The sequence below is a fragment of the Streptomyces sp. NPDC053367 genome (assembly GCF_044545925.1).
Classification (GTDB): domain Bacteria; phylum Actinomycetota; class Actinomycetes; order Streptomycetales; family Streptomycetaceae; genus Streptomyces.
Genome location: NZ_JBITYN010000011.1, coordinates 331,249 through 378,039, shown reverse-complemented (window position 1 = coordinate 378,039; position 46,791 = coordinate 331,249). Strand labels below are relative to the sequence as shown.

The window sequence follows — 46,791 nt, the reverse complement described above, 5'->3', positions numbered from 1 at the left end:
CCCTGGCCCACCACCCACCACCCCCGCCGCGCCGCCATCAGCAGCTTCGGCATCAGCGGCACCAACGCCCACCTCATCCTCGAACAAGCCCCGGAACCGCCCGAGAGGCCGGACCCCGAACCGTCGCTGACCCCGGTGCCGTGGCCGCTCGCCGCCACCAACGACGAGGCGCTGCGCACCATGGCCCGGCGGCTGTGCGACCTGCTCGACACGCAGGAGGGCGCCGAGCGGCGCCCCGAGGACGTCGGGCACTCGCTGGCCACCGGGCGGGCCGTGTTCGGCCACCGGGCGGTCGTCGTGGGCGACAGCCGCGAGGAACTCCTCGCCGGCCTGCGGGCGTTGGCGGCAGGCGAGAGCCGGGCGAACGTGTTCGAGGGTGTCGCCGAGGAGGGCCGGACGGCGTTCCTGTTCTCGGGGCAGGGCTCGCAGCGCGCCCGGATGGGCCTCGAACTGTACGAGGCGCTGCCGGAGTTCGCGGCGGCGCTGGACGAGGTGTGCGGGCACTTCGACACGGAGCTCGAACGTCCGCTGCGCGAGGTGATGTTCGCCGCGGCCGACTCCACCGACGGGCGGCTGCTCCACACCACCGCCTACACCCAGCCCGCGCTGTTCGCGCTGGAGACCGCGCTGTTCCGGCTGCTCGAGTCCTGCGGGGTCACGCCGGACTTCGTGACGGGGCACTCCGTCGGCGAGCTGACGGCCGCGCACGTCTCGGGCGTGCTGACCCTGCCGGACGCGTGCCGGCTGGTCGCCGCACGGGCCCGGCTGATGGGCTCGGTGCCGGGCGAGGGGGCGATGTACGCGATCGAGGCGGACGAGGAGGAGCTGCTGTCCTGTGTCCGCGACGGCGACCTGGACGTCACCGTGGCCGGGGTCAACTCCCCGCGGTGCACGGTTATCTCGGGCGATGTCGACGCGGTGGCGAAGACGGCCGGGTTCTGGCGGGACCGCGGCCGCCGGGTGAGCCGGCTGCGGGTCTCGCACGCGTTCCACTCTCGGGCGATGGACCCGGTGCTCGACGCGTTCCGCCGGGCGGCCGAGGACGTCACCTTCCACCCGCCGCGCATCCCGGTGGTGTCCAATGTGACGGGCCGGGTCGCGAGCGCGGACGAGCTGTGCGCGCCGGAGTACTGGGTGCGCCAGCTGCGCGGCGCCGTGCGGTTCATGGACGGGGTGCTCGGGCTGCGCGACGAGGGCGTCACCCGCTGGGTGGAGGTCGGCCCCGACGCGGTGCTGGCCACGCTCACCCAGGAGTGCCTGGTGTCGGCGGGCGACCAGCGGACGCCGCTGGCGACCGCGCGCAACGGGCGCCCCGCCGCGGAGACCCTGCTGGCCACGCTGGCGCGGCTGCACACCGAGGGCGTGACGGTGCGCTGGCCCGAGGGCGTGTTCGGACGGTCGCCGCGGACCGTGCCGCTGCCGACGTACCCGTTCCGCCGGCGCAGGCACTGGCTGTACGAGTCGTCGGGCACGGGCGGCGGCACCGAGGGCCTGCCGGTGCGGACGACGGGGCACGCGCTGCTCGGCGCGGCGGCCGACCTGGCCGGCGCGGGCGCCCGCTGGTACGCGCACGCGCTCTCCGCCGACCAGCCCTGGTACCTGGACCAGCACCGGGTGGCGGGCCGGCCCGTGCTGCCGGGCGCGGCGACGGTGGAGTGGGCGCTGGCCGCGGCGCGGGCCGCCGAGGGCGGCGACGGGGAGCGCTGGACGCTGCGGGACATCGCCTTCCAGGCGTTCCTGCCGCTGGGCACGGACCACCGTACGGCCGTGCAGGCGGTGGCGGAGTCCCGGGCGGGCGGGTACCGGGTGCGCTGCTTCGGGCGGCCGGACGGGGCGGGCGAGTGGACCGAGCACGCGTCGGTGGGCTCGGTGGCACCCGCCGGGGACCCGGCCGGGCCGCCGGCGGCCACGTCGGCGGTGCGCGCCGACGACCACGCGTGCGACACGGACCGGCTGTACGAACACTTCCGGCACACCGGCCTGGAGTACGGTCCGGCGTTCCGCGGCGTCCGGCGGCTGCGGCGGCGCGGCGACGAGGCGCTCGCGGAGGTGTCGGCGGAGGTGCCGGACGGCGCCGAGTACGTGCTGGACCCGGTGGTGCTCGACGCCTGCTTCCAGAGCGTCGGCGCGTTCACCGCCGACGACGACACGCTGTGGGTGCCGGCGTCGGTGGAGCGGATCGACGTGTACGGGCGGCTGCCGAGGCAGGTGCGCTGTCATGTGCGGCGGCGGCCGGAGAGCGGGCCGGGCGAGCATGTGCTGGACCTGGAGGTGTCGGCCGCGGACAGCGGGCTGCTGGTGACGGTGACGGGGCTGTGCTTCCGTCCGGTGCCGCGGTCCGCGCTGGCCGCCCTGACCGGCGTACGGCCCTCCCGGCTGGAACTCGTCTGGGAGCCCTGCCCCGAGGAGGTGCCCCCGGCGGCCGAGGGCGCCGAGGCGGCCGGGCGCTGGCTGGTGGCCGGCACCGACCCGGCCGTGACGGCCGACTGGCACGGTCAGCTGGCGGCGGTGGGGCTCGCCGCGCGGGCGGCCACCGGCGCCGAGGAGGTGCGGGCGGCGTGTGCCGGCGCGGAGGCGTACTCCGGTCTGCTGCTGCACCTGCCCGCCGAGGAGGACGGCCCGGGCGACGGAGACCGCGCCGCGGCCGCCGCGCGGACCGCGCACCACGCGCTGGACGTGCTGCAGCCGTTCCTGAGGGCCAGGGCGGCGCACCGGCCCACCGTGGTGATCTGCTCCACCGGCGCGAGCGCCCCGCGTCCGGGCGTCGACGTCCCGGACCCCGCGCAGGCACCGCTGAACGCGCTGGCCCGGTCGGTGATCTGCGAGTACCCCGACCTGGTGTGTGTGCAGGTCGACCTGGCGCCCGGCGAGCCCCTGCCCGCGCTGTCCGAGCTGCTGGGCCGGGCCGGCGCGCTGGGCGGGTCAGGGCATCTCGCGGTGCGGGAGGGCCGCTGGTACGAGGAGCGGCTGCGCGAGCACCGGACGCCCGGCGGGGTGGACACCGCGCCGCCGGTACGCCCCGACGCCACCTACCTCGTCACGGGCGGCCTCGGCGGTCTGGGCCTGGCCACCGCCGAGTGGCTGGCCGGCCGGGGTGCCCGGACGCTGGTGCTGGCCGGGCGCACCCTGCCCGAGCGGGAGCCCGCCGCGGTGACCCGGCTGCGGGAGCGCGGGGTGCGGGTGGAGCTGTGCGCGGCGGACGTCTCCGACGCCTCGGAGGTGGCGGCGCTGCTGGCGCGCGTCACGGCGGACCTGCCCGCGCTGCGCGGCATCGTGCACGCGGCGGGCAGCACCTGCGACGGCGTCCTGGAGGAGATCGGCCGGGCCGAGTTCGACCGGGTCCTCGGGGCGAAGGTGCGCGGCGCCTGGGAGCTGCACCGCCGTACGCTCGGCCTGGATCTGGACTTCTTCGTGCTGTACTCGGCGCTGGCCGGGATGATCGGACTGCCCGGGCAGTCGGCGTATCTGGCCGGCAACGCGTTCCTCGACGCGCTCGCTCTGTACCGGCGTGCGGCGGGGCTGCCGGCGCTCAGCGTGTGCTGGGGTGCCTGGGCGGAGGCCGGCATGGCGTCCGGTGCGGAACAGCAGGCGTACTTCGCCGAGTTGGGCATCGCCGGCATGTCCTCGCGGCAGGCGCTGACCGCGCTCGCCGAGCTGGGTGCCGACGTGGCGCGGGCCGGGGTGGCCGCGGTCGACTGGCAGCGGCACCGTGCGGCGACGCCCAGGCCGGTGCCGTACACGCTGCTGGCCGGTGTCCGGCCGGCCGGCGAGGAGCCCGCGGCGACGGCCCGGCCGGGCCAGGACGTGCGCGAGCTGTCGGAGCTGGTGGTGCGCGACCCGGAGGCGGCCCGGCAGGCCGTCCTCGACGAACTCCTGGCCCGCTGCGCGGCGTTGCTGTCGCTGGACGAGCAGGAGGTGGCCGAGCTGCGGCCCGCCTTCCCCGGCCGGTACCTCAACGAGCACGGCTTCGACTCGCTGACCACCATCCAGCTGCGCAACCAGCTGCTCGGCGACCTCTCGGTGGACCTGTCCGCCGACTTCCTCTTCGGCGGCGGCACCGCGGCGGAGATCGCCGAGCAGATCTGCCGTCAGCTGACCGCGCTGAGCGTGCTGGCCGTGGACGACGACGGACTGGAGTGGGAGGGAGAGGCGGAGATGTTCACGCTCTGAGCCCGCACTCAGCTTCGAACAGCCCCGACCGCCGGCCCGGACAGTCGGCCCGGACAGTCGGGCCGGACAAGGAGACTTCGCAGTGAGCGCACACAGCCCGGACACCCTCCTCTCCCTCCTGGACGACCTCGCCAAGGCCGGTGTCCGGCTGCGGGCGGCCCGCGGCGGGGGTCTGGAGATCTCCGCGCCCAAGGGGCGCCTCGACGACGGGCTGCGGGCCCGGCTGGTCGCCGGCAAGCAGGACCTCGTCGACTGGCTCGCCCGGCAGTCGGACGGCAGCGCGGCGGCGCCGGGACAGCTGCCGCGGGTGGTGCCCGACCCGGGCGCCCTCCACGAGCCGTTCCAGCCGTCCGATCTGCAGATGTCGTTCCTGGTGGGCAGCCGCGACGGGGTCGAGTACCACGTGCGTCCGCACCAGTACATGGAGTACGACCTGCCGGACGCCGACCCCGAGCGGATGCAGCGCGCCCTGGACGCCGAACTGGCGTACCAGCGGAACAACCTGGTCGTCGTGCGGCCCGACATGCGGCTGGAGACCGTACGCGACCCGGCGCCGGCCCGGGTGCGGGTGTACGACCTGCGGGAGCTGTCGGCCGCCGGGGCCGAGGAGCGGGTGGCGCGGATCCGGGCGTCGATGTACCGCAAGGAACCGGTGCACGACCGGTGGCCGTGGGTGGACCTGCGGATGAGCCTGCTGCCCGGCGGTGGCGGGAAGCTGCACTACAACAACAACAATCTGTTCAGCGACGCCCCGAGCACCCTGCGGTTCCTGCAGACGGTGCTGCGCCGCTACCGCGAACCGGACTACGCGCCGCCCGAGCTGGAGATCTCCTACCGGGACTGCGTGCTGGCGCTGGCCGAGCTGGAGCGGTCGCCGCTCGGTGAGGCCTCGCGGCGCTACTGGGAGGACCGCATCCCCGACTGGCCGGAGGCGCCCGCGGTGCCGCTCGCGCAGGGCGCCGACCCGCGCCGCCGCTCGAAGCTGGTACGGCGGGAGATGCTGTTCCCGGCGCCGGTGTGGGCCGCGCTCGGGGAACAGGCGGCGCGGCGCAACCTGACCACCACGAACGTGCTGTGCGCGATCCACGCGGAGGTCCTCGCGTACTGGAGCGGGTCGCGGCACTTCCTGCTCAACAACATGATCACGCACCGGCTGCCGCTGCACCCCCGGATGAGCGAGGTACTGGGCAACTTCGCCTCGCTGTACCCGCTGGAGGTGGACTGGCGGCCCGAGGAGCCGTTCCACGCCCGGGTGCGGCGGCTCCAGCAGCGGGTCCTCGCGGATGTGGAGCACGTGTACTGGAGCGGGGTGAAGGTGCTCCAGGCCGTGAACCGGGCGCGGCGCACGCCGGGCAAGGCGGTGTGCCCGTTCGCGGTCGGCAGCGCCCTGTTCGTCGGGCAGGCCGAGCGTCCGGTGGACAGCCTGCTGGAGACCCCGTCCACGCTGATCGACTGCGAGTTCTGGGACCTGAAGGACGGCACCCTGTGGGTGATCTGGGACGTCATCGAGGACATGTTCCCGCCGGGTCTGATCGACGCCATGGAGTCCGGCTACCGGCACCTGGTGGAGGAACTGGCGCGCGGTGACGCGGCCTGGGAGAAGGTGGCGTTCGACCTGCTGCCGAGGGAGCAGGCCCGCCGCCGCGCGGAACTCAACGCCCCTGCCGGGCCGGTGCCCGAGGGCCTGCTGACCGATCCGCTGCCGGTGCGGGCGGCCGAACGGGGCGGACGGGCTGCCGTGGTCACCGCGGAGGGCACGCTCACGTACGCCGAACTGCGTGATCGGGCGGCCGCGTTGACGTCGGCGCTGCGGGCCGCCGGAGTGCGGCCCCGCGACCGGGTCGCGGTGACCCTGCCGAAGGGAATGCGGCAGGCCGTCGCCGTGCTCGGTGTGCTGGGCGCCGGCGCGGCCTATGTGCCGCTGTCCCCGGAGTGGCCCGACGAACGCCTGCGGTACGTGCTGCGGGACACCGGAGCCGCGGCCTGGGTCACCGACGAGCCCCTGCGGCAGCGGCTGGCGGGGCTCGGCGAGGCCCCGGTGATCACGGTGGACGCCACGGACACCGGCACCCGGCCCGTCGCCGCCGAACACCCCGGCATCTCCCCCTCCGACCTCGCCTACATCATCTACACCTCCGGCTCCACCGGCCGTCCCAAGGGCGCGATGCTCGACCACCGAGGGCCGGTCAACACGATCCGGGACATCAACGAACGCTTCGGGATCACCGCCGAGGACGTGGTGTACGGGGTGTCGTCGCTGTCCTTCGACCTGTCGGTGTACGACGTCTTCGGCAGCCTCGACGCGGGGGCGACGCTGGTGCTGCCGGAGCCGGGCGACCCCGACCCGGCCGCCTGGCTGCGGGACGTGCGGACGCACGGGGTGACCGTGTGGAACTCGGTGCCGGCGCTGATGGAGCTGTTCACCGAGGAGGCCGAGGCGGCCGGGGTGCGGTGCCCGAGTCTGCGGACCGTGCTGCTGAGCGGCGACTGGATACCGGTGGGCCTGCCGGACCGCATCCGGGCGATCGCGCCGAACGCGCGCGTGGTCGGCCTGGGCGGGGCGACCGAGGCGTCGATCTGGTCGATCTGCCACCCGGTGGACGCGGTCGACCCGGCATGGGTGAGCATCCCGTACGGCAGGCCGCTGGCCAACCAGACCTGGTACGTGCTCGACGAGCTGGGCCGGGACGTCCCGGACTGGGTCCCGGGCCAGCTGTACATCGGCGGTGCCGGGGTCGCGCTCGGCTACTGGGGCGACCCGGAGAAGACGGCGGCGTCCTTCGTCACGCACCCGCGCACCGGTGAACGTCTGTACCGGACCGGTGACCTGGGGAGGTACCTGCCCGACGGGAACATCGAGTTCCTGGGCCGGTGCGACTTCCAGGTGAAGATCAACGGCTTCCGGGTGGAGCCCGGCGAGGTCGAGCACGCGCTGCTGGAGTGCCCCGGCGTGGCGCAGGCCGCTGTCGTGGCGCACCGCGGGGCGCGCGGCAACCAGCTGACGGCGTTCGTCGCCGGGCCGGAGGACGCCGAGCGGCCGCTGGTGTCGGCGGCCCTGCGCGAGGAGCTGACGGAACGGCTCCCGGCCTATCTGGTGCCGGCGCAGGTCGTGGTGCTCGACCGGCTGCCGCTGACGGGCAACGGCAAGCTGGACCGGGCCGCGCTGCAGGCGGCCGGCCCTCAACTGGAGGACGCACGAGCGGAGTTCACGCCACCCGCCACACCCACCGAGCGCACTCTCGCCGAGCTGTGGTCGCAGTTGCTCGACACCGACCGGGTCGGGCTGCACGACGACTTCTTCGAGCTGGGCGGCCAGTCCTACACGGCGTTGCGGATGATGGGCCAGATCGCCCACCGGTTCGGCGTCCGCCCCTCGCTCGGCACGATCATGGAGCATCCCACGGTCGCCGAGCTGGCCTCCTGGCTGGACGCGCACGGCGACGAGACGTCCCCGCTGGTGCGGCTCGGTGACGGCGACGGCGACGACTCGGGGCGCCCGTGGTTCCTGGTGCACCCGGCCGGCGGCGGCGTGCTCTGCTACCGGGAGCTGGCGCGGCGGCTGGGCACGCCCTGCTACGGCCTTCAGGCACCGGGCCCGGCCGACGGGCAGCGGCCTCTGGACGACGTCGGGGAGCTGGCCTCGCTGTATGTGCGGGCCCTGCTGAAGGAGCGGCCGTCGGGGCCGTACCGGATCGGCGGCTGGTCCTCCGGGGCGGTCGTGGCGGCGGAGATGGCCCGGCTGCTGGAGGAGCGGGGCGCGAAGGTCGAGCGCCTGCTGGTGATCGACTGCCCCGCCCCGCTGCAGACCCGCGAGATCGACGACGTACGGCTGCTGCTGTGGTTCCTGGAGGACCTCGGTGTCGGCTTCGACCCGGCGCGGGTCGGGGAGCGGGACCTGACCGCGCTCGCCGCGCTGCCGCCGGAGGAGCGCCTCGGGCACGCGCTGTCCTTGCTGGAGGGGCCGGAGACCGCCCGGCGGCTGCCGTCGCGGGAGGAACTCGCCGATGTGCACGCCGTGTTCGAGGGGGTCGTACGGGCCTGCAACCGGCACCGGGCGGAGCCGGTGGCCGCCGACATCACGGTGGTGCGGGCGACGGACGGCACGGTCGGCGAGTTCGCCGGACACCCCTGCGCGGACCTGCCCGACTGGGGCTGGTCCCGGCTGACCACGGGCGTGGTGTCCACCGCGGCCGTCACCGGCACCCATCACACACTGCTCGGCGGCGCCGCCCTGGACGTCGTCGCCGCGGCCGCCGACGGCCGGACCGCCCGGTGAGCCGGCGAGGAGGGACTTCCACGATGACTCAGGATCTGCTGGTGGAGCTGCGCCGGCGGGGCGTGCGGCTGCGGCTGGTCGAGGGCCGGCTCGATGTGCTGGCCAGACCCGGGGCGCTGACCCCCGAGCTGCGCGAGGAACTGCGCGACCGTCGCGAGGAGTTGATGGCCGCGCTCGACGGGGTCGGCCCCCGGGAGACGGGCCGGGAGCTGGTGGCGCGGCCCGCCGAGCGGCACGAGCCGTTCCCGCTCACCGACATCCAGCACGCCTACTGGGTGGGCCGCGGCAACGCCCTGGAGCTGGGCGGGGTGTCCACGCACATCTACTTCGAGCTGGAGCGCGAGGGCCTGGACCGGGACCGCCTGACGGAGAGCCTGCGCCGGGTGATCGCGCGGCACGACATGCTGCGGGCGGTGATCTCCCCCGACGGGACCCAGCGGGTGCTGCCCGAAGTGCCGCCGTACGAGATCGAGTTCGCCGACCTGCGGGGCCTCGCCCCCGAGGAGCAGCAGCGGCGGCGCGAGGAGATCCGCGCGGAGATGGACCACCAGGTGCTGCCCGCGCACCGCTGGCCGCTGTTCGACATCCGCGCCTCCCGCACCGACGACCGGGTGCTGCGGCTGCACATCAGCCTGGACACCCTCATCCTGGACGGCGCGAGCATGTATCTGCTGTTCCGGGACTGGCGCCGGTTCTACGAGGACCCCGGCTGGTCGCCCGCGCCGCTGGAGCTGTCGTACCGCGACCACGTCCTGGCGGAGGCCCGCGCCGAGGAGGGTGCCCGCTACCGCAGGGCGCGCGAGTACTGGCTGGGGCGTCTGGACGAGCTGCCGCCCGCGCCCGCGCTGCCGCTGGCCAAGGCGCCCTCGGCGGTGGCCACCACCCGGTTCGGGCACCGGCACGGCGAGTTGCCGCCCACGCGCTGGGACGCGGTCAAGAGCACGGCACGCCGGCTGGGGCTCACCCCGTCGGCGGTGTTGATGACGCTGTACGCCGAGGTGCTGCGGCTGTGGTCGGAGCAGCCGGACTTCACCCTGGACGTCACCCTGTTCAATCGGCCGCAGGGGCACCCCGAACTGCCGGGGCTGATCGGCGACTTCACCTCGGTGACCCTGCTGGAGGTGCGCGAGCGGCCCGGCAGTGCGTTCGCCGAGCGGGTGTCGGCCGTGCAGCGACAGCTGATGCGGGACCTGGAGCACGCCGAGTTCAGCGGGGTGCGGGTGATGCGCGAGCTGTCGCGCAGGGGCGGCAGCGGGCCCGGCGCGACCATGCCGGTCGTGTTCACCAGCGCGCTGGTGCTCGGCGGCGGCGAGGACGCCTCCTCGGGCATCAGGTTCTTCGGCGAGGAGGTGTACGGCGTCACGCAGACCCCGCAGGTGTGGCTCGACCACCAGGTCACCGAGGAGCGCGGGGCGCTGCTGTTCAACTGGGACGCGGTGGAGGAGCTGTTCCCCGAGGGCGTCCTCGACGACATGTTCGCCCTGTACTGCCGGGCGTTGGAGCGGCTCGCGGACGACGCCTCGCTGTGGGAGGCCGACGCCGGGCAGCTGGTCGCGCTGCCGCAGCGGCAGGCCGTGCAGCGGGCCCGCGTCAACAACACCGCGGCGCCGATCCCGGCCCGCACGCTCGGCGACCTCGTCGAGGAGCGGGCCCGCACCTGCCCGGACGCCGTGGCCGTGCTCACCGAGGACACCCGCCTCGGCTACGGCGAGGTGACCGCCGTCGCCCACCGGTTGGCGCACCGGCTGCTCGACCTGGGCGTGGCCCCGAACACGCTGGTCGGCGTGGTCATGGACAAGGGGCCCGAGCAGGTCCCGGCCGTGCTCGGGGTGGTGCAGTCCGGGGCCGCGTACCTGCCGGTCGACCCGCAGTGGCCCGAGGCCCGCCGGTCGAAGCTGCTGCGCCTCGGCGGCGCCCGCGTGGTGCTCACCACGCCCCGGCTGCGCGAGGAGCTCACCTGGCCCGACGACGTGGTGCTGGTCACCGCGGAGGACCCTGAGGTGCGGGCCGCCTCCACGGCGCCGCCGCGGGTGCGGGTCTCGCCGGACGACCTGGCGTACGTCATCTTCACGTCCGGCTCCACGGGCGAGCCCAAGGGCGTGATGATCGACCACCGGGGTGCGGCCAACACGGTCCAGGACATCAACGCGCGCTTCGGCGTCGGCCCCGACGACCGCGTCCTCGCCCTGTCGGCGCTCGGCTTCGACCTGTCCGTGTACGACGTGTTCGGTGTACTGGCGGCGGGCGGCGCCCTGGTCATGCCGTCGCCCGCGCGACTGCACGATCCGGCGCACTGGCGCCGGCTGGCCGCCGAGCACCGGGTCACCGTCTGGAACTCCGTGCCGGCCCTGATGCAGGCCTGGACCGAGGCGCCCGACGAACCGGCCGGGCGGGAGGTGCCGCTGCGGCTGGCGCTGCTCAGCGGCGACTGGATCCCGGTGGGGCTGCCCGACGCGGCTCGCGCCCTGCACCCGGGCCTCGAGGTGATCAGCCTGGGCGGGGCCACGGAGGCGTCGATCTGGTCGGTGTTCCGGCCGGTCGGCGAGGTGCCCGCGCACTGGACCCGCATCCCGTACGGCAAGCCGCTCGCCAACCAGACCCTGCACGTGTACGACGACCTCTGGCGGCCGCGCCCGGTGTGGAGCACGGGCGAGATCTGCATCGGCGGCACCGGCCTCGCCAAGGGCTACTGGGGCGACCCGGAGCGCACCGCCGAGCGGTTCGTGACCCATCCGGTGACCGGCGAACGCCTCTACCGCACCGGTGACCTGGGCCGGTGTCTGCCCGACGGGGACATCGAGTTCCTGGGGCGCCGCGACTTCCAGGTGAAGCTCAACGGCTACCGCATCGAACTCGGTGAGATCGAGGCGGCCCTGCGGGAGCAGCCGGGGGTGGCCGAGGCCCTGGCGGCGGTGCGCGGCAACCCGCGGACGGGCCGGGCCCAGCTCGTCGCGTACCTGGTCGCGCGTCCCGGAGGGACACCCGAGGCGGCGGCCCTGCGGGAGGCGCTGCAGCAACTCCTGCCGTCTTACATGGTCCCGCACCACTATGTGCTCCTGGAGCGGCTGCCGCTGAGCGCCAACGGCAAGGTCGACCGGGCGGCACTGCCCGACCCGTGGCCGGCCGCGGAGGCCCCCGCGGCGCCCTCCGCGCCCCGTGAGGGCACCGAGCGGCTGCTGCTGGAGCTGTGGGCGCGGGCGCTGGGCCACGAGGACTTCGGCGTGGAGGACAACTTCTTCGAGCTGGGCGGTGACTCGCTGCACGCGGTGCGCATCCTCGCCGAGGTCCGGGGCCGTTTCGGGCTGGAGCAGGACGCGGAGGACGACCTGGAGATGCTGTTCGACCACCCCACCGTGCGCGAGCTGGCGCGCGCCGTCGACGAACGGCTCAGGCGATGAGCGGCACGACGGGGCTCCCCGCCGGACTCGGGGCGTCGGGCTGGGACGACGTGGTCGTGGGGGCCGGGTCGGCGGGTGCCGTCCTCGCGGGCCGGCTCGCCGCCCGGCCCGGCCGCCGGGTGCTGCTGCTGGAGGCGGGCGAGGACCTGACCGGGCGCGGGCCGGGCTCGCCCGACGAGCCGGTGCTCTCCGGCGCCAACTGGGAGCACACGGCGTACGTCGGCGAGGCGGGCGAGGGCGCGCGGACCTATCCGTATCCGGTGGGCCGCACGGTCGGCGGGTCCTCCGCCGTCAACGGCGGGCTCGCGCTGCGCGGGCTGCCCGCCGACTACGACGGCTGGGCCGCGGCCGGGAACCCCCGGTGGGCGTGGGAGCGGGTGCTGCCGTACTTCACCCGGCTGGAGGCCGACGCCGACGTCAAGGGCCCGGCGCACGGCGACGACGGACCGCTGCCGGTGCGGCGCCACGCGGTGGCCGACTTCGGCCCGATGGCGTCGGCGTTCCTCACGGCCTGCCGCGACGGACAGGGCCTGCCCGTGCGGGACGACCTCAACGCGCCGGACGCCGGTGTGGGGGTCGGCCCGATCCCGCTCAACGTGCGGGCGGGCCGGCGCATCGCGACTCCGTTCGCCTATCTGGAGCCCCGCTCGGCGCTGCCTGGCCTGGAGGTGCGCGACCGCTGCGAGGTGGTGCGGGTGCTGCTGCGCGGCGACCGGGCGGTGGGGGTGGAGGTGCGGCACCAGGGTGCCGTGCACCGCGTCCACGCGGACCGGGTGACGCTGTGCGCGGGCGCGGTGGGCACGCCGCTGGTGCTCCAGCGGTCCGGGATCGGCCCGGCCGGCGTGCTGCGGCGCGCCGGGATCACCCCGGTGGCGGACCTGCCGGGCGTGGGCGCGGGCCTCGTCGACCATCCCCTGGTCGCCGTGTGGGCGCTGCCCCGTCCCGGCGCGTGCCGGCCCGGCGACCCGATGCACGAGGTCCTCGCCCGGATCGCCACCCGCCCCGGCCCCGCCGACGTCAACCTCACGCTGGTGGGCAATGTGTCCGGGCTGGGGGTGCCGGTGATCGGCGGGCTGCTGCGCGGCCGCACCGCGGTGTCCTTCCACGCGAGCCTGCTCCGGCCCCGCTCCCGCGGCCATGTCCGGGTAAGGGACGGGTCCGTGGACACGCCCCCGGAGATCGCGCTGAACCTGCTGGCCGACCCGGACGACACCGAGCGGCTCATGGCCGGGGTGCGGGCGCTGTGGTCGGTGCTCGGCGACGGCGCCGTACGCGGATTGCTGGAGCGGCACTTGATGTGGACGGAGGCGATGGTCTTGGACGAGGCGCGGCTGCGGCGGGCGGTGCGCTCCTTCGTGTGCCCGTCCTGGCATCCGGTCGGCACCGCCCGCATGGGCCCGGCGACGGACCCCGGGGCGGTGGTGGACGAACGCCTGCGCCCGCACGGGCTGCGGGGCCTGTATGTCGCCGACGCGTCGGTGATGCCGTCGATGCCGAGCGCGCCCACCCATCTGACCTGCGTGATGATCGCGGAGAGGGCTGCCGCATGGATGCCCTGACCGAGCCCGTCCGGCCGGGGACGACGGCACGTCGCCGCCCTGACGGCGCCTGGGGCGTCGTCTGGCACCCCCGGCCCGAGGCGCGGCTGCGGCTGCTGTGCCTGCCGCACTCCGGGGGCGGCGCGGCCGTCTACCGGGAGTGGGCCGCGCTGCTGCCGCCGCGGATCGAGGTGGTGTGCGTACGGCTGCCGGGACGCGAGAGCCGGTTCCGGGAGCGGGCGTTCGCGCGGACGTCTGAGCTGGTGCCGGCGCTGGTGACGGGGCTCGAGCGGTGGCTGGAGGGGCCGTACGCGTGGTTCGGGCACAGCATGGGCGCGCTCGTCGCCTACGAGGCGTGTCAGGAGGTGCGGCGGCGCGGGCTGCGGGCACCCGAGCGGCTGCTGGTGTCCGGGCGCCGGGCACCGCACCTGCCCGCGCGCGAACAGCCGGTGCACGACGCCCCGGCCGACGAACTCCTCGCGCGGTTGCACGAGTTGGGCGGCACACCCGGTGAGCTGCTGGGCGATCCCGGTGTGCTGGCGGCGCTGCTGCCCATGCTGCGCGCGGACTTCGCGGTCTCCGAGACCTATCCACGGCCGCAGGCACCGCCGCTGGACGTGCCGCTGTCGGTGTTCGGCGCCACCCGGGACCCGGTGTGCGACGCGGCCGAACTGCACGCCTGGGCCGGCCGTACCACGGCGGCCTGCACCGTCCGCCGGTACCCGGGCGGGCACTTCTTCCTGCACGACGACGCACGCGAGGCGGTGCTGCGCGACCTGGCCGACGACCTGCGCGCCGACGGCTCACCGAAGGGGAGGGCACAGTGAACGCATCCGACGCCGGCGGGGAGCCCTTCCCGCTGAGCGACCTCCAGGCCGCCTACATGGTGGGCTCGACCCCGCTGATGGAGCTGGGCGGCTTCCACCCCAACCTCTACCTCGAACTGGACCTGGTCGGCTTCGACCCGGCGCGCGCCGAGCACGCCGTGCGGCTGCTGATCGCCCGCCATGAGCAGTTGCGTACGGTCATGTCGGCCGACGGCACCCAACGCGTGCTGTCGGCCGACGAGTTGCCGCCGTTCCGGCTCGCGGTCACGGACCTGGCGGGCTCCTCCCCCGCGGAGGTCGAGCGGGCGCTGCGGCGGACCCGGGAGCGGATGGCCGAGCAGGGCCCGGCGCCGACCGGCTGGCCGCTGTTCGAGATCCTCGCGCACCGCGTACGGCCGCACCGCGTACGGCTGCACCTCGCGATGAGCCTGCTGCTGCTCGACTCGGCCGGCACCCGACTGCTGCAGCGGGAGTGGCTGCGGCTCTACCACGATCCCGAAGCCGAACTCCCGCCGGTCACCTCCACGTTCCGTTCCTGTCTGCGGCAGCAGGCCGAGGCGGAGGCGGGCGAGGAGCACCGCCGCCAGTGGGCGTACTGGCAGGACCGGCTGGACACCCTGCCGGAGGCGCCGCGGCTGCCGCTGGCCGTGCGGCCCGCGGAGATCCGTCCGGTACGGCTCACCCGGCGCAGCCACCGGCTCGGCCGCGCCCAGTGGCAGCGGCTGCGCGCCGTCTTCCGCGCGCACCGCATCCTGCCGACCACCGCCCTGCTCCATGTGTACGCCGAGACGCTGGGCACCTGGGCCGCCACGCCCCGCTTCTGCCTGAACGTGCTGCACCAGAACTGGACCAACCGCCACCCCGAAGCGCACGGCGTGGTCGGCCAGTTCAGCGCCACGCTGCCGCTGGAGGTCGACCTCGGCCAGGACGGCGAGGGCTTCTGGGAGCGGGCCGCGCGGCTGCAGCGGCGGCTGTGGAAGGACCTGGAGCACTCCGACGTGACCGGTGTGCGGATCACCCGGGAACTGGGGGCGCGCCGGGGCTGGACCAGCCGGGCCGCGCTGCCGTACGTCTTCAACAGCATGCTCGGCCCCGCCACGCCCGAGCGGGGGCGGACGCCGTCCGGGCTGGTGTGCCGTGAGGTCACCACGGTGCTGCGCACCCCGCAGGTGCTGATCGACAACCAGATCAAGGACGCCCCGGACGGCGGCGTCGAGTGCGTGTGGGACGTCGTCGACGAGGCGTTCCCGCCCGGTCTGCCCGACACCATGTTCGCGGCCTACGCCCGGATGCTCGACGCGCTCGCCGCCGGCGACGACCTGCCCGACGGTCCCGACCCGCTGCCCGAGGGGCACCGGGAGACCGTGCGGGCCCTCAACACCTGGCCCGGAACGCCCCCGGAGGGCCGGCTGGAGGACGGCTTCCTGCGCCGGGCGGCCCGCGCGCCCGAGGCCCCGGCCGTGCTCACCTCGCGGCGTGTGGTCACCTACGGCGAGCTGGAGGGCCGCTCCCGTGCGGTCGCCGTGCGGCTGCGGGAACTCGGCGTCGGCCCGGGCGATGTCGTGCCGGTGGTGATGAGCAAGGGCTGGGAGCAGGTCGTGGCCGTGCTCGGCGTGCTGCGCGCCGGGGCCGCGTACTGCCCGGTGGACGCCGCGCTGCCGGCCGAGCGTGTCGCGCACCTGCTGGACGCCTGCGCGGCACGCGCCGTCCTCGGCCGGTCCCGGTGGCCCGTGCCCGCGGCCGTCGAGCGTGATGTGCCCGTGGTGCCTGTGGACCTGCTGCGCCCGGCCGGCGAGGACGAGCCTCTCCCGCCCGCGGGCCGCGGGCCGGACGACCTCGCGTACGTCATCTACACCTCGGGCTCCACCGGGGCGCCCAAGGGCGTGATGATCGAGCACCGGGCCGCCCTGAACACGGTCGCCGACATCAACCACCGCACCCGGCTCGCCTACAGCGACCGGGTGTTCGGCATCTCGTCGCTGAGCTTCGACCTGTCCGTCTGGGACGTCTTCGGCACCCTCGCGGCGGGCGCCGCGCTGGTGCTGCCCGACCCCTCGGCCCACCCCGACCCCGAGCACTGGGCGCGCCTCGCGGCCCGGCACGGGGTCACCGTGTGGAACTCCGTACCGGCGCTCGCCGAGATGTACGCCGAGATCACCGTGCGCCGCGGCCTCGCCCCGGCGCCGGTGCGGGCGTTCCTGCTCAGCGGCGACTGGGTGCCGCTGAGCCTGCCCGGACGGCTGCGCGCCTCCTGGCCGGGGTGCCGGGTGCTGGCCATGGGCGGCGCCACGGAGGCGTCGATCTGGTCGAACCTGTACGAGGTCGGCGACGTCGACCCGGCCTGGCGCAGCGTCCCGTACGGCACCGCGCTCACCCATCAGACGATGACGGTCCTCGACCACCGGATGGAGCTGCGCGCGCCCTGGGCGCCGGGCCGCATCCACATCGGCGGGGTGGGGCTGGCCCGGGGCTACGCGGGCGACGAGCGGCGCACGGCGGAGCGCTTCGTACGGCATCCGGTCACCGGCGAACGGCTGTACTGGACCGGTGACCTGGGCCGGTATCTGCCCGACGGCACGATCGAGTTCCTCGGCCGTGAGGACCGGCAGCTGAAGATCCAGGGGTTCCGGGTGGAGCCCGGTGAGGTGGAGGCGGCGATCCGCAGCCATCCGCGGGTGGCCGACTGCGCGGTCGGCGCGGTCGCCTCCGCCGACGGCCGGCCCCGGCTCGTGGCCCTCGTCGTCCCCGAGGCGGGCGCGGAACTCGACGCGGGCACCGTACGGGGGCATCTGCGCGGCCGGCTGCCCTCGTACATGGTGCCGGGGCAGCTGGAGGTGGTGGAGCGGCTGCCGCTGTCGGCCAACGGCAAGGTGGACCTCTCACGGGCGCTGCCGCGCCTCGCCGCCTCCCCTTCGGCCCGTCCGCAGGGCGACGATCCCGTCACCCGGCGGCTCGGCGAGCTGTGGGCCGAGCTGCTTCAGGTGCCGGTGCCGGACGCCGGCGGGGACTTCTTCCGGCTGGGCGGCAACTCGCTGCTCGCGCTGCGGCTGATGGACCTGATCCGCACCGAGCTGGGCGTGGACCTGGGCTTCGGGCAGCTCTTCGAGGCGCCCACGCTCGGGGAACTCGCCGAGGTGGTGCGCTCGGGCGGGCCGGCCGGGGGCTGCGCGGTGACGCTGCCCGGCGGCGGGGAGGGCGCGGCGGACGTGCCCGGGCTGTTCCTGTTCCATCCGGTGGGCGGGGCGGTGACGGCGTACCTGGAGCTGGCGCGGGCCTGGCCGGCGGCGACGGTCGCCTTCCAGAGCCGGGCCCTCGTCGACGGCTCCGCCGACGCCCTCGCTCCCGACCTGACCGCGATGGCCCGGGCGTACGCCGCCGAGCTGCGCGGCATGGCACCCGAGGGGCCGCTGGTGCTCGGGGGCTGGTCGATGGGCGGGGTGCTCGCGCACGAGACGGCCCGGCTGCTCGCCGAGGACGGGCTGCGGTGCGCCGTCTTCATGATCGACAGCGTGCCTCGCGAGCGGCGCGCGCCGGCCGACGAGGCAGCACGGCACCGGGAGTTCCTCGCCGACCTGGCGGGCGGCAGGATCCCGGCCCCTGCCGAGGCCGCCCTGCGCCGCGCGGAGGCGGCCCGCCTGGACGAGGTGGGTGCACGGGTCGCCGTCGAGCAGGGGCTGCTGCCCGAGGGCACCGACGCCGACGGCTACGCCCGCCTGATGCGGGTCCACGCCCACAACCTGGCCGTGCTCGGCGCCCACACCCCCGCCAAGTCGCAGGCGCCGACCCTGCTGTTCGTCGCCGCCGACGAACCCCGCGCCTGCGACCCGGCCGAGCAGTGGCAGAGCCTGTGCCCCGTCCTGGAGGTGGTGCGGCTGCCCGGCGACCACTACAGCGTGGTCGTACCGCGGCGGCTGCGCGCCGTCGCGGGGCGGGTGCGGGACTGGCTGGGGTCGCTGGAGGACTGAGAAGCGGGTCCAGGGGGCCGGACGCCAGGGGCGTCCGGCCCCCTTCTCGTGTCGCGCCGCCGCGCGGGTCGCCTCCGCACACAAGGGACCCCCGGCGCGGGGCCGGGGGTCCTCGGGACGCCGTCGGGGGATGTACGGCGTCGTTCAGGCGGCCGGGGTGTGCCCGGCGTTCTTCTCCAGGTGGGTCAGGATCTCGTCCGCGGCCCGGGCGGCACCGCCCGAGGCGTGGATGTGCTGCTGCAGGTCACGGGCGCTGGTGTACGCCGTGTCGTCGGCGGCCACCTCCTCGATCGCCACGCGGATGCGCTCGGCGGTCGCGTCGGGACGGTCGACGACCCGTGCGACACCGAACTCCGTCAGCTGCCGGGCGAGTCCGTCGGAGGCGGCGAGCTGGGGCAGCACCACGAGGGGCACGCCCGCGTGCAGGGAGTGCATGACCGTGCCCATGCCGCCGGCGCACACGGTGAGCCGGGCGTGGCGCAGCACCGACTGATAGGGGATCCACTCGTGGATCTCCACATGCGACGGCAGCGGGCCCACCGCGGTGGGGTCCGTGCCGGGCCCCACCGCGACGACCACGTGCCAGGGCAGCTCGCGGAACGCCTCGATGCAGCGGCGGAACAGCTCCGGCTGCTGGTTGAAGCTGGTCCCGAGCGACACCAGGGCCACCGGCCGGCCGTCGGCGGGCGGCTGCCACTCCCCCGCGAACTCGCGCTCCTGGAAGCAGGGTCCGACGAACACGTAGTCGTCGTTGCCGACCGCGTCGACGTACCCGAACCGGGCCGGATAGAAGACGATCTTCAGGGCCTCGGGGTCGCCCCGCAGCTCGTGGAAGGCCCGGACCGGGTCCACGCCGTTCATCGCGGCGTAGCGCTGCATCAGGGCGGTCAGCTCGGCGTACGCGGGCTCCCCGATGGCCTGCGGTGTCACGTGCTGGCTGACGCAGCCGACGGGGAACAGCCGGACGCTGGGCACCCGCCACTTCTCCGACAGCAGCTCGCCGATCCAGCGGACGAAGCCGTCGTAGACCACGAGATCGGGCCGGTCACCTGCGAAGTGCCGCTCGAACAGGGTGGTGGTGGCGATGCCCTCGCGCACCCCGCCGAGCAGGACCCGGGCGAGCCAGTTCTCGGTGCCGGGCGGGAAGTCGCGCTGCACGTCGACGGTGGAGTCGTAGGTGAGCACGTCCGCGCCGGTCGCGGCGACCTGCTCGGCGTAGGCGGCGGTGGCCGGGTAGGTGACCCGGTGCCCGCGGCGCACGAGTTGCTCGACGACGGCGAGGGTCGGGGTGAGATGGCCGGGGGCGGGGATGTTGAAGAAGGCGATGTGCCTCCCCATGGCTGCTCCTCAGGCTTCGCGCTGGCCGCGCACGGAGATGAACTCGTGGCTGCGCACGACCATCCGCGGGTCGGTCATCAGCACGTTGACGAAGCGGTCCACGTCGGCCGCGGGCAGGCCGTGGGCGACGATGTCGTCGCGCTTCTGCGCCACGTTGTTCTGCAGCAGCCGGCAGCCGTGGGAGCCGCCGTGGAAGCTCTCGAAGTGCCACCGGGTGCGGGTGTTGACCAGGCCCGCGTCCATCATGGTGGTCTCCACGTGGTGGCCCCAGTCGCCGTGCGTGTGGGTGGCGGTCATGACGTCGTACAGGCCGTCGAGGACCGTGCGGAAGATCTCCGCGTCCTCTTCGGAGGGCGCCGCCACGACCCGCGGCTTCGAGCGCACGAACTCGCCGAGCAGCAGCCAGCCGCCGGGCTTGAGCTCGCCGGCGAGCCGGTGCACCAGCTCGACGCGGTTGTCGAGGTGGTGGGTGAGCAGCCGGGCGTGGATGATGTCGAACGGCCCGCTCACCGGCAGGGGTTCGCCGCTGCCCAGGTCCTGGGTGTGGACGGTGATGTTGGGGCCGCCGGGGATCATGTGGACGTCCTGGTCGATGGCGGTCACCGTGCCGCGTGGGCCGGCCAGGCCGGACAGCATGCGGGTGACGGAGCCGCCGCCGGCGCCCAGGTCGAGGCAGCGCGCCCCGGCCGGCACGCCCAGTTCCAGCAGTTCGTTGCGGGTGAACGGATCCAGGAAGGCCTGCAGCGGGGTGAGCTGTTCGGGCACGTTGTGGAAGACGTAGTCCGCGGTGTTCGTCTCGATCGTCTGGCTCATCGCATTCCTCTTCTGGGGCTCTGCCGGGTCCGAAGGGCCGGGGAACGTCGGAAAGGCGCCACACCGTCGGCGGGCGTCTGACGGGTTGTCACGGGGTGTAGCCGAAGAGCTGCTTGTCCCGGTACGTCTCCTCGCGTCGCTTCAGCGAGCGGATGACGAGGTCCCGGATCCAGCCCGCGACGGGGTTGGTGGTGTGCCCGAGCCGGGCGATCAGCCGCGAGTGGTGCACGATCTTGTTCGCGCGCCTGGACCTGGCCCTCTCGTACGTCCGCAGGGCCGTGCCGATGTCGCGGGCACGGGCGAGGGCGTCGGAGAGGAACGCGGCGTCCTCCAAGGCCATGTTGGCGCCCTGGCCGAGGACGGGCCCGATCGGGTGGGCGGCGTCGCCGAGCAGGACCAGCCGGCCGGTGTGCCAGCGGGCGAGCGGCGCGCAGTCGTGCACGTCGGTGACCACGATGTCGGCGGGGTCGGTGGAGGCGACGGTGTCGGGCAGCGGCTGCGCCCAGTCGCCCCACAGCTCCAGCAGGTCCGCCTTGGCCCGCTCGGCGCCCTTGACCGGCCAGCTGCCCTCGGCGGCCTTGACGGTGGCGGTCCAGAACAGCCGGGTCTCGTCGACGGCCTCGGCGAAGAAGTGCCCCGCGGGGCCCACCAGGACGAAGCCGTCGCTGTGTTCGGCGGGCCGCTTGGCGATGCCGCGCACGGAGGTGAACAGATAGCGGGTGCGGGCCTCGGGCACGACGGTGGTGCGCAGGGTGGAGCGGACGCCGTCCGCGGCGACGACCACGTCCCCGTGGACGGTGCGTCCGTCGGCGAGCCGCACCGAGGCGGCCTCTCCCGCGCAGTCCGCTGCGGTGACACGGGCGTTGTGGTGCACGGTCACGCTGCCGCCGGGGCCGGGCCGCTGGACGGCCTGCACCAGCAGCCGGTGCAGCTCGGCCCGCAGGATGCCCACCAGCGGGGCTCCCCACTTGTCGGGGAAGCCGGCGAGGTCGCGGCTCTTGAGCAACCGGCCGTCGGAGCTGAGGATGGGCATGCTGTCGCGGTGCCGGGTGCTGGGCCAGCCGGTCTCGCGCACCCGGGCGCCCAGCCAGGGGCTGATGCGGTCCAGGGACTTGACGCCGTTCGGGGTGAGCTCGATGCCCGAGCCGGTGTTGCCGAAACTCGCGGCTCGCTCGAACACCTCGACGTCCAGGCCGCGTTCACGCAGCCCGACGGCGAGCGCGAGCCCGCCGATACCGCCTCCGACGACGAGCACTCTGGCCGTTCCCATATCAGCACCCCACGGGTCGTCCGTTCCGTCACAGCCGCGGTTGGCGGGCTGCCCCCGATGCTCACCGGCGCGGCGGGTGCCTGTCTTCGCCTCGATTGCTCCACGAGATCCGCGGTCCCGGCGCGAGTCGGCCGCCATGGGGGCGCGCGTAGCGTGCGAGGTCCGCGCGCGTGCGGCGCGCTTCGAACCGCGGACCCGAGGACGGACGGCTCATGACCGAGACCCAGCCCTTCCGAGACGGATACGACACCGAGGCCCTTCGCGGCTGGCGTTCCCTGCGCCTGCGGCCGGCCGGCGCGGACGCCGAGCGGCTGCTGCACACCGTCGTCGCGCCCTGGGCGGCGGGCGCGCGGGCCGACTGGTACTGGGAACGGGCCGCGGACGGCGAGGACGTGGTGCTGTCGGTGCACGGCACCGTCGGCGAGGAGCCCGTCGACGCCGCCGTGGAGGTGCCCTGGGACGCCCCGGGGCGGTTCGGCGGGCCGCTCGGGGCCGCCGTGTGCGCGCGGCACCTGGCCGACGGGTGCGCGGCGGTGCTGCGGACCCTCGTCGAGTGCCCCTCCCCGGAGAAGCGGCAGCGGGCGCTGGCCGGGCTGCTGTTCGCGGCGGTCAGGGCGAGTGGGGCCGACTGGGCCGGGTCGGTGACCTGGCTGCGCGGGCACGCCGGTGCCGCCGGGGACGCCGAGACGGTCGCGCAGGGCCGTGCGGCGGCCGAGGCGGCCTACCTGCGCGACGAGGCGGAGCACGGGCGGCGGCTGGCGGCCTGGCGGGAGGAACTCCCCGTCGTCAGCAGCCCGCTGGGCGCCTGGTACGGGCTGCTGCAGCGTACCTGGGCGGAGTTGGTGCGGCTGGCGGAGGCCGGCCGGCTGACCTGCCCGGCGCCCGAGGTGTACCGGGCGCTGCTGCGGGTGCACGCCGGGCAGCTGGGGCTGGCCGCCCGGGAGGAGGCGTACGCCGCCTGGCTGCTGTCGCTCGGTGTCGCGCGCCCGGCGCCCGCGGAGCCGTTCTTCGCGGACGGGCCGCAGGCGGTGGACCGCAGACTGCACGAGCAGAGCAAGTACTTCGCCCCGCGCCTGGTGGACCAGAAGCCCGACATCCCCGGCTCCACCCCGGCCGGGCGGCAGCCGCTGCCGACCCCGCTGGCCACCGTGCCGCTGCCGCCGCCCGAGGGGCCGGGCGACGGCGCGCCGTCCCTGGCGGAGGTGCTGCTGGCCCGCCGCAGCGGCTACGGCCGCTACGGCGGCACGCTGAGCCTCGCCGAGCTGAGCGGGCTGCTGTACTTCTCCGCCGGGGTGACCGCCGACAAGCTGATGCCCGGCGCGACCGGGCCGATCCGGGTCCGCCCCTACCCGAGCGGCGGCACCCGCTACCCGCTGCGCGTGCTGCTGTACTGCCACGCGGTCGAGGGCCTGGAGGTCGGCACCTACCTCTACGAGCCCGAGTCGCACGCCCTGTCGCTGCTGAGCACCGAGGACGTGCGCGAGCAGCTGATGCGGTTCGCCCCGGCGACCGATCCGAGCGTGCCCGCGCCTCCCAAGGCGGGCGGCAAGCTGTACGTCACCGAGTGCCCGCTGTGGGTCTTCACCGTCGCCGACCTGACGTACCAGCGTCTGCACTACGGGCTGCGCTCCTACCGGCTGGTGATGCAGGAGAGCGGCCACCTCGCCCAGAACCTGGCGCTGGTGGCCACCTGGTTCGGCCGCTCCTCGGTGGGCCTCGGCGGCTTCTACGACGACACGGTCAACCAGGCGCTCGGGCTGGACGGCGTCAACTCCGGTGTGGTGTACGCGCATGTGGTCGGGGACATCGCGGAGTGAGGGGACGTCGAAGGGGCCCGCGGCCGGTGGCCGCGGGCCCCTTCGACGTGTCTCAGCGCTTCGCGCGGGTGCGCTCCGCCCAGCGGACGGACGGCCCGGTCAGGCACAGCCCGACGGCGAAGAGACCGGCGAGCAACGCCCAGCCGGGGCCGCCGAGTTGCTGCGGCAGGGTGGTGACCAGGACGGGCCCGACGATGACGGCGACCGTCTCACCGGCCGCGAAGACGCCGCCGTACTGGCCCTGGGCGTCGTCGGGCGCGAGTTCGTAGCGCAGGCCCCACCGGCCGCTCTGGCCCCAGATCTCACCGAGGGCGTAGAGCACGGCGGCCCCGCCCAGCGCGCAGGCGGCGAGCGGCGCGGACAGCCCGGAGGTCACCGCGGTGACGAGACAGCCGGCCGCGAGCACCAGGTAGGTCAGGTGCTGCAGCCGGGCCGCGCCCGCCACCGTGTCGGCGCCGCGGGCCGCCCACACCTGGAGGAAGACCACGATGACGGTGTTGATGCCGAGCAGCCAGGCCGCCAGCGGCCGGGGCGCCTCGGTGCGGGTGACCAGCCACACCGGCAGGCCGACGGTGACGATGACGGGCCCGATCCGGCCGAGCCCCGCGACCTGGGCGACGGCGATGTAGGGCAGGTCGCGCAGCGCGGCCCAGCGCTCGGCGCGGGCGGCAGTGCCGTCCCCCCGTACGCCGGGAACGCGGGGCAGCCGCAGGTAGAGCAGGGTGGCCACGCCCATCGCGGCCGCGTTGACCCAGATCAGGGAGAGGTAGGCGGGCTTGGTGTCGGCGGCGAGGGCGAGGCCGCCGCCGAGGGTGCCCAGGGTGAAGCCCGCGTTGAGCACGGAGCGCAGATGCGCGGAGAGGCTGACGCGTTCCTCGCGGCTCATCACCCCGGAGATCAGCGCCGACCGCGTGACCTGGCCGCCGCTCTCGGTGACCCCGATCAGTCCGATCACCAGCAGGTAGGCGGGGAAGGAGGCGACGAACGCGGCCCCGACGAGCAGCAGCATCTTGGCGAACGCGAGCGCCGCGGTGACCTCTCGGGGGCCGTAGCGGTCGGCGAGGTGCCCGATCGGCACGTTCAGCGGCAGGCTCGCGATCCCCGCCAGCGACAGACCGAGGCCCACCTGGCCGGGCGTCAGGCCGACGTGCCGGACGAAGTAGACGGCGGCCGCGGACAGATACAGGCCGCCGCCGAGTCCGGCCACCGCGGAGCAGAGGTACAGAATTCGGCCCGGTCCGGCCGGCGGGATCAGCCGCGCGCTCCACGACACCCCGCTGCGGGCGCGCGACTCCTGGACGGTGGTGCTCAACTGGGGCCTCCCGCCCTCGACTTCAGCACGTTCGGACCGTGCCGATTGTCGGGACGGGCACCCTCGGCGCGCGCCGCGCACGTTGCCCTGCCGGGACCCGAGCACGGGTCGAGGCCCCGGGCCCGAGCCGCCCGCACGACTGTCGGCGTCAAGTACTCGAACAGGCCGGTGTCAAGGGCTTGAGCGCGGCGGAGCCGCGGGCTCGAGGCATGTGGTGCGAGGGGCTCGAGGAACGTTCCTTCGGGCCCCGACCGGGGTCAGGAATGCTGGGGGGCGCCGACGGCGATCTGGTCGGCGAAGTTCAGCAGTTCCATCTCGAACAGCGCCTCGGAGTTCCCCGCCGCCCAGGGCATGTGCCCGAAGATCTCCATGGAGATGATGCCGTAGATCCTGGCCCACGCCGTGAGGAAGACGAAGATCACGGGCAGTTCGATGCCGTGCTCCTCGGAGACGAACTCGCCGAGGGCCGCGCCGAGCCGCTCCTCGATCAGGTCGCGCGGGGGCGTGCTGAGCCGGCCGCGCCGCCACAGCTCGGCGAACTCGCCGATGAACAGCCGTCCGAAGCACATGGACGCGTGGTCCCGGGCCGAGCCGGGAGGCGCGGTCACCCCGGGCGGCGGCGGACCGAGCATCAGCCCGAACTCCTGCGGGTGTTCGAGCCCCCAGTCACGAAAGCCCCGCGCCATCGCCTGCAGCCGCTCCACCGGGTCGTCGCCGTCGACCTGGTCGCGGGCCTTGAGCAGGGCGAGGCGCAGTTCCTCGAAGAAGTCCGCGCGCAGGTCGACGACCAGCGCGTCCAGGTTCGGGAAGTACCGGTAGAGCGCGGAGGCAGTCATGCCGATCTCACGCGAGATGGCACGCAGCGAGACAGCGGGCGGACCGCCGTCGACGAGGAGCCGGCGTGCCACCGCCTTGATCTCGGCGGCCGCCTCGGCCCGGCGCCGCTCGCGCCAGCCACCCGTCACCGCGTCGCTCATGAGACCTCCTTCAGCCTGCTCCGGGAGAACGCGCTTGACACAAGAGTACACCCTCGACGAAAGTAAACAGCGTTCACTGTTCGGCCAGGCGTTCTCGCTGCGGCCGCACCAGACGAGATTGAAGGTGTGATGTGAGCACGCAATCCGACCTCCTCACCTCGGAACACCGGGCCGCGGCTCAGGGCGGGACACCCGCGATCGAGATCGTCGGTCTGACCAAGACCTATGGCACGGCCGACACCAAGGCGGTCGACGACGTCTCCCTGAGCGTCCCGGCCGGCACCGTCTTCGGCTTCCTCGGCCCCAACGGCGCGGGCAAGACCACCACGATCAAGATCCTCGCCGGGCTGCTGTCGGCCACCTCCGGCCAGACCCGTCTGAACGGCTTCGACGTGGTGCGCCGCCGCTCTGCCGCGATGGAGCAGTTCGGCGCGGTCCTCGAAGGCTCCCGGAACGTCTACTGGACCCTGTCGGCCTGGCAGAACCTGCTCTACTTCGGCCGGCTCAAGGGCATGCGCACCCCCGCCGCCCGGGCCCGCGCCGAGGTACTGCTCAAGGGCCTCGACCTGTGGGACCGGCGCGACGAGAAGGTCGGCGGCTACTCGCGCGGCATGCAGCAGAAGGTCGCCATCGCCGCGGCCCTGATCGCCGACCCGCCGATCGTGCTGCTGGACGAGCCGACCCTCGGCCTGGACGTCGAGGCGACCCGCACGGTCAAGGACTGGATCCACCGCCTCGCCCGCGAGGAGGGCAGGACCATCCTGTTGACCACCCACCAGATGAACGTGGTCGAGGAGGTCTGCGACCGCGTCGCGGTCATCCGCAAGGGCCGCGTCATCGCCGACCTGCCGACCGAGGAGCTGCTCGGGCAGTTCCGCCAGCGCGACCGCTACGAGATCCGCGTCGAGGGCGAACTGCCGGGCCTGGACCTGCCGGAGGGCTTCACCGCCACCTCCCGCGAGGGCGCCACCACCATCAGCGGCCGGGTCGCCGACCCGCAGGAGGTGTACACGCTGGTCGACCGGCTGCGCGAGCGGCGGGCCGTCGTCCAGTCGCTGTCCCAGCTCCAGCCCGACCTCGAGGACGTGTTCCTCGCCCTGACCAAGGAGCGCGCCGATGGCTAGCGCCACGCACACCGCGCCCCTGCCGTCGCCCGGCAGCTGGCGGCTCACCCCGCGCTCCGGGGCCGCCGTCGTCGGCGCCGAGGTCCGCAAGGGCATCGCCTCCCAGCTGGCCCACCCGGTCGGCCATGTGATCACCCTGCTGATCAGCACGCTGCTCTACCTCGGCATGCAGTACGTGATGGGGCAGGGCAAGCTGCGCCACGACCTGCTGCCCGAGACGCTGGTGGCCATCAGCAGCTACTGGTTCCTCAACTACGCGAGCCTCGTGATGGTCTCCGACCTCATCGAGGAGAAGCGCGGCGGCACCTTCGCCCAGGCGAACATGGCGCCCGCACCGCCCTGGGTCATCATGATCGGCCGGCTGATCACCGCCTCGGTGATGGGCGGCGTGGTCGCCATCGCCGCCACGGCGGTGCCGGCCCTGGTCGGCGGGGTCACCTTCCCGCTGCGCTGGGCGGCGCTGATCCCGTACGCGCTGGTCATGGTGAACGTGCTGACGTTCACCTTCGTGCTGGCCGCGCTCGCCATCGGCTCCCCCATGGTCGGCGCCCTGCAGTCGCTGGCGACCTCGCTGGTCATCCTGCTGAACGGCTCGATGCTGCCGCTTGACCTGTACCCGGACTGGCTGGCCGTGGTGGCCCGGTTCCTGCCCACCACGCTCGGCGTCGAGGCGACCAACGCCGTGCTGTTCGACGGCGAGTCGCTCGGCGGCATCTGGAGCGACGGCACGCTGCCCTGGCTGCTCGCCTACACCGTCGCCCTGGCGGTGTTCGGCGCCCGGCTCTTCCTCCGCAACCACCGGCGAGCGGTCCGCGACGGCCGGCTCGGCCAGTACTGACGACATCGAAGAAAGGGGAGCGAGATCATGACGACACTCACCCCCACCGTGCGCGTGGAGGCCCGACGGGGCCGTACGGGCGCCTGGTTCGGCGGCATCGCCACCGAGGTCGGAAAGGGCGTGGCCGGACTCGTCGCGGGCTGGCGGGAGATGCTGGTCCAGGTCATCACCTTCCCGCTGTTCTACCTGCTGCTCGTGCTGTTCATGGGGCGCGGCCAGCTGCGGGACGACCTGCTGCTGCCGGGCCTGCTCGGCATGGTGTCCCTGACGTTCATCCACGAGCAGGTCAACCGCGCCTTCTGGAGCTTCCTCGGGGACATCCAGTCGGGTGTCCTGGAGCAGACCTACCTCAGCCCGCTGCCGTCCTGGACGCTGATCCTCGGCCGGCAGGTCTCCGCGATGATCGCGGCGCTGCCGTCGGCCGTCGCGGTGCTGATCGCCGGGTACGTCACCATCGAGGCGCGCGGCGGCGACATGCCGTTCGACGTGCAGGTGCTCGTGCCGCTCGCGACGATCGCCGCCGGCACCTGCGGACTGGCCCTGATCCTGTGCGGGCTGACGCTGGTGTACAAGCGCATCGAGATCATCACGCAGGTCTCGGTGGCGATCTGGTTCATCGCCGGAGGCACGTTCGTGCCGCTGGACAAGATGCCCGACTGGTCGGCGTTCCTGAGCCGGCTGATCGTGCCGATCGCCCCGGGCATCGAGGCGATGCGGGACATCCTCATCGGCGGTCACTCGCTGACCGATCTGCAGACCGGCTGGGGGCTCGGCTGGCTGCTGCTGCAGCCCGTGCTGATCGTCGCCGCCGGGATCGTGCTCTTCGCCCGCCTGGAGAAGGTCGCCAAGCGCCGGGGCACCCTCGGCCGCTACTGACCCCCCTCACGAGAAGGCGCTCCCCACCCACCACGAGAAAGAGAAGTGAGCTGACATGACGGAGAACCGCTCCGAGGGCGGAGCCCTCGACACGGCGGCCCAGACCCTGCGCCGGCACGTCAAGGGCACCGTGTCCCTGCCCGGCGAGGACGTCTACGACACGGAACGCGCCGCCTGGAACCTGCGGATCGACGCGCACCCGGCCGTCGTCGTGCGGGCCGCGGACGCGGACGACGTACGCACCGCCGTCCGCACCGCCCGTGAGCACTCCCTGCCGCTCGCGGTGCAGTCCACCGGGCACGGCACCCTGCGCCCCTCCGACGGCGGCGTGCTGGTCAAGACCGGCGCGCTGAACTCGGTGGACGTCGACCCGGTCCGGCGCGTCGCCCGGGTCGGCACCGGCGCGCTGTGGTCGGACGTGATCGCGGCCGCGGCCCCGCACGGACTGGCCCCGCTGTCGGGCACCCCGTCCGTCGGTGTCACCGGCTACACCCTGGGCGGCGGCATCGGCTGGCTCTCCCGCCGCCACGGACTGGCCTCGGACAGCCTGCTCAGCGCCGAACTGGTCACCGCCGACGGCGAGTTCACGGTGGCGAGCGCCGAGGAGAACCCCGGCCTGCTGTGGGCGCTGCGCGGCGGCAGCGGCAACTTCGGCGTGGTCACCTCGATGGAGATCGCGCTGTACCCGGTCGGGCCGGTGTTCGCGGGCATGTCGCTGTACCCGGCCGACCGCGCCCCCGAGGTGTTCCGCCGGTACACCGAGTGGGCCGCGGGCGAACCGGACGGGTTCAACACCGCCGTGCTGCTGCTGCAGATGCCGCCGCTGCCGATGGTTCCGGAGCCGGTGCGCGGCAAGCGGGTCCTGGCGGTCCGGGTGTTCAGCGAGGGAAGCGAGGAGGAGGCCCGCCGGGAGCTGGCGCCGGTGCTGGCCGCCGCGGGCGACCCGCTGCTGCCCGGCTTCGGGGAGATGGACTTTGCCCGCGCCGGTGTCGCCATCACCGGCCCGCCGCCGCCCCCCATGGCCGCCAGGCAGCACTTCGACCACTTCCGCGAGCTGCCCGGGGACGCGGTGGACGCCATCGTCAAGGAGGCCGGAGAGGGCTCCGACCCGGCCATCTCCGCGGTCGAACTGCGGCACTGGGGCGGCGCGATCGCCCGGACCGACCAGCACACCGGACCGGCCGGCCACCGCGACGCCGACTTCTCCGTCATCGTCACCGCGATGTTCGACGGGGTCCAGGACCGCGCGCAGCAGGAGGAGCGGGTCGGTGAACTCGCCGCGCTGCTGCGGCCGTACGCGCACGGCGGGAAGTTCCTGAACTTCCTCAGCGACCTGTCCCTCACCCATGCCGCGTTCACGCCGGAGAACCACGCCCGGCTGGTCGAGGCCAAGCGGCGCTGGGACCCGGACAACTTCTTCCGCCTCAACCACAACATCGCCCCGCACTGACCGCGGCCACACACACCGGCGCCCGCACCTTTCGGTGCGGGCGCCGGTGGCTTCCAGGAGGGATCACACAGTGGCCGTACGGGTGGTTCAGCAGAGCACCATCACGGAGGCCTGGACGAAGCGGTGGTCCTTGAACTGCTCCATGACCGGGCCGAACGCCTCGGCGGCGGTCTTCGGGGCCGGCTCGGGGGCACCGACGCTGAAGTCGTGCGTCTCGTCCAGGGTGGCGCGGACCTGCTCGCCCGGGCAGTGGACACCCTTGTTGGCGACCAGGACGTCGGTGAGCTGGGTGACCATGTCGCCCAGGCTCTCGTCGCCCCAGGCCGCGACGGTGCCCTCGGCGTCACCGAAGCTGAAGCGCTCGAAGACCCGCGCCTCGGCGCGGCCCTCGCCCTGCACCATCAGCATGTACACGCGGCGCTGGACCAGGGACTCGGGCAGGCCCGCCAGGTGCGCGGTGACCTTCTCCGGGGAGCCGTAGAACGTGTGCGTCTGGCAGTCCCAGGCGGACGGGGCACAGGCCTTGGCGTGGACCTGGGTGGACTCGGTCTCGATCTGCAGGTTCTGCGTCACGGAAAACTCCTCGTTCGTCTCGGGGCCGGATTTCCACCGACCGCCGGAGCGATTCGGCGATGTCCACGAACGTAGGTGAGAAATACCGGATGTGTCGATCGTGCTTTCTCCCGTGAGGTGAACACCCCACGGGCGGTGCGGTCGAATTCCACTCGCGTCCGGCTCGAACGGACAACGGGTCGACGCCCTTGGCGGCAAACAGCGTTGACGGCTCGACTCCGCCGGTTCGACGATCTGAACACCACCGCAGAATTCCGAGGGAGTTCCACATCATGGGAGCACTCAATCACTACAGGGCGGCGTTACGGTCCCCGGGAATTCCCCGGGTCGTGGCGGCGACCTTCACCTGCCGTCTGCTGTCCGGCATGGTGAGCCTGGCGCTGCTGCTAGCCGCCCAGGACGCCAGCGGCAGTTATGCCGACGCCGGCCTGGTGACCGGTGCGTACGCGGTGGCGCTCACGTTCACCTCGCCGCTGTGGGGCCGGGTGTCGGACGTGCGGGGGCTGCGCGCCTCGCTGCTGCTGGCCACCCTGCTCCAGGCGCTGGCGTTCACCGCGTTCCTGCTCGTCGCGGCGCTCGCCCCGGCGCCGCTGCTGCTCGCCGCCGCCGCGCTCGTGGTGGGTGCCTGCACACCGCCCTCGGGCGCCGTGTCCAACACGGTGTTCACGACTTGCGCGACGGGTGAGGAGCAGCGCAGGACGCTGCTGGCGCTGTCCGGTCTGATGACCGAGAGCGTCTTCGTGTTCGGTCCGCTGCTCGTCGCCGCGGTCGTGGCGCTGTTCTCACCGTTCGCGGCCGTCGTGAGCACCGCGGTCGTCTCCGCGGCCGGCGCGTTGTGGCTGGCCGGGGCCGCCGCGGTGGCGGCGGTGGACCGGCGGGCGGCCGAACGGCCCCGGCACGGGGGCTTCTCCTGGCCGGCCGGGCAGAACCGGATCCTGCTCACGATCGCGCTGGCCGCCATGGCCATCGGCGCGGTGCAGGTCACCACCGTCGCGCACGCCGACGGCATCGGTGCCAGCGCCGGCCTGCTGATGACCGTCACCGCGTGCGGCGGCATGCTGGGCAGTTTCCTGTACGGCGGCACCCGGCTGCCGGGCTCGCAGACCCGCCAGCTCACCGTCGTGCTCGGGCTGTACGCGGCGGCGATCGCCGTCCTCGTGGGCGAGCCCGCGCTGCTGTGGACGCTCCTTGCGCTGTTCCTGGTCGGGTTCGTCAACGGTCCGGCCGACGCCATGGAGGCGGCGGTGGTATTCGAACGCTCCACCCCGGAGAACCGCTCCCAGGCCTACGGGCTGCTGATCTCCGCCAACTGGATCGGCTTCGCCGCGGGCTCGGCGCTCGCGGGTCTTGCCGTCGAACACTCCACCCCCGGGCTCGGCGCCGTCGTCGGCACCGTGACGGCCCTGGCAGCGGCGTGCGCGCTGCTCCAGCGGCGCCCCGCACGGGACGGCGACGCGCACACCGGGGACCGTACCGAGAAGGGAGTCTCCCATGTCGAATCCTGAGGTCACGCCGCCGGGCGCGACCGGCTGGGAACACGCCGAGTTCTACGGCTGGTCGGGCACCTGGCAGGAGGTGGCCAGGCGGCTGTTCGCGGTGCCCGCCGGGCTGCTCGCCCACCCCCGGGTGGCCCTGCTGCTGCAGGGCGAGGGGCGTGCGGACGTACGGCTGTTCCAGCGGGCGGTGCCGGGCGCCGACGAGGTCGGCACGCTGGAGTGGACGGGCGAGGACCTCGACGGGCTGCCGGAGCGGCTCGCCGGGCTGCTGTGCGGCAACTCCGCGGCGGGCGGCCTGCGGCAGGCGATCCGCACCACGGTCGCGGAGCTCACCCCGTTCGTGGACCTGGGCTCCACCCCCGCCCCGGCCACCGCGCGCGGCGCGTTCGGGCATCCGCTGCGGCACTACCCGGAGGACGGCCGGCTCTCGGCCTACCTGCTGACCGTGCCGGTGCGCTCCCCGGGCGGGCCGCTGCCCGTGTTCGCCAAGGGGCCGAAGCAGTACCCGGGCTGGGAGTGGTACAGCGTCACGGCGGCCCGCCGGGACGCGGCCGGGGTGCTGTTCGGGCTGCCCCGGGAGATCGCCGGCCGCGACCGGTACGCGCTGTTCCTGCAGATCCGGGACGAGGCGGAGATCCATCTGTTCGAACGGCCCGCGCCGCAGTCCGAGGAGATCGCGGTGCGGGTGTGGCGGGGGCCGCGGCTCGGCGACCTGCCGGGCAGGTGCCTGCGCGCGCTGGCCGCCGCGGGACGGTCGCCGTCGGCCGGGGGCGAGGCGGTGCGCGATGTGCTGGCGGAGGCCGGCGTGTGGACGGCGGCGAAGACGTCCCTCGCCCCGGTCTCCCCGCGCGGGGCGTTCGGTCTGCCTTTCGACAGCCTGCGCGGGGAAACGGACGAGGCGGCCGCGTTCGTCAACGCGGCCGCCCTGGTGTTCTGAGCCTCACGGGATTCCCGGGTGTTCCCCGTCCGCGGCCGTCAGCCGCAGGCGGGGAATTCCTTTGGGCGAGAAACCGAATATCTGCGCGTAGAAGGAGAGTTCCGCCTCGAACGCGGTGATGATGTTCCGCTCGTCGCGCAGCCCGTGTGACTCGCCGGGAAAGGTGAGATAGGCGTGCGGAATTCCCCGCAGGCGCAGCGCCGTCGCGAAGCGCTCGGACTGCGCGGGCGGCACCACCGGATCGTCGAGTCCCTGCAGGAGCAGCACCGGGCAGCGGACGTCGCCGACGCGGCCGAGCGGCTCGCGCCGTGCGTACACCTCGGGGTCGGCGGAGCCGACGAGTTCGAAGATGTAGCGGGACTCGAAGTCGTGGGTCTCGGCGGCGAGGGCCCGCAGCGAGGACACCCCGAAGTAGGAGACGCCGGCGGCGAACTCCTCCCGCGAGGTGACCGCGGCGAGCACGGTCCAGCCGCCCGCGCTGCCTCCTCGTACGGCGATCCGCCCCGCCCGGGCGAGGCCGCGGGCGACCAGTTCGCGGGCCACCGCGGCGATGTCCTCGACGTCGGCGACGCCCCAGCGGCCGCGCAGCCGGTCCCGGTGGGCGCGGCCGAAGCCGCTGGACCCGGTGTAGTTGACGTCGACCACGCCGACGCCGTGCCCGGTGAAGTAGGCCTTGGCCAGGTCGAGTTCGGGCCCGGCGAAGCCGGTGGGGCCGCCGTGCACCCACACCACCCAGGGGGTGTGCCCGTCCGGGTCGCCGGGCAGGGGCGCGGTGGGCGGGTAGACGTACGCCTGGACGGGTGAGCCGGCACTGCCGGGCACCGTCAACTCGTACGGCACGGGCAGGGCATGGGCCGGCGGGAGGCGGTCGGTCTGGCGGGCGAGCACCTCGTGGCGGCCGGTGCCGACGTCCACGCGGACGACGGCCCGGGCGAGCGTCGGCGAGGCGGCGACACCGACGACCGTGTCCCCGGCCACGGCCAGGTCACCCTCCCAGCTGTCGTAGGGCAGCGGCACGTCCCGCAGGGTGCCGTCACGGGGGTCGAGGACGCCCAGGCGCAGCGGGCCGCGGCCGTGCAGCACGGCGAGCCGGCCGTCGCCGAGGACGCCGTAGGGGCACTCCCCCAGCTCCCAGGGCGGCTGGGCGAACTCCTCCGGTGCGAGGTGCAGCGGCCGCGGGGGTGTGCCGTCCAGCGGGATCAGGTGCGGGTTCCACCAGCCGGAGGCGTCGGAGACGGCGTACAGATGGCCGGCGTCCCGCCAGCGGGGGGCGAGCACCGACTCCTCGGGGCCGCCCAGCACCGTGACGGGTTCGGCGAGCGTGCCGTCCTTCGTGACGGCCGCGACCCGCAGTTCGGTGCCGTCCCAGGGCATGCGGGGGTGGTCCCAGGTGAGGTAGGCGAGCCGGGCGCCGTCGGGGGACACGGTGGGCGCGGCGTAGAAGCGGGACCCCTCGGCCAGCACGCGGACGGCCGAGGGGTCGGTCGAGGCGGCGCCGTCCAGCGGCACCGCGGCGAGGCAGCGCACGGTGCCGCCCCCGGTGTCCTGCTCGCGCACGCACCACACCTCGGTGCCGTCCGGGCCGAGGACCAGGTCGGCGTAGCGGGCGTCCGCCGCCTCGGCGGGCGGCGGGCTGAGCGGGACGGGGTCGCGGCCCGGCCGGGCGCGGTGGATGCGCTGGTCGGCGGCGTGGGTGAAGAGCACGCTGCCGTCGGGCAGGACGAGATGCGCGCGCCCGCCGTACTCGTGCACCCGATGGGTGACGCTCCAGGGGGCGCCCAGGACGTCCCGGGCCCCTCCGGAGGCGTCGTGGCGCACCAGGGCCGTGCGGCCGGCCTCGTGCGGGCGGCGCTCCTGCCACCACACGCCCCGGCCGGGGCCGTCGGAGACGACGGTGGGCGAGCCGAAGGCGATCCGGCCGCGTGCCACGTCGGCGGCGGTCACTGGCGGGGGCGGTCCGGCGGGAGCGGCGGACGTCCGTGCGGGGCCCGTCATGAGGCGCGCGGGGCCAGGACCGGGTCCGGACTCCCGCCCGACAGCAGCCACTTGGCGACCATCGCGGCCCTGGTGTGCACCTGGTAGCGCAGGTACAGGCGCTGCAGATGCGAGTCGACGGTGCGGGCGGACACGCCCAGGCGCCGTGCGATCTCCTTGTCGCTGCAGCCCTCCGCGATCAGCGACAGGATCTGCCGCTGCCGCACGCTTACGTCCATCGGTCCTCCTCGTTCTCCTCGTGCGAGGGCATGGGGGCGGGACGCGGTCCCGGCGAGGGGGCGGTCAGCCCACGCGGCCGCGGCGGGCGCGGGCCCGGCGGCGGATCATCATCGCGACCGGGATGTGCAGCAGCAGCGCGGCGACGACGACGGCCACGACGACCATGCCGAACTGGGCGCTCACCCACAGGTGCACGGCCACGCCCAGGACCAGCAGCAGGCCGAGGCCGATCTTGAGGCCGCGGCCGCCGCGGCGGGCGCCGTCGTGCCGTCCGGTGTGCCGGTGGTCGGTCTGTGCGGTCATGGGGTTCTCCTCTGCGAGGTGGTGGCGGGGTGGGGGGTACTCACCGCGGCGGTCCGTCCGTAGACGAGCCGGCGCAGCAGGGCGTCGACGGGTCCGCGCCTGCCGTGGTGTTCGAGCAGGTTGGCGAAGAGCCCGGCGGCGGCCCATACGGCGACGGCGGTCAGCGCGGCGCCGGTGGCGTGGATGTGTTCGCCGAGGCCGAGGGCCATCGGTGACAGCAGCAGCGCCAGCAGGGCGGACTGCAGCAGGTACGTCGTCAGGGACCGCTTGCCGACGGCGGCCAGGGCCCGCCCTGCCGGTCCCGCGCCCAGGCCGCGTTCCGCGCGGCGGGCGGCGATCAGGCCGAACACGGCGGCGTAGCCGAGGCCGCCCGCGAAGCCGGTGACGATGTGCAGGGCGGTGGCGAGGCCCTCGGTGACGTCGGAGGTGTGCCAGGCGCCGGAGCCGATGAGGGCCAGCGGCACCCCGCCGGCGAGGGACACCGGCAGCCCGACGGCGGCGACGCGGCGCAGCAGGGTGCGGTGGTCGGCCGGCCGGTCCAGCCAGTGGCGGCGGGCGGCGATGGCGCCGAGCAGGATCGCGGCGGGCACGGGCCAGCCCAGCAGGACGTGGATGTCGGGGAAGAGCGCCTCCCCGGCGCGGGTGCCGAGCGCGTCGGCGTAGTCGTGCGCCCAGATGGTGCCGCGCGGGTTGTCGGCGTGGGAGTCCTCGGCGGTGGCCAGGGCGACGGCGAAGACGGAGGCGAGGGCGAAGCCGACGGCGGTGGCGATCCACGCGCCCCGCCGCAGCGCCCGGTCGCCGCGCACGAAGAGCCAGCCGAGCACCAGGGCGGCGACGCCGTACGGGCCGAGGATGTCGGCGGGGAAGATCAGGATGTAGTGGACCAGGCCGAACAGCACCAGCCACACGCCGCGCCGGGTGAGCAGGCGGCGGGCGGCGCGCGGGGTGCTGCCGGCGGCCAGTTGGCGGGAGACCAGGGTGGCCATGCCGTAGCCGAAGAGCGCGGCGAACATCGGGTAGGCGCGGTTGTCCACGCCGGCCAGGCCCAGGAAGGTGATCGCCCGGTCCAGGGCGTCGCCGCCCTCGGGGTGGGTGAGGACACCCGGGTGGGCCGTCATCACGTACAGCGGCGCGTGCGCGAGGACGATCAGCAGCAGCATGAAGCCGCGGGCGATGTCCGGGGCGAGCGCGCGTTCGCCCCGGGTGGTGGACCCGCGGGCGGGGCCGTGCACGGACTGGCCGGGGGCGCCCGGCCCCGGCGGGGTGCGGAGTGCGTCTGTCTCCATCGGCTTGGGTGACCTCTCAGGGAACGGGGTGAGCGGGGACGCCCTGCGTGAGGGCGCGCTCGCGGGCGAGGCAGTCGTCGTAGTGGGGCAGCAGCCCCGCGGCGGCCGCCTCGGCGAGGGTGGGGGCGGCCCGGTCGCGGTCCGACACGACGGGGTCGGTGTCCTCGGGCAGCGGCAGGCCGAGCGCGGGGTCGAACACGGACAGGGCCAGCTCGTTCTCGGCGACGTAGGTGCTGGAGAGCATGTACGCCATCACGGTGTCGTCCTCCAGCGCGACGAAGGCGTGGCCGACGCCGAGCGGGAAGTACAGGGCGCGGAAGTCGCGCTGGTCCATCAGGACCGCGTCCCACTGGCCGTAGGTCGGTGAGCCGACGCGGATGTCGACGACGATGTCGAGCGCGCTGCCCCGGGCGCAGTACACGTACTTGGCGGTGCCGGGCGGGGTGCGGGTGTAGTGCACTCCGCGGACGACTCCCCTGCGGGAGCGGCTGTGGTTGGTCTGGCGGACCGGGAAGAGGGGTGCGCCGTGCGCCTCGGCGAAGGCCTCCTCCTGGTACGGGGAGACGAACAGGCCCCGTTCGTCGGGGAACACCCGCGGGGTGAACTCCAGGGCGCCGTCGACGGCCAGTTTGCGCGCTTGCATGTCAACTCCCGATGGTGAAAGGGCTGTTCAGAGACGGGCGAGCACCTCGCGCAGGGCGTCGATCACCTCGTCCTGGGTGGCGCGGGGCAGTGAGGGGTACATCGGCAGGGAGAAGATCTGCCCGGCCAGCTCCTCGGTGACCGGCAGCGCGCCGGGCCGGTAGCCGAGGTGGGCGAAGCCGGTCATGGTGTGCACCGGCCAGGGGTAGCTGATGTTCAGCTCGATGCCGCGGGCCTTGAGCGCGGCGAGGATGTCGTCGCGCCGGGGGTGGCGTACGACGTACACGTAGTACACGTGGTCGTTGCCCTCGGCGGTGCGCGGCAGCACGAGGCCGGTGTCGCCGAGCGCCTCCTCGTAGCGGCGGGCGATGGCGCGGCGGGCCTCGATGTACGTGTCGAGCCGGGTGAGTTTGCGGCGCAGGATCTCGGCCTGGACCTCGTCGAGGCGGGCGTTGTGACCGGGGGTCTCGACGACGTAGTAGCGCTCGGCCATGCCGTAGTAGCGCAGTCTGCGCAGCCGGGCGGCGGTCTCGTCGTCGTCGGTGAGGGTGGCGCCGCCGTCGCCGTACGCGCCGAGGACCTTGGTCGGGTAGAAGGAGAACGCCGCCGCGTCGCCCCGGCTTCCGGCGATACGGCCGTGCCGTCGGGCCCCGTGGGCCTGCGCACAGTCCTCCAGCACGACCAGGCCGTGCTCGCGGGCGAGTGCGAGCAGCGGGTCCAGGTCGACGCACTGGCCGTACAGGTGGACCGGCAGCAGACAGCGCGTGCGGTCGGTGAGGACGCCGGCGACCTGGGCGGTGTCCATGAGGTAGGTGTCGGGATCGACGTCCACGAAGACCGGGGTGGCGCCGACGGCGTCGATGGCCACCACCGTGGGGGCGGCCGTGTTGGAGACGGTGACGACCTCGTCGCCGGGTCCGACGCCGAGGGCCTGCAGCCCGAGCTTGATGGCGTTGGTGCCGTTGTCGACGCCGACGCAGTGCCGTACGCCGTGGTAGGCGGCGAACTCGTCCTCGAAGCCGTGCATGCTGTCGCCGAGGACCAGCCGGCCGGAGCCGAAGACGGTGTCGACGGCGTCGAGGACGTCCTTGCGCTCCTCGTCGTACTCGCGCAGGTAGTCCCACACCCGTGTGGTCATGACGGCTGCCTTCCTTCCAGGGTTGCGATGAACAGGCCGCGCCCGGAGAGGGCGCCGTCGAGGTACTCGACCGCGAATCCGCTGTCGGTGAGCGCGCGTTCGTACGCGGCGCGGGGGAACAGCCGGTGGCGGTAGGACTCGGTGAAGTGCCGGGCGCCGCTCACCGGGTCGGCGACGACGTAGTGCACGTCCATGCGGGAGCTGTCGCCCTCGCGCACGGAGTACGACAGGCGGGTGATGGTGCGGTGGTCCGGGGTGAGCACGTCGGCGGTGACGTACCCGTCGAGGAAGGTCTCCGGGAACCACCACGGGTCGATGACGGCGACCCCGCCGGGCTCCAGGTGGGCGGCGAACCGGCCTGCGGTGGCCCGCAGTTCGGCGGTGGAGTTCTGGTGGGCCACGGCCGTGAACAGGCAGGTGAGGGCGGAGTAGCGGCGGCCGAGCGCGAAGGTGCGCATGTCGCCCTGGTGGAGGGTGAGGCCGGGCAGCCGCTCACGGGCACGGGCGAGCATCGCCGGGGACAGTTCGAGGCCCTCGGCGTGCGCGAACCGGTCCGCCAGATGGGCGAGATGCGCTCCGGTGCCGCAGGCGACGTCGAGCAGCGAGGCGGCACCTGGCCGGCGCTCGAGGATGCTGTCGGCGACGAAGGCGGCCTCGGCGGCGTAGTCCTTGCCGCGCAAGGTGTAGATCAGGTCGTAGATGCCGGCGAAGTCGGGGCCGTAGCCGTCCTGCGCGGTCACGGTCTCAGGACTCATCGCGCGTCTCCTTCCACAGTGCGGCGACGGTGTGGCGCAGGCCCTCCGCGAGGCCGGTGCGCGGCCGCCACCCGGTGACGGCGGTGAACGCGGAGGCGTCGACGGTCACGTCGCGGAAGTCGGTGACCGGGGCGTGCTCGGGTGCCGGGGTCTGCACGACCGGCACCGGGGCGCCGCCGGTGTGCTCGGCCGCGTACCGGGCGAGCGCGGTGAACACGTCGCCGAGCCGGTCGCCGCGGCCGGCGCCCAGCGGCCAGGTGCGGCCGGTGAGCCGGTCGGCGTGGTCGAGGCCCGCGGCGACGGCGCGGGCGATGTCGTCGACGTGGACGAGGTCGCGGCGGACGCTGCCGTCGTGCCACATCCGGATCTCCTCGCCGGCGAGGGCGCGGCGGGCCATGAAGGACACCACGCCTCGGTCGGCGCCGCCGGGGGCGTACCCGAACACGGTGGGCAGGCGCAGCAGCACGCCGCGCACGGTGCCGTCGGCGCTCGCCTTGGCCAGCAGCCGTTCGGCCTCCAGCTTCTGCCGGTCGTAGTCGGTCTCGGGGTGGTCGGGCTCGGAGCCGTCGATGGGGTGCTCGGGCGGCACGCCGATCTGCGAGGCGGCCCCCGCGTACACCACGACGGGCGGCGGGGTGCCGGCCGGGCGGTCGGCGAGGGCGGCGATCAGGTCGCGCATCACGCCGATGTTGACCTCGGCGGCGCGCGGGTCGTCGGCGGCGGCCCGCCAGCCGCCGTCGTTCAGGACGGTGTGCACGACCGCGTCGGCGCCCGCCACGACCCGGGCGACGGCGCCTGGTTCGGTGAGGTCGGTGATGCGGGTCTGGATCCGGGCGGTGGCCCCGTCGGGCAGCGGGGCGGGGCGGCGCGAGACGGCGCGCAACCGCACGGGCCGGCGCGCGAGTTCGGCGACGACGGCGGAGCCGACGAAGCCGGAGGCGCCCAGGACGGTGATCCTCATGTCGGTGCGTCCCCCTGGGTGACGGCCCGCAGACAGGCGAGCAGGCTGCGGGTCTGCATGTTGACGTAGTGGCTGTGGCGCAGCAGCGCCGCGAGCTGGCGCAGCGTCACCCAGCGGTGGCCGGGCGGCTCCTCGAACGGCTCGGTGGCGACGACGAGATGGCGGCTGCGCGTGTGGTGGAAGCGCCCGCCCTCGTCGGAGAGCGTGACGTCGTACAGCACGGACTCGGGGCCGGCCGAGAGCACCTCGTCGAGGAACGGCGGGCGGGCGCGGGCCGGCAGCCGGTCGACGTTCTCCGGGGTGCACTGCACGGTCGGCGCGAGTTCCGCCACGTCCACCAGGCCGGGCTCGGTGCGCAGTTGGAGCAGCACGTGCGGTTCGCCGTCGACGTGGGTGAGGAAGAGGGCGACCAGGCCGGTGCCGCGAGCGGCGATCATCGGCTGGCTCCAGCCGCCGATCTCCCGCCCGCCGGCCGCCACCCGCACGCCGATGACGTCGAAGAAGCCGCCCGACTCGTGGCTGATGGCGTCGTCGCCGCGCCGCCAGCCGGCGAGGCCGGCCAGTGGGGCGCTGCTGGTGCGGGTCTCGGTGCGGCTGCGGGTGTCGCTGATCCAGTGCAGCAGCTCGTCGAGGGTGTGCAGCGAACGCCCGCCCTCCGGCGCGGTCGGGCCCGGCCACCAGGCCGGCAGACAGGCCAGTACGGAGCGGGTGTTCATGTTGACGAGGTCGTTGTGGCGCAGCAGTTCGGCCACCTCGGCGGGCGTGAACCAGCGGAAGCCCTCGCCGAGGGGGACGTCGTCGTCGGTCTCCACGACCATGTTGCGGTTGCGTTTGCCGAGGAACCAGGAGCCCTGCTCGGACTGGCGCACGTCGACCAGGACGCGGTGGTGCGGGCCGGGCTCGGCGAAGTAGCGCAGATACGGCACGGACCGGCCCTGGTGGACGCCGGTGAAGTTGCTGCGGGTGGCCTGGACGGTGGGGGAGATCTGCAGCAGGTTGATGTTGCCGGGTTCGGCCTTCGCCTGGAGCAGCAGCCGGGGCCCGGCCGGGGTGCGCCGCACCAGGATGCCGAGGATCCCCGTCTCCGGCTGCAGGATGATCGGCTGCTGCCAGTGCGGCACCGCGTTCTGCGGGCAGGCCACGGAGACACCGCGGACACTGAAGAACCGGCCCGTGCGGTGCCGGATCTCCCCCGTGTCCGCGTCGGTCGACCAGTCGTCGAGAGCGCCGAGGGGGACCCGTTCGGTACGGGTGTAAATACGCTCTTCGAGCGCGCCGAGCCAGCCGAGGAATTCCTTGATGTCAGTCATGGCCACTCTCACCGTCGAGGGACGATGCGTCATCGTGGCCCGACGCCCCGAGCGGGAGCACCGTCTGCATTGCTCAAGCGGGACAAGCGGTCAGGGGCTACCGCAATTTCGGCGGTGACCGCCCGGCCGGGCCGCCGTGAGGATGTCGGGTGGCCCGTGGGAGGTGTCATGAAAGCGCTCATACTGGCCGGCGGAAACGGCAGCCGACTGCGTCCGCTGACTTATTCGATGCCGAAACAGCTCATTCCCATCGCGGGCAGACCGGTGCTCGTGCACGCGGTGGAGACCATACGCGAGACGGGCGTTCGGCAGATCGGCGTCGTCGTCGGCCGGCACGCGGACCAGATCGCCGCCGCGCTCGGCGACGGCCGCGCGCACGGGGTGGAGATCACCTACATCCCGCAGGACGCGCCCCGGGGCCTCGCCCACGCGGTGGCGGTCGCCCGGCCCTTCCTCGGCGACGACGACTTCCTCATGTACCTGGGCGACAACGTGCTGCCGGACGGCGTGGGCGCCGTCGTCGCCGACTTCCGCGCACACGCGCCGGCCGCGCAGGTCGCGGTGCGCAAGGTGGCCGACCCGCGGGCGTTCGGCGTGGTCGAGCTCGACGAGGACGGCCGGGTGCTGCGGCTGGTGGAGAAGCCCGCCGAGCCGGCCAGCGACCTGGCCGTGCTGGGCGTGTACCTGTTCACGCCGCTGGTGCACACCGCGGTGGCGTCGATCGCCCCGAGCGCGCGCGGCGAGCTGGAGATCACCGACGCGCTGCAGTGGCTGGCGGGCCGGGGGCACGAGGTGCGCGCGCACGTCTACCACGGCTACTGGCGCGACACCGGCACGATCGAGGACATCCTGGACTGCAACCGCGAACTGCTGGAGGCCGTACGGCCGTCGGTGGCCGGCCGGGTCGACGCCGCGAGCGAGCTGCTCGGTCCGGTCGTGGTCGGCGAGGGCGCCGTGGTGCAGCGCTCGCGGATCGTCGGCCCGGCCGTGATCGGCCCGGGCACGACGATCCGGGACAGCCATGTCGGGCCGTACACGTCGATCGGCGCGCACTGCACGGTCGATGCCTCCCGGCTGGAGCACTCGCTGCTGATGGACCGCGCCGCCGTGCGCGCGGTGCACGGCGTGCACGGGTCCGTCATCGGGCGGGCCTCCCAGGTGACCGGCGCGCCGGGCCGCCACCGGCTGGTGCTCGGCGCGCACGCCACGGTGCGGCTGGCCGCGGGCTGACCCCCCTGGGACCCCGACCTCGTACGACATCGACGAAGAGGAGCGACGCGGCATGAAGGTGCTGGTGACGGGAGGCGCCGGATTCATCGGCTCGCACTATGTGCGCACCCTGCTGGACGGCGAGTGTCCCGGCTTCGAGGAGGCCGACGTGACGGTCGTCGACAAACTGACCTACGCGGGCCGGCGCGAGAACCTGCCGTCCCGTCATCCGCGGCTCACATTCGTACAGGGCGACATCTGCGACGCCTCGCTCGTGCGGGAGGTGGTCGCCGGCCATGACGCAGTGGTGCATCTGGCCGCCGAGTCGCACGTGGACCGGTCGCTGGTGGCGCCCGCCGAGTTCGTGCAGACCAACGTGGCCGGTACCCAGGTGCTGATGGAGGCCTGTCTGCGGGCCGGGGTCGAGCGGGTGGTGCACGTGTCCACCGACGAGGTCTACGGCTCCATCGAGCACGGCTCCTGGACCGAGGACCTGCCGCTGGAGCCCAGTTCGCCCTACGCCGCGTCCAAGGCGGCCGGCGATCTGGTCGCCCTGTCGTACTGGCGCACGCACGGCCTGGACGTGTCGGTGACCCGCTGCTGCAACAACTACGGGCCGCGCCAGCACGTGGAGAAGCTCATCCCGCTGTTCACCACGCGGCTGCTGCGCGGCCTGCCCGTGCCGCTGTACGGCGACGGCGGCAACGTCCGCGAGTGGCTGCACGTCTCGGACCACTGCCGCGCCCTGAACCTGGTCCTGCTGCGGGGCGAGCCGGGCGGGATCTACCACATCGGCGGCGGTACGTCCCTGACCAACCGGCGGCTGACGGAGATGCTGCTGGAGCTGTGCGAGGCCGACCCGGCTCTGGTGCGCCGGGTGCGGGACCGGCAGGCGCACGATCTGCGGTACTCCCTGGACGCCACGAAGATCCGCGAGGAACTCGGTTTCGAGCCACGCGTGCCCTTCGCCGAAGGACTCGCGCAGACCGTCGGCTGGTACCGGGACACCTACGACCTCGGCACGCCCGACACCCCGTACGCGCCCGCGCTGGCCTCCTGAAAAAGCCGTCGCGACCAGGCTGTTCGGGCTTGCTCGACCGCACACCGAGGTCCATTGGAGCGCCCCCTCGTACGATCCTTTCAGGACAGAATTCGAATATTCGGCTGTTCACAGGGGACGCACATGGAACATGTCGTGGAACGAGCCGTACAAGTCATCCGGGAACGCTATGCGGAACCGCTCAGCCTGGACGACATCGCGCGCAGCGTGATGGTGAGCAAATTCCATCTGCTGCGGTTGTTCACCCGTATCACCGGAGTCACACCGGGGCGTTTTCTGAGCGCGGTGAGGCTCGCCGAGGCGAAACGCCTTCTGACGGTTTCCGAGCTGAATGTCGCGGACGTCTCGTCCCAGGTCGGATACAGCAGCACGGGCAGTTTCACGCGCCGCTTCACGGAATCCGTCGGCATTCCGCCGACCCAGTACCGCAAGCTGAGCCGGGAGGGCCGCGAGCCCGTGGCGCCGGTCGAGGTGAGCGGGCCGTCCGACGACATGCGCTGCCGGCTGCGGGGCGTGGTCCGGTCGACCGCGACCCCGTTGTCCTCGATCTACGTCGGCGCCTTCGACAGCCCCATCCTGCAGGGGCAGCCCGCCAGTTGGACGACCGTGGAGCGGCCGGGGCCGTTCACGCTGACGGGCGTGCCGTGCGGCACCCGCTTCCTGCACGCGGCCGTGCAGGCCGTGCAGGAGAACCCGCTGGAGGAGCTGGGCGTGGTGCTGCTGACCGCCACGCTGGGGCCGGTGCACATCGACCCCTTCGCCACCTTCGAGGTGGAGCTGGTGCTGCGGCCGCGGGACTGGTCGCGGCCGCCGATCCTGTTCGCGCTGCCGGGGTTCGACATGACCGCGGCCGAGGCGGCTTAGGGCGCGCGGCGCACACGGCGAGGGCCGTACCCGGTGGCCGGGTACGGCCCTCGCCGTGCGGGACGCGCCGCTCAGGAGATGAAGTCGTAGAACAGGTAGCCGTCGTCCCCGTCCTCCGGCCAGGACTCGAAGCGGCGCATGCCGTACAGCAGCGGCTCCTGGGCGTGGAGCCGGGTGACGGCGTCGACCCGGCCCATGACGACGGAGTGATCGCCGACGACCTTCTCGTCGACGACGGTGCAGTCGGCGACGGAGTGCGCCGCGTCCAGCAGGTGCGGTCCTGCCGCCCCGTCGCCGGCCCGCCAGGCGACCCGGTCGAAGCGGTCGGCCGCGCCGGAGGCGAACAGCATCGCCGCGGGCCTGGCCTGCGCCCGCAGCAGGTTGACGGCGAACCGGCCGCTGCCGGCGACGGCCTCCAGCGTGGGGCTGCCGCTGCGCAGGCACACCAGCAGCACCGGCGGCCGGGCCGACACGCTCACCAGCGAGCTGCACGTCATCCCCCACGGGGTGGCGTCGGGCGCGGTCGCGGTGACGATGGTGACGCCGGTCGGGAACCCCGACATCAGGACCCGGATGTCCACCTGCGGATCGGCGGACGGTGATGTCGGGGCGGGGGTCGGGGTCATGGCGGGTCTCCCGTCGGTCGGGGCGTACTGCGGACGAGCGGCGAGGCGGGCACCTGGGCGCCTGGGCACCTACGACGGCCGGGCCGGCGCGACCGGATCGGCGGCGGCGAGACGCACGACGGCCCAACAGCGTGACCGGGTGCCGGCCTCGCGGGCGACCGTGAGGGCCGGGCAGCCGAGCGGGCGGGTGTCCGGACAGGGCGGTGCGGTGATCGGGTGGTCTGGCGGTGTGGCGGTCATGGTCCGGTGTGGGCGCGTGGGTGGGCGAGTGCGGTGCGGATCTCCTCGACCACGGCTCGGGTGAAGTCGGGGAAGGACGGGCCGAAGAAGTGGAAGTGGCCGCCGGGGAAGGTGCGCCGGCGGCAGGGGCCCGTCGTCTCGCGGGCCCAGCCGGTCAGCGCGGAGGGGGGTGCGAGCGGGTCGGCGTCGCCGGAGAAGACGGTCAGCGGCACGGTCAGCGGCGGCCGGCCGGGCATCGGGTCGTAGGTGGCGAGGGCGTGCAGGTCGGTGCGGATCAGGGCGAGGAACCGGTCCCGGAACTCGGGGAGTTCGTCGAGCCGGTCGGGCAGCCCGCCCATCGCGGCGAGGGCGGCCATCAGCTCACGGTCGGGCCGGTCCGGGTCGAGCAGCGCCGGGTCGAAGTCGAGGCCGGGCGCGACCCGCCCGGACACGCCGAGCCAGTCGAGCCGGGCCTCCTTGTCGCGCAGGACATGGGCGACCTCGGTGGCGACGGCACCGCCGAAGCTGTGCCCGAACAGCGCGAGCGGCGGCCCGGCCCAGGGCAGCACGTCGTCGACGGCGAGGGCCACCACGGACGCCATGTCCTCCAGGGCGGGCTCGGTGTGCCGTTTGCCGCGGCCCGGCAGGTCGAGCAGGAGCAGGTCCCAGTCCGGGGGCAGGCCCTTGACGAGCGGGAAGTAGGTGCTGCCCGAGCCGCCCGCGTGCGGCATGACGATCAGCCGCAGCGCGGGGTCGGCCACGGGCCGGGGCCGTACGAAGGGCATCAGGGAGATCAAGGTTTCGCCTCCGGGGTCAACGGGTCGCCTCCTGCGGTACGCGTCCGTCCGCCCGGGCCGCGATGTCCTCGGCGAGCCGCGCGAACAGCACGGTGAGCGGCAGGTCCAGCGGCAGGTCGGCGGCGGTGAGGCCGACCTCGAAGCGTTCCTCCACGGTCCTGATGAACATGGTGGAGGTGAAGGAGTCCCCGCCGGCCTCCAGGAAGGACAGCTCCCGGTCGGGTGCGTCCGGTGCGTCCAGGACGAAGCGGAGCGTCTCGGCGAGGTAGTCGACGAGGTCGTCGTGGGCGAGGGAGCGCGGCGCGGGGGTGTCGGGCGCCGCCTCACCCACCGCGGCGAGCGCCCCGGCCGGCTCGTCCACCCAGAACCGGCGCCGCTGGAAGGGATAGGTGGGCAGGTCGGGCAGGAACCG

34 protein-coding genes (1 of these 34 only partly in view) are annotated in these 46,791 nt (G+C 74.1%); 16 read left to right on the top strand and 18 right to left on the bottom strand.

Annotated elements, in window-relative coordinates:
• The 6 genes from ACIGXJ_RS30200 to ACIGXJ_RS30175 all read left to right on the top strand — a co-directional run.
• Window positions 1-4,170, top strand: a 4,170-nt coding sequence (locus ACIGXJ_RS30200; protein ID WP_399651945.1) for an SDR family NAD(P)-dependent oxidoreductase, incomplete at its 5' end; no start/stop codon positions are given.
• 82 nt (window positions 4,171-4,252) lie between these two features.
• Entirely contained in the window at window positions 4,253-8,446 is a 4,194-nt protein-coding gene (locus ACIGXJ_RS30195) for an amino acid adenylation domain-containing protein (RefSeq protein WP_399651941.1), read from the top strand.
• A 23-nt stretch (window positions 8,447-8,469) separates the two neighbouring features.
• Entirely contained in the window at window positions 8,470-11,844 is a 3,375-nt protein-coding gene (locus tag ACIGXJ_RS30190; RefSeq protein ID WP_399651938.1) for an amino acid adenylation domain-containing protein, read from the top strand.
• Entirely contained in the window at window positions 11,841-13,403 is a 1,563-nt protein-coding gene (locus ACIGXJ_RS30185) for a GMC family oxidoreductase (RefSeq protein ID WP_399651934.1), read from the top strand. The genes ACIGXJ_RS30190 and ACIGXJ_RS30185 overlap by 4 nt, the downstream gene beginning before the upstream one ends.
• Window positions 13,391-14,209 (top strand): thioesterase II family protein, encoded by an 819-nt coding sequence (locus tag ACIGXJ_RS30180; protein ID WP_399651932.1) that lies wholly within the window; start codon window positions 13,391-13,393, stop codon window positions 14,207-14,209. Before ACIGXJ_RS30185 ends, ACIGXJ_RS30180 begins: the two co-directional genes overlap by 13 nt.
• A complete protein-coding gene (locus ACIGXJ_RS30175) occupies window positions 14,206-18,174 on the top strand; it encodes an amino acid adenylation domain-containing protein (RefSeq protein ID WP_399651929.1) in 3,969 nt (1,322 codons plus the stop codon). The genes ACIGXJ_RS30180 and ACIGXJ_RS30175 overlap by 4 nt, the downstream gene beginning before the upstream one ends.
• Window positions 18,175-18,318: 144 nt before the next feature.
• Here the strand turns inward: ACIGXJ_RS30175 and ACIGXJ_RS30170 are convergent, their stop codons facing one another.
• The 3 genes from ACIGXJ_RS30170 to ACIGXJ_RS30160 all read right to left on the bottom strand — a co-directional run bounded on the left by ACIGXJ_RS30170 (window position 18,319) and on the right by ACIGXJ_RS30160 (window position 21,595).
• Entirely contained in the window at window positions 18,319-19,512 is a 1,194-nt protein-coding gene (locus ACIGXJ_RS30170) for a macrolide family glycosyltransferase (protein ID WP_399651925.1), read from the bottom strand.
• Between the two features lie 9 nt (window positions 19,513-19,521).
• Complete coding sequence (locus ACIGXJ_RS30165) at window positions 19,522-20,325, bottom strand: class I SAM-dependent methyltransferase (protein ID WP_399651922.1); 804 nt, start codon at window positions 20,323-20,325, stop codon at window positions 19,522-19,524.
• A gap of 88 nt (window positions 20,326-20,413) precedes the next feature.
• Window positions 20,414-21,595: an FAD-dependent oxidoreductase gene (locus ACIGXJ_RS30160; RefSeq protein WP_399651919.1), complete on the bottom strand. Its 1,182-nt coding sequence runs from the start codon at window positions 21,593-21,595 to the stop codon at window positions 20,414-20,416.
• Window positions 21,596-21,807: 212 nt separating this feature from the next.
• On the opposite strand from ACIGXJ_RS30160, the gene ACIGXJ_RS30155 reads away from it, so the two are divergent.
• Window positions 21,808-23,412: a SagB family peptide dehydrogenase gene (locus ACIGXJ_RS30155; protein WP_399651917.1), complete on the top strand. Its 1,605-nt coding sequence runs from the start codon at window positions 21,808-21,810 to the stop codon at window positions 23,410-23,412.
• A 52-nt stretch (window positions 23,413-23,464) separates the two neighbouring features.
• On the opposite strand, the gene ACIGXJ_RS30150 is transcribed toward ACIGXJ_RS30155, so the two are convergent.
• Together ACIGXJ_RS30150 and ACIGXJ_RS30145 are read right to left on the bottom strand one after the other, a co-directional pair.
• Window positions 23,465-24,724 (bottom strand): MFS transporter, encoded by a 1,260-nt coding sequence (locus ACIGXJ_RS30150; protein WP_399651914.1) that lies wholly within the window; start codon window positions 24,722-24,724, stop codon window positions 23,465-23,467.
• 257 nt (window positions 24,725-24,981) lie between these two features.
• Window positions 24,982-25,701 carry a TetR/AcrR family transcriptional regulator gene (locus ACIGXJ_RS30145; RefSeq protein ID WP_399651912.1) on the bottom strand — a complete coding sequence of 240 codons (720 nt, stop codon included), beginning with the start codon at window positions 25,699-25,701 and terminating at the stop codon, window positions 24,982-24,984.
• Window positions 25,702-25,832: 131 nt separating this feature from the next.
• On the opposite strand from ACIGXJ_RS30145, the gene ACIGXJ_RS30140 reads away from it, so the two are divergent.
• Genes ACIGXJ_RS30140 through ACIGXJ_RS30125 form a run of 4 tightly spaced genes read left to right on the top strand, consistent with a single transcriptional unit; the run spans window position 25,833 to window position 29,989 of the window.
• Window positions 25,833-26,825 carry an ATP-binding cassette domain-containing protein gene (locus ACIGXJ_RS30140; protein ID WP_399651910.1) on the top strand — a complete coding sequence of 331 codons (993 nt, stop codon included), beginning with the start codon at window positions 25,833-25,835 and terminating at the stop codon, window positions 26,823-26,825.
• Entirely contained in the window at window positions 26,818-27,663 is an 846-nt protein-coding gene (locus ACIGXJ_RS30135) for an ABC transporter permease (protein ID WP_399651907.1), read from the top strand. The genes ACIGXJ_RS30140 and ACIGXJ_RS30135 overlap by 8 nt, the downstream gene beginning before the upstream one ends.
• Before the next feature lie 27 nt (window positions 27,664-27,690).
• Complete coding sequence (locus tag ACIGXJ_RS30130; RefSeq protein ID WP_399651904.1) at window positions 27,691-28,539, top strand: ABC transporter permease; 849 nt, start codon at window positions 27,691-27,693, stop codon at window positions 28,537-28,539.
• 55 nt (window positions 28,540-28,594) lie between these two features.
• Complete coding sequence (locus ACIGXJ_RS30125; protein WP_399651902.1) at window positions 28,595-29,989, top strand: FAD-binding oxidoreductase; 1,395 nt, start codon at window positions 28,595-28,597, stop codon at window positions 29,987-29,989.
• Between the two features lie 87 nt (window positions 29,990-30,076).
• On the opposite strand, the gene ACIGXJ_RS30120 is transcribed toward ACIGXJ_RS30125, so the two are convergent.
• Window positions 30,077-30,562, bottom strand: coding sequence for a hypothetical protein (locus ACIGXJ_RS30120; RefSeq protein ID WP_399651900.1), 486 nt, complete (start codon window positions 30,560-30,562; stop codon window positions 30,077-30,079).
• 272 nt (window positions 30,563-30,834) lie between these two features.
• Here ACIGXJ_RS30120 and ACIGXJ_RS30115 point away from each other — a divergent pair, with 272 nt between their 5' ends.
• Together ACIGXJ_RS30115 and ACIGXJ_RS30110 are read left to right on the top strand one after the other, a co-directional pair.
• Window positions 30,835-32,067 (top strand): MFS transporter, encoded by a 1,233-nt coding sequence (locus ACIGXJ_RS30115; RefSeq protein ID WP_399651897.1) that lies wholly within the window; start codon window positions 30,835-30,837, stop codon window positions 32,065-32,067.
• The gene (locus ACIGXJ_RS30110; protein WP_399651895.1) at window positions 32,054-32,995 is read left to right on the top strand and encodes a hypothetical protein; all 942 of its coding nucleotides are present in this window, start codon (window positions 32,054-32,056) and stop codon (window positions 32,993-32,995) included. Before ACIGXJ_RS30115 ends, ACIGXJ_RS30110 begins: the two co-directional genes overlap by 14 nt.
• A gap of 3 nt (window positions 32,996-32,998) precedes the next feature.
• On the opposite strand, the gene ACIGXJ_RS30105 is transcribed toward ACIGXJ_RS30110, so the two are convergent.
• From ACIGXJ_RS30105 to ACIGXJ_RS30065, 9 genes are all read right to left on the bottom strand, one after another.
• On the bottom strand, window positions 32,999-34,939 hold the full coding sequence (locus ACIGXJ_RS30105; protein WP_399651892.1) for a S9 family peptidase: 1,941 nt from the start codon (window positions 34,937-34,939) through the stop codon (window positions 32,999-33,001).
• Window positions 34,940-34,986: 47 nt separating this feature from the next.
• On the bottom strand, window positions 34,987-35,208 hold the full coding sequence (locus ACIGXJ_RS30100) for a LuxR C-terminal-related transcriptional regulator (protein ID WP_399651889.1): 222 nt from the start codon (window positions 35,206-35,208) through the stop codon (window positions 34,987-34,989).
• A 64-nt stretch (window positions 35,209-35,272) separates the two neighbouring features.
• On the bottom strand, window positions 35,273-35,512 hold the full coding sequence (locus ACIGXJ_RS30095; protein ID WP_399651887.1) for a hypothetical protein: 240 nt from the start codon (window positions 35,510-35,512) through the stop codon (window positions 35,273-35,275).
• Window positions 35,509-36,798: a DUF418 domain-containing protein gene (locus tag ACIGXJ_RS30090; RefSeq protein WP_399651885.1), complete on the bottom strand. Its 1,290-nt coding sequence runs from the start codon at window positions 36,796-36,798 to the stop codon at window positions 35,509-35,511. Before ACIGXJ_RS30090 ends, ACIGXJ_RS30095 begins: the two co-directional genes overlap by 4 nt.
• 16 nt (window positions 36,799-36,814) lie before the next feature.
• Window positions 36,815-37,441, bottom strand: a complete 627-nt coding sequence (locus ACIGXJ_RS30085) for a dTDP-4-dehydrorhamnose 3,5-epimerase family protein (protein WP_399651882.1) — start codon at window positions 37,439-37,441, stop codon at window positions 36,815-36,817.
• Window positions 37,442-37,468: 27 nt separating this feature from the next.
• On the bottom strand, window positions 37,469-38,578 hold the full coding sequence (locus ACIGXJ_RS30080; protein WP_399651879.1) for a DegT/DnrJ/EryC1/StrS family aminotransferase: 1,110 nt from the start codon (window positions 38,576-38,578) through the stop codon (window positions 37,469-37,471).
• Window positions 38,575-39,333, bottom strand: coding sequence for a class I SAM-dependent methyltransferase (locus ACIGXJ_RS30075; protein ID WP_399651877.1), 759 nt, complete (start codon window positions 39,331-39,333; stop codon window positions 38,575-38,577). The genes ACIGXJ_RS30080 and ACIGXJ_RS30075 overlap by 4 nt, the downstream gene beginning before the upstream one ends.
• The gene (locus ACIGXJ_RS30070; RefSeq protein WP_399651874.1) at window positions 39,323-40,294 is read right to left on the bottom strand and encodes an NAD-dependent epimerase/dehydratase family protein; all 972 of its coding nucleotides are present in this window, start codon (window positions 40,292-40,294) and stop codon (window positions 39,323-39,325) included. The genes ACIGXJ_RS30075 and ACIGXJ_RS30070 overlap by 11 nt, the downstream gene beginning before the upstream one ends.
• Entirely contained in the window at window positions 40,291-41,604 is a 1,314-nt protein-coding gene (locus tag ACIGXJ_RS30065) for an NDP-hexose 2,3-dehydratase family protein (RefSeq protein ID WP_399651871.1), read from the bottom strand. Before ACIGXJ_RS30065 ends, ACIGXJ_RS30070 begins: the two co-directional genes overlap by 4 nt.
• Window positions 41,605-41,772: 168 nt before the next feature.
• Between ACIGXJ_RS30065 and ACIGXJ_RS30060 the strand changes: the two genes are divergently transcribed.
• The 3 genes from ACIGXJ_RS30060 to ACIGXJ_RS30050 all read left to right on the top strand — a co-directional run bounded on the left by ACIGXJ_RS30060 (window position 41,773) and on the right by ACIGXJ_RS30050 (window position 44,737).
• Window positions 41,773-42,834, top strand: a complete 1,062-nt coding sequence (locus tag ACIGXJ_RS30060) for a glucose-1-phosphate thymidylyltransferase (RefSeq protein ID WP_399651869.1) — start codon at window positions 41,773-41,775, stop codon at window positions 42,832-42,834.
• Between the two features lie 52 nt (window positions 42,835-42,886).
• A complete protein-coding gene (gene rfbB, locus ACIGXJ_RS30055; protein WP_399651867.1) occupies window positions 42,887-43,873 on the top strand; it encodes a dTDP-glucose 4,6-dehydratase in 987 nt (328 codons plus the stop codon).
• A gap of 123 nt (window positions 43,874-43,996) precedes the next feature.
• Entirely contained in the window at window positions 43,997-44,737 is a 741-nt protein-coding gene (locus tag ACIGXJ_RS30050) for a helix-turn-helix domain-containing protein (protein WP_399651864.1), read from the top strand.
• A gap of 71 nt (window positions 44,738-44,808) precedes the next feature.
• Here the strand turns inward: ACIGXJ_RS30050 and ACIGXJ_RS30045 are convergent, their stop codons facing one another.
• The 3 genes from ACIGXJ_RS30045 to ACIGXJ_RS30035 all read right to left on the bottom strand — a co-directional run.
• Window positions 44,809-45,363 (bottom strand): flavin reductase family protein, encoded by a 555-nt coding sequence (locus ACIGXJ_RS30045; protein ID WP_399651861.1) that lies wholly within the window; start codon window positions 45,361-45,363, stop codon window positions 44,809-44,811.
• Between the two features lie 236 nt (window positions 45,364-45,599).
• The gene (locus ACIGXJ_RS30040; RefSeq protein ID WP_399651858.1) at window positions 45,600-46,379 is read right to left on the bottom strand and encodes a thioesterase II family protein; all 780 of its coding nucleotides are present in this window, start codon (window positions 46,377-46,379) and stop codon (window positions 45,600-45,602) included.
• Between the two features lie 16 nt (window positions 46,380-46,395).
• Window positions 46,396-46,791, bottom strand: partial view of a beta-ketoacyl synthase N-terminal-like domain-containing protein gene (locus ACIGXJ_RS30035; protein WP_399651856.1) — the 3' end only. 2,001 nt of this gene lie beyond the right edge of the window; only the last 396 of its 2,397 coding nucleotides appear in the window; its start codon lies off the right edge, out of view; the stop codon is at window positions 46,396-46,398.

Excerpts from the sequence above, each read along its gene's own strand:
- ACIGXJ_RS30190 (WP_399651938.1), top strand. The coding sequence starts at position 8,470 with ATGACTCAGGATCTGCTGGTGGAGCTGCGCCGGCGGGGCGTGCGGCTG.
- ACIGXJ_RS30185 (WP_399651934.1), top strand. The coding sequence starts at position 11,841 with ATGAGCGGCACGACGGGGCTCCCCGCCGGACTCGGGGCGTCGGGCTGG.
- ACIGXJ_RS30180 (WP_399651932.1), top strand. The coding sequence starts at position 13,391 with ATGGATGCCCTGACCGAGCCCGTCCGGCCGGGGACGACGGCACGTCGC.
- ACIGXJ_RS30170 (WP_399651925.1), bottom strand. The coding sequence starts at position 19,512 with ATGGGGAGGCACATCGCCTTCTTCAACATCCCCGCCCCCGGCCATCTC.
- ACIGXJ_RS30165 (WP_399651922.1), bottom strand. The coding sequence starts at position 20,325 with ATGAGCCAGACGATCGAGACGAACACCGCGGACTACGTCTTCCACAAC.
- ACIGXJ_RS30160 (WP_399651919.1), bottom strand. The coding sequence starts at position 21,595 with ATGGGAACGGCCAGAGTGCTCGTCGTCGGAGGCGGTATCGGCGGGCTC.
- ACIGXJ_RS30155 (WP_399651917.1), top strand. The coding sequence starts at position 21,808 with ATGACCGAGACCCAGCCCTTCCGAGACGGATACGACACCGAGGCCCTT.
- ACIGXJ_RS30145 (WP_399651912.1), bottom strand. The coding sequence starts at position 25,701 with ATGAGCGACGCGGTGACGGGTGGCTGGCGCGAGCGGCGCCGGGCCGAG.
- ACIGXJ_RS30135 (WP_399651907.1), top strand. The coding sequence starts at position 26,818 with ATGGCTAGCGCCACGCACACCGCGCCCCTGCCGTCGCCCGGCAGCTGG.
- ACIGXJ_RS30130 (WP_399651904.1), top strand. The coding sequence starts at position 27,691 with ATGACGACACTCACCCCCACCGTGCGCGTGGAGGCCCGACGGGGCCGT.
- ACIGXJ_RS30125 (WP_399651902.1), top strand. The coding sequence starts at position 28,595 with ATGACGGAGAACCGCTCCGAGGGCGGAGCCCTCGACACGGCGGCCCAG.
- ACIGXJ_RS30115 (WP_399651897.1), top strand. The coding sequence starts at position 30,835 with ATGGGAGCACTCAATCACTACAGGGCGGCGTTACGGTCCCCGGGAATT.
- ACIGXJ_RS30110 (WP_399651895.1), top strand. The coding sequence starts at position 32,054 with ATGTCGAATCCTGAGGTCACGCCGCCGGGCGCGACCGGCTGGGAACAC.
- ACIGXJ_RS30100 (WP_399651889.1), bottom strand. The coding sequence starts at position 35,208 with ATGGACGTAAGCGTGCGGCAGCGGCAGATCCTGTCGCTGATCGCGGAG.
- ACIGXJ_RS30095 (WP_399651887.1), bottom strand. The coding sequence starts at position 35,512 with ATGACCGCACAGACCGACCACCGGCACACCGGACGGCACGACGGCGCC.
- ACIGXJ_RS30090 (WP_399651885.1), bottom strand. The coding sequence starts at position 36,798 with ATGGAGACAGACGCACTCCGCACCCCGCCGGGGCCGGGCGCCCCCGGC.
- ACIGXJ_RS30085 (WP_399651882.1), bottom strand. The coding sequence starts at position 37,441 with ATGCAAGCGCGCAAACTGGCCGTCGACGGCGCCCTGGAGTTCACCCCG.
- ACIGXJ_RS30080 (WP_399651879.1), bottom strand. The coding sequence starts at position 38,578 with ATGACCACACGGGTGTGGGACTACCTGCGCGAGTACGACGAGGAGCGC.
- ACIGXJ_RS30075 (WP_399651877.1), bottom strand. The coding sequence starts at position 39,333 with ATGAGTCCTGAGACCGTGACCGCGCAGGACGGCTACGGCCCCGACTTC.
- ACIGXJ_RS30070 (WP_399651874.1), bottom strand. The coding sequence starts at position 40,294 with ATGAGGATCACCGTCCTGGGCGCCTCCGGCTTCGTCGGCTCCGCCGTC.
- ACIGXJ_RS30065 (WP_399651871.1), bottom strand. The coding sequence starts at position 41,604 with ATGACTGACATCAAGGAATTCCTCGGCTGGCTCGGCGCGCTCGAAGAG.
- ACIGXJ_RS30060 (WP_399651869.1), top strand. The coding sequence starts at position 41,773 with ATGAAAGCGCTCATACTGGCCGGCGGAAACGGCAGCCGACTGCGTCCG.
- rfbB (WP_399651867.1), top strand. The coding sequence starts at position 42,887 with ATGAAGGTGCTGGTGACGGGAGGCGCCGGATTCATCGGCTCGCACTAT.
- ACIGXJ_RS30050 (WP_399651864.1), top strand. The coding sequence starts at position 43,997 with ATGGAACATGTCGTGGAACGAGCCGTACAAGTCATCCGGGAACGCTAT.
- ACIGXJ_RS30045 (WP_399651861.1), bottom strand. The coding sequence starts at position 45,363 with ATGACCCCGACCCCCGCCCCGACATCACCGTCCGCCGATCCGCAGGTG.